Origin of the sequence: Natrinema altunense, assembly GCF_000731985.1 — an archaeon.
Classification (GTDB): Archaea; Halobacteriota; Halobacteria; order Halobacteriales; family Natrialbaceae; genus Natrinema; species Natrinema altunense.
Map to the genome: position 1 here is coordinate 1 of NZ_JNCS01000008.1, position 55,942 is coordinate 55,942.

General features: G+C 65.8%; 50 protein-coding genes and 3 pseudogenes (1 of these 53 cut by a window edge). 21 read left to right on the plus strand and 32 right to left on the minus strand.

The window, feature by feature from the left end; genetic code table 11:
- Window positions 1–219 precede the first annotated feature (219 nt).
- From ALTAJ2_RS13600 to ALTAJ2_RS20125, 8 genes and pseudogenes are all read right to left on the minus strand, one after another.
- Complete coding sequence (locus ALTAJ2_RS13600; protein WP_007109346.1) at window positions 220–873, minus strand: bifunctional 4-hydroxy-2-oxoglutarate aldolase/2-dehydro-3-deoxy-phosphogluconate aldolase; 654 nt, start codon at window positions 871–873, stop codon at window positions 220–222.
- A gap of 213 nt (window positions 874–1,086) precedes the next feature.
- A complete protein-coding gene (locus tag ALTAJ2_RS13605; protein WP_007109347.1) occupies window positions 1,087–2,325 on the minus strand; it encodes a mandelate racemase/muconate lactonizing enzyme family protein in 1,239 nt (412 codons plus the stop codon).
- 150 nt (window positions 2,326–2,475) lie between these two features.
- Window positions 2,476–3,342 (minus strand): alanyl-tRNA editing protein, encoded by an 867-nt coding sequence (locus ALTAJ2_RS13610; RefSeq protein WP_007109348.1) that lies wholly within the window; start codon window positions 3,340–3,342, stop codon window positions 2,476–2,478.
- A 66-nt stretch (window positions 3,343–3,408) separates the two neighbouring features.
- Window positions 3,409–3,933, minus strand: coding sequence for a helix-turn-helix domain-containing protein (locus tag ALTAJ2_RS13615; protein ID WP_007109349.1), 525 nt, complete (start codon window positions 3,931–3,933; stop codon window positions 3,409–3,411).
- 106 nt (window positions 3,934–4,039) lie between these two features.
- Window positions 4,040–5,314 (minus strand): J domain-containing protein, encoded by a 1,275-nt coding sequence (locus ALTAJ2_RS13620; protein ID WP_007109350.1) that lies wholly within the window; start codon window positions 5,312–5,314, stop codon window positions 4,040–4,042.
- 135 nt (window positions 5,315–5,449) lie between these two features.
- Complete coding sequence (locus ALTAJ2_RS13625; protein WP_007109351.1) at window positions 5,450–6,748, minus strand: DNA polymerase Y family protein; 1,299 nt, start codon at window positions 6,746–6,748, stop codon at window positions 5,450–5,452.
- Between the two features lie 80 nt (window positions 6,749–6,828).
- A complete protein-coding gene (locus ALTAJ2_RS13630; RefSeq protein ID WP_007109352.1) occupies window positions 6,829–7,560 on the minus strand; it encodes a GNAT family N-acetyltransferase in 732 nt (243 codons plus the stop codon).
- Between the two features lie 228 nt (window positions 7,561–7,788).
- Window positions 7,789–8,043, minus strand: a pseudogene (locus ALTAJ2_RS20125) (IS6 family transposase); the annotation flags it as partial.
- A 210-nt stretch (window positions 8,044–8,253) separates the two neighbouring features.
- On the opposite strand from ALTAJ2_RS20125, the gene ALTAJ2_RS13635 reads away from it, so the two are divergent.
- The gene (locus ALTAJ2_RS13635; protein WP_007109353.1) at window positions 8,254–10,539 is read left to right on the plus strand and encodes an amino acid permease; all 2,286 of its coding nucleotides are present in this window, start codon (window positions 8,254–8,256) and stop codon (window positions 10,537–10,539) included.
- Between the two features lie 105 nt (window positions 10,540–10,644).
- On the opposite strand, the gene ALTAJ2_RS13640 is transcribed toward ALTAJ2_RS13635, so the two are convergent.
- Entirely contained in the window at window positions 10,645–10,974 is a 330-nt protein-coding gene (locus tag ALTAJ2_RS13640) for a transcription factor S (RefSeq protein WP_007109354.1), read from the minus strand.
- A 208-nt stretch (window positions 10,975–11,182) separates the two neighbouring features.
- Window positions 11,183–12,169, minus strand: a complete 987-nt coding sequence (locus ALTAJ2_RS13645) for a beta-ribofuranosylaminobenzene 5'-phosphate synthase family protein (protein ID WP_007109355.1) — start codon at window positions 12,167–12,169, stop codon at window positions 11,183–11,185.
- A gap of 246 nt (window positions 12,170–12,415) precedes the next feature.
- Here ALTAJ2_RS13645 and ilvD point away from each other — a divergent pair, with 246 nt between their 5' ends.
- Together ilvD and ALTAJ2_RS19795 are read left to right on the plus strand one after the other, a co-directional pair.
- A complete protein-coding gene (gene ilvD, locus ALTAJ2_RS13650; RefSeq protein WP_007109356.1) occupies window positions 12,416–14,143 on the plus strand; it encodes a dihydroxy-acid dehydratase in 1,728 nt (575 codons plus the stop codon).
- A gap of 114 nt (window positions 14,144–14,257) precedes the next feature.
- The gene (locus tag ALTAJ2_RS19795) at window positions 14,258–14,416 is read left to right on the plus strand and encodes a hypothetical protein (protein WP_007109357.1); all 159 of its coding nucleotides are present in this window, start codon (window positions 14,258–14,260) and stop codon (window positions 14,414–14,416) included.
- A 69-nt stretch (window positions 14,417–14,485) separates the two neighbouring features.
- Here ALTAJ2_RS19795 and ALTAJ2_RS13655 read toward each other — a convergent pair whose 3' ends face one another.
- Both ALTAJ2_RS13655 and ALTAJ2_RS13660 read right to left on the minus strand, forming a co-directional pair.
- A complete protein-coding gene (locus tag ALTAJ2_RS13655; RefSeq protein WP_007109358.1) occupies window positions 14,486–14,917 on the minus strand; it encodes an adenylyltransferase/cytidyltransferase family protein in 432 nt (143 codons plus the stop codon).
- A 94-nt stretch (window positions 14,918–15,011) separates the two neighbouring features.
- Window positions 15,012–15,509 carry a Mov34/MPN/PAD-1 family protein gene (locus ALTAJ2_RS13660; protein ID WP_006184590.1) on the minus strand — a complete coding sequence of 166 codons (498 nt, stop codon included), beginning with the start codon at window positions 15,507–15,509 and terminating at the stop codon, window positions 15,012–15,014.
- 206 nt (window positions 15,510–15,715) lie between these two features.
- Between ALTAJ2_RS13660 and ALTAJ2_RS13665 the strand changes: the two genes are divergently transcribed.
- The 3 genes from ALTAJ2_RS13665 to ALTAJ2_RS13675 all read left to right on the plus strand — a co-directional run bounded on the left by ALTAJ2_RS13665 (window position 15,716) and on the right by ALTAJ2_RS13675 (window position 22,849).
- Window positions 15,716–16,834, plus strand: a complete 1,119-nt coding sequence (locus tag ALTAJ2_RS13665; protein ID WP_193365037.1) for an outer membrane protein assembly factor BamB family protein — start codon at window positions 15,716–15,718, stop codon at window positions 16,832–16,834.
- Between the two features lie 123 nt (window positions 16,835–16,957).
- Window positions 16,958–18,862 (plus strand): DHH family phosphoesterase, encoded by a 1,905-nt coding sequence (locus tag ALTAJ2_RS13670; protein ID WP_007109360.1) that lies wholly within the window; start codon window positions 16,958–16,960, stop codon window positions 18,860–18,862.
- A 222-nt stretch (window positions 18,863–19,084) separates the two neighbouring features.
- Window positions 19,085–22,849 (plus strand): glycoside hydrolase family 97 catalytic domain-containing protein, encoded by a 3,765-nt coding sequence (locus tag ALTAJ2_RS13675; RefSeq protein ID WP_049900341.1) that lies wholly within the window; start codon window positions 19,085–19,087, stop codon window positions 22,847–22,849.
- A gap of 159 nt (window positions 22,850–23,008) precedes the next feature.
- On the opposite strand, the gene ALTAJ2_RS20315 is transcribed toward ALTAJ2_RS13675, so the two are convergent.
- Entirely contained in the window at window positions 23,009–23,137 is a 129-nt protein-coding gene (locus ALTAJ2_RS20315; protein WP_275039508.1) for a hypothetical protein, read from the minus strand.
- Between the two features lie 139 nt (window positions 23,138–23,276).
- The gene (locus tag ALTAJ2_RS13680) at window positions 23,277–23,600 is read right to left on the minus strand and encodes a hypothetical protein (protein ID WP_007109362.1); all 324 of its coding nucleotides are present in this window, start codon (window positions 23,598–23,600) and stop codon (window positions 23,277–23,279) included.
- Between the two features lie 122 nt (window positions 23,601–23,722).
- On the opposite strand from ALTAJ2_RS13680, the gene ALTAJ2_RS13685 reads away from it, so the two are divergent.
- The 3 genes from ALTAJ2_RS13685 (at window position 23,723) to ALTAJ2_RS13695 (ending at window position 26,905) form a co-directional block, all read left to right on the plus strand.
- On the plus strand, window positions 23,723–24,658 hold the full coding sequence (locus ALTAJ2_RS13685; RefSeq protein WP_007109363.1) for an HhH-GPD family protein: 936 nt from the start codon (window positions 23,723–23,725) through the stop codon (window positions 24,656–24,658).
- A 579-nt stretch (window positions 24,659–25,237) separates the two neighbouring features.
- Complete coding sequence (locus ALTAJ2_RS13690) at window positions 25,238–25,936, plus strand: helix-turn-helix domain-containing protein (RefSeq protein ID WP_007109364.1); 699 nt, start codon at window positions 25,238–25,240, stop codon at window positions 25,934–25,936.
- Between the two features lie 402 nt (window positions 25,937–26,338).
- Window positions 26,339–26,905 (plus strand): DUF7344 domain-containing protein, encoded by a 567-nt coding sequence (locus ALTAJ2_RS13695; protein WP_007109365.1) that lies wholly within the window; start codon window positions 26,339–26,341, stop codon window positions 26,903–26,905.
- A gap of 75 nt (window positions 26,906–26,980) precedes the next feature.
- On the opposite strand, the gene ALTAJ2_RS13700 is transcribed toward ALTAJ2_RS13695, so the two are convergent.
- The gene (locus ALTAJ2_RS13700) at window positions 26,981–27,430 is read right to left on the minus strand and encodes a hypothetical protein (RefSeq protein ID WP_007109366.1); all 450 of its coding nucleotides are present in this window, start codon (window positions 27,428–27,430) and stop codon (window positions 26,981–26,983) included.
- Window positions 27,431–27,676: 246 nt separating this feature from the next.
- Between ALTAJ2_RS13700 and ALTAJ2_RS13705 the strand changes: the two genes are divergently transcribed.
- The 4 genes and pseudogenes from ALTAJ2_RS13705 (at window position 27,677) to ALTAJ2_RS20455 (ending at window position 30,225) form a co-directional block, all read left to right on the plus strand.
- Entirely contained in the window at window positions 27,677–28,408 is a 732-nt protein-coding gene (locus ALTAJ2_RS13705; RefSeq protein WP_007109367.1) for a GNAT family N-acetyltransferase, read from the plus strand.
- A gap of 141 nt (window positions 28,409–28,549) precedes the next feature.
- The gene (locus tag ALTAJ2_RS13715; RefSeq protein ID WP_007109368.1) at window positions 28,550–29,731 is read left to right on the plus strand and encodes a redox-regulated ATPase YchF; all 1,182 of its coding nucleotides are present in this window, start codon (window positions 28,550–28,552) and stop codon (window positions 29,729–29,731) included.
- An 11-nt stretch (window positions 29,732–29,742) separates the two neighbouring features.
- A pseudogene (locus ALTAJ2_RS18770) lies at window positions 29,743–29,832 on the plus strand (amphi-Trp domain-containing protein); the annotation flags it as partial.
- Between the two features lie 141 nt (window positions 29,833–29,973).
- Window positions 29,974–30,225: a hypothetical protein gene (locus ALTAJ2_RS20455; RefSeq protein WP_007109370.1), complete on the plus strand. Its 252-nt coding sequence runs from the start codon at window positions 29,974–29,976 to the stop codon at window positions 30,223–30,225.
- A 37-nt stretch (window positions 30,226–30,262) separates the two neighbouring features.
- Here ALTAJ2_RS20455 and ALTAJ2_RS13725 read toward each other — a convergent pair whose 3' ends face one another.
- The gene (locus tag ALTAJ2_RS13725; RefSeq protein WP_007109371.1) at window positions 30,263–31,123 is read right to left on the minus strand and encodes a UbiA family prenyltransferase; all 861 of its coding nucleotides are present in this window, start codon (window positions 31,121–31,123) and stop codon (window positions 30,263–30,265) included.
- A gap of 94 nt (window positions 31,124–31,217) precedes the next feature.
- On the opposite strand from ALTAJ2_RS13725, the gene ALTAJ2_RS13730 reads away from it, so the two are divergent.
- Window positions 31,218–32,906 (plus strand): thiamine pyrophosphate-binding protein, encoded by a 1,689-nt coding sequence (locus ALTAJ2_RS13730; protein ID WP_007109372.1) that lies wholly within the window; start codon window positions 31,218–31,220, stop codon window positions 32,904–32,906.
- Between the two features lie 15 nt (window positions 32,907–32,921).
- On the opposite strand, the gene ALTAJ2_RS13735 is transcribed toward ALTAJ2_RS13730, so the two are convergent.
- Together ALTAJ2_RS13735 and ALTAJ2_RS13740 are read right to left on the minus strand one after the other, a co-directional pair.
- A complete protein-coding gene (locus ALTAJ2_RS13735) occupies window positions 32,922–33,785 on the minus strand; it encodes a hypothetical protein (protein WP_007109373.1) in 864 nt (287 codons plus the stop codon).
- 102 nt (window positions 33,786–33,887) lie between these two features.
- Entirely contained in the window at window positions 33,888–35,315 is a 1,428-nt protein-coding gene (locus tag ALTAJ2_RS13740; RefSeq protein WP_007109374.1) for an FAD-binding oxidoreductase, read from the minus strand.
- 167 nt (window positions 35,316–35,482) lie between these two features.
- Here ALTAJ2_RS13740 and ALTAJ2_RS13745 point away from each other — a divergent pair, with 167 nt between their 5' ends.
- Window positions 35,483–37,210, plus strand: a complete 1,728-nt coding sequence (locus ALTAJ2_RS13745) for an alkaline phosphatase D family protein (protein WP_007109375.1) — start codon at window positions 35,483–35,485, stop codon at window positions 37,208–37,210.
- A 181-nt stretch (window positions 37,211–37,391) separates the two neighbouring features.
- Entirely contained in the window at window positions 37,392–38,399 is a 1,008-nt protein-coding gene (locus ALTAJ2_RS13750; protein WP_049900369.1) for a TIGR04024 family LLM class F420-dependent oxidoreductase, read from the plus strand.
- Between the two features lie 52 nt (window positions 38,400–38,451).
- On the opposite strand, the gene ALTAJ2_RS13755 is transcribed toward ALTAJ2_RS13750, so the two are convergent.
- Entirely contained in the window at window positions 38,452–39,417 is a 966-nt protein-coding gene (locus ALTAJ2_RS13755; protein WP_049900371.1) for an NADPH:quinone reductase, read from the minus strand.
- A 121-nt stretch (window positions 39,418–39,538) separates the two neighbouring features.
- Window positions 39,539–40,660, minus strand: coding sequence for a pyridoxal phosphate-dependent aminotransferase (locus ALTAJ2_RS13760; protein ID WP_007109378.1), 1,122 nt, complete (start codon window positions 40,658–40,660; stop codon window positions 39,539–39,541).
- A 150-nt stretch (window positions 40,661–40,810) separates the two neighbouring features.
- Between ALTAJ2_RS13760 and ALTAJ2_RS13765 the strand changes: the two genes are divergently transcribed.
- Window positions 40,811–41,476 (plus strand): DUF6517 family protein, encoded by a 666-nt coding sequence (locus ALTAJ2_RS13765; RefSeq protein ID WP_007109379.1) that lies wholly within the window; start codon window positions 40,811–40,813, stop codon window positions 41,474–41,476.
- A gap of 46 nt (window positions 41,477–41,522) precedes the next feature.
- On the opposite strand, the gene ALTAJ2_RS13770 is transcribed toward ALTAJ2_RS13765, so the two are convergent.
- Both ALTAJ2_RS13770 and ALTAJ2_RS13775 read right to left on the minus strand, forming a co-directional pair.
- Window positions 41,523–42,389: a 2-oxoacid:ferredoxin oxidoreductase subunit beta gene (locus tag ALTAJ2_RS13770; protein WP_006184610.1), complete on the minus strand. Its 867-nt coding sequence runs from the start codon at window positions 42,387–42,389 to the stop codon at window positions 41,523–41,525.
- The gene (locus ALTAJ2_RS13775; protein ID WP_007109380.1) at window positions 42,389–44,143 is read right to left on the minus strand and encodes a 2-oxoacid:acceptor oxidoreductase subunit alpha; all 1,755 of its coding nucleotides are present in this window, start codon (window positions 44,141–44,143) and stop codon (window positions 42,389–42,391) included. Before ALTAJ2_RS13775 ends, ALTAJ2_RS13770 begins: the two co-directional genes overlap by 1 nt.
- Before the next feature lie 275 nt (window positions 44,144–44,418).
- Between ALTAJ2_RS13775 and ALTAJ2_RS13780 the strand changes: the two genes are divergently transcribed.
- Both ALTAJ2_RS13780 and ALTAJ2_RS13785 read left to right on the plus strand, forming a co-directional pair.
- Window positions 44,419–45,057, plus strand: coding sequence for an FAD-dependent oxidoreductase (locus ALTAJ2_RS13780; RefSeq protein ID WP_007109381.1), 639 nt, complete (start codon window positions 44,419–44,421; stop codon window positions 45,055–45,057).
- Window positions 45,058–45,356: 299 nt separating this feature from the next.
- Window positions 45,357–46,307: a hypothetical protein gene (locus tag ALTAJ2_RS13785; protein WP_007109382.1), complete on the plus strand. Its 951-nt coding sequence runs from the start codon at window positions 45,357–45,359 to the stop codon at window positions 46,305–46,307.
- A 9-nt stretch (window positions 46,308–46,316) separates the two neighbouring features.
- Here ALTAJ2_RS13785 and mce read toward each other — a convergent pair whose 3' ends face one another.
- The 3 genes from mce to ALTAJ2_RS13800 all read right to left on the minus strand — a co-directional run bounded on the left by mce (window position 46,317) and on the right by ALTAJ2_RS13800 (window position 48,958).
- Window positions 46,317–46,700, minus strand: coding sequence for a methylmalonyl-CoA epimerase (gene mce, locus ALTAJ2_RS13790; RefSeq protein ID WP_007109383.1), 384 nt, complete (start codon window positions 46,698–46,700; stop codon window positions 46,317–46,319).
- A 134-nt stretch (window positions 46,701–46,834) separates the two neighbouring features.
- A complete protein-coding gene (locus tag ALTAJ2_RS13795) occupies window positions 46,835–48,517 on the minus strand; it encodes an acyl-CoA mutase large subunit family protein (RefSeq protein ID WP_007109384.1) in 1,683 nt (560 codons plus the stop codon).
- 87 nt (window positions 48,518–48,604) lie between these two features.
- Window positions 48,605–48,958, minus strand: a complete 354-nt coding sequence (locus tag ALTAJ2_RS13800; protein ID WP_049900374.1) for a hypothetical protein — start codon at window positions 48,956–48,958, stop codon at window positions 48,605–48,607.
- 56 nt (window positions 48,959–49,014) lie between these two features.
- Here ALTAJ2_RS13800 and ALTAJ2_RS13805 point away from each other — a divergent pair, with 56 nt between their 5' ends.
- Entirely contained in the window at window positions 49,015–49,263 is a 249-nt protein-coding gene (locus ALTAJ2_RS13805) for a DUF4118 domain-containing protein (protein WP_007109386.1), read from the plus strand.
- Between the two features lie 33 nt (window positions 49,264–49,296).
- Here ALTAJ2_RS13805 and ALTAJ2_RS13810 read toward each other — a convergent pair whose 3' ends face one another.
- The 7 genes and pseudogenes from ALTAJ2_RS13810 to ALTAJ2_RS19225 form a co-directional block, all read right to left on the minus strand.
- A complete protein-coding gene (locus ALTAJ2_RS13810) occupies window positions 49,297–49,884 on the minus strand; it encodes a GNAT family N-acetyltransferase (RefSeq protein ID WP_007109387.1) in 588 nt (195 codons plus the stop codon).
- 116 nt (window positions 49,885–50,000) lie between these two features.
- Window positions 50,001–50,925 (minus strand): annotated as a pseudogene (locus tag ALTAJ2_RS13815) (M48 family metallopeptidase).
- A 113-nt stretch (window positions 50,926–51,038) separates the two neighbouring features.
- A complete protein-coding gene (locus tag ALTAJ2_RS13820) occupies window positions 51,039–51,383 on the minus strand; it encodes a hypothetical protein (protein WP_007109388.1) in 345 nt (114 codons plus the stop codon).
- A gap of 28 nt (window positions 51,384–51,411) precedes the next feature.
- On the minus strand, window positions 51,412–52,146 hold the full coding sequence (locus ALTAJ2_RS13825; protein ID WP_007109389.1) for an HAD family hydrolase: 735 nt from the start codon (window positions 52,144–52,146) through the stop codon (window positions 51,412–51,414).
- 222 nt (window positions 52,147–52,368) lie between these two features.
- Complete coding sequence (locus ALTAJ2_RS13830; RefSeq protein WP_007109390.1) at window positions 52,369–52,872, minus strand: YciE/YciF ferroxidase family protein; 504 nt, start codon at window positions 52,870–52,872, stop codon at window positions 52,369–52,371.
- Between the two features lie 129 nt (window positions 52,873–53,001).
- Window positions 53,002–53,559 carry an NAD(P)/FAD-dependent oxidoreductase gene (locus ALTAJ2_RS13835; RefSeq protein ID WP_007109391.1) on the minus strand — a complete coding sequence of 186 codons (558 nt, stop codon included), beginning with the start codon at window positions 53,557–53,559 and terminating at the stop codon, window positions 53,002–53,004.
- 155 nt (window positions 53,560–53,714) lie between these two features.
- Window positions 53,715–54,167, minus strand: a complete 453-nt coding sequence (locus tag ALTAJ2_RS19225; RefSeq protein ID WP_144240252.1) for a prolipoprotein diacylglyceryl transferase — start codon at window positions 54,165–54,167, stop codon at window positions 53,715–53,717.
- 514 nt (window positions 54,168–54,681) lie between these two features.
- Here ALTAJ2_RS19225 and ALTAJ2_RS13845 point away from each other — a divergent pair.
- A protein-coding gene (locus ALTAJ2_RS13845; RefSeq protein ID WP_007109393.1) for an FAD-dependent oxidoreductase crosses the window boundary here: on the plus strand, window positions 54,682–55,942 show its 5' portion. 308 nt of this gene lie beyond the right edge of the window; 1,261 of the gene's 1,569 nt are visible here — the first part of the coding sequence; the start codon lies at window positions 54,682–54,684; its stop codon lies beyond the right edge, outside the window.

The following is a 55,942-nucleotide window of genomic DNA, read 5'->3' on the forward strand; positions in this document are numbered from 1 at the left end:
CCCGATTGCTCGTGGAACGTCGTTCCACGCTGTTGACGCCCGCTGTATGCGGGGAGGAAGGCCCCCTTGACAGGGCTACACGCGCTGAACAGCACGTCCTTGGTCACAACTGGACGGCGACCGTTGACGTTCCGCGCGAAAGCGTACTTGAGAACCGAGGAAACGCGCAACCCGAATATCCACTTCGTGGATTCCCGCGTCGTTAGGCGCGGGAGGATGTCAATCGCTTCGCGCCGCCTCGACCGCGTCGACGAACGACGCCGCGGTCTCTCGAACGCGATCCATGTCGCCGTCATCGACGGCCGCGTCGTCGATGATGGCACCGCCGGCACCGACGGCCGCCGCGCCGGCGTCGAAGAAGTCAGCGACGTTGTCCCGCGAGACGCCGCCCGTCGGAACGATGTCGATGTCGCCCAGCGGCCCGGAGAGCGCGCCGATGTGATCCGGTCCGACCGTCGATGCGGGGAACAGCTTGAGGAGGTCTGCGCCGGCTTCCATCGCGGTCACGGCCTCCGTCGGCGTCATGACACCGGGTGCGACGAGGACGCCGTGCCGGTTACACGTCCGCACCACCGCCGGCTCGACGTGTGGCGAGACGACGAACGACGCACCCGCATCGATTACGGACTGCGCGGTCGCTGCATCGAGGACAGTCCCCGCGCCGACGACTGCGTCGGTATCGGCGAGTTCCCGATCGACGGCTGCGATCCGCTCTGCGGCACGCGTCCCGTCGGCCGTGATCTCGAGCACGTCGACCCCGGCGTCGTGGATCGCACGGGCGACCGGAACGATTTGCTCCTCGTCGATACCGCGGAGGACCGCGATGACGCCGCCATCGACGATTCGGTCCCTGACCGTCTCGTTCTCGGTCATTCGGTTCCCCCTCGCATGGTGACCGCCGTCCGGTGCTCGATCGCCGGCCGCATCTCAGTGAGACGTTCCATCGTGCCAAGACATGCGCGTCCCGTCGACAAGAGATTTACTCATACCTGAAGTAAGCGCCCGCCGATGGCGGTCGCTCCTCGGCCGGGAGGCGGTTCGACGCGGCGTCCGCCGCCGATCACCGATCGGTGAGCGCGACGACGCTCACGCTTCGTCGAACAACTCCTCGCCGTCGACCATGTGCTCCTCGACGACGTCCATATCGAGCGTGACGCCTAATCCGGGCTCCTCGGGGATTTCGATGTAGCCGCCCTCGATGACATCCTCTTCGACGAGGTCCGCCCACCAGCCGAGTTCGTAGGAGTGGTATTCCACGGCCAGCGAGTTCGGAATCGCCGCGCCGACGTGGGCGCTGGCGACCGTCGCGACCGGGGAGGCGACGTTGTGCATCGCGACTGGGACGTAGTACATGTCCGCCAGATCGGCGATCTTGCGCGTCTCGCGCATCCCGCCGACCTTGGGCATGTCCGGCGCGATCATGTCGACCGCCTGCTCCTCGAGCAGGCGGCGCTGGCCGTGTTTCCGGTAGACGTTCTCGCCGACGGTGATCGGCGTCGATGTCGACTGCGTGACTTCACGCTGAACGTCGTGGTTCTCCGGCGGCACAGGGTCCTCGAGCCACCAGACGTCGTACTCCTCGAGTCGCTTCGCGAGACGCTTCGCGCTGCCGCCGGAGAACGTCCAGTGACAGTCGAAGGCGACGTCCGCACGGTCACCGACGCGCTCGGTGACTTTCTCGACGATCGTGGCCTTGTGTTCGATCTCGGGGTTCCGGAGATGACGGTTCGCGCGGTCCTTCTCGTGACCGCTCGGCACGTCGAGGTCGAACTTCAGGGCGTCGTAGCCCAGTTCTTCGACGACGCGCTCGGCCTCGTCGGCGCAGGCCTCGGGATCGGCTTCCGCCTCGGTGTGGCAGTCGCAGTAGACCCGCATCTCGTCGCGGTACTTGCCGCCCAGCAGCTGGTAGGCCGGTACTTCAAGGATCTTGCCGGCCAGATCGTGTAAGGCGACCTCGATGCCCGAGATCGCGGTGACGGTGACGCCGCCGATCGAGCCCTCGCCGGACATTTTCTGGACGAGGTGCTCGGTCAGCCGGTCGATGTCCAGCGGGTTCTCGCCGACGAGAAACGGCGTCATTCGCTCGATCAGTTCCGGGACGCCGGCACCCCAGTAGGCTTCGCCGGTGCCGACGGGGCCCGCGTCGGTATAGATCCGCACGAGCGTCCACGGGAAGTTGCCGTCGACCATCGTCGTCTGAATATCGGTGATCTCGACGTCCCGGTTGCCGCCGCGTTCTCGGGTAACGCCCATCGTTTCCGCCGAGAGGTCCCGCATCGTATACTCGGCGTTCGGGTCGTGTAACTGTGAGTAATCGACTCCCATGGTTAGAAATTCACTCCGAAGGTAGTAATAGTTTATACCTTCTCCGGCCCGACCCCGGTTACCTACTACACGGACAGTGAAAGCAATGAATCCACTGCTTGCGACGGTCTCGTCGTTCCCTCGAGCGAGACAAACCGACCGCCGCCGGCGTTACGGCTGCTCGAGTTCGGCAGCGACGTCCTCGAGAGCGACATCCAGCGCTGTCGTCGCGGCGAACGCGGCCCGTTTCTCCGCCGTTCGTCGCGCGATCGCCTGCGGGCCGACGGCGAGTTCGATCCGGGTCACGTTCTCGGCGGGGGTCGAACTGCCGAGTACCGTGACGGGGCCGATCTCTCGGGTATTTCGGACGTGCGTGCCGCCACAGGCCGACACGTCCCACGGGGTTGCCGCGCCGTTCGAACCGGCGAGACGGGACCCGCTCCGCCGGTCGTTCTCGTCCCCGATCGTGACGAGTCGGACCCGCTCTCCCTCGACTGCGGCGTCTGCCCCGGCGTCAAGCGCCACCCCTTCACGATCCCGTGCCCGCGAGAGCGGCACGTCGTCCCACGACACCGGTCGGGACTCCCAGACCACGCGGTTGACCGCCTCGTCGAGCTCGAGCAGCCGCTCGTCGTCGACGGTCGCCGTCGTTTCGAGGTCGACGTGAGCCGTCTCCGGGCCGATCTCGAGACCCGCATCGGTCGCGTCCTCGAACAGTCGCCGCGCGGCCCCGACGAGAACGTGACTGGCGGTGTGGGCCCGCATACAGTACATCCGAAAGGACCAGTCGACCGAACAGAGAACGCGGTGCCCCGGTCGAATCGACGGGTCCTCGGCCAGTACGTGCACCTGTTCCCCGTCGACGAGTCGGACGTCCGCGACCGTGATACCGCCGATCGTCCCCCGATCCGCCGGCTGTCCCCCGCTCGCGCCGTAGAAGTGACTGCGCTCGAGTCGGACCCGTCGCCCGTCGATCGCCGTCACTTCGGTCTCGAATCGCGTCGCGTACGGCTCCGCCGCCGCCCGTTGGCCGGTCATTGCGTTGATTCCGTCGGCAGTGAATAAAAGTCTGCTCGCCGAGACCGTCACCACGGACCGCGGCGCTTACTCCGCGAGGGTCACGTCCAGTCGGTCCTCGAGGGCTTCGATCAGGCCGCCGCCGACCCCGGCCTGCGTCGCGCGTCCCTGTTCGATCGCGAGGACGTCTTTCGCCGGCGCGTCGAGTTCGTCGGCGAGCTCCTCCCGCTGGAGGCCCGCGTCCCGGCGTGCCTCGACGAGCGCATCGCCGTAATCCGAGACGAGATACGGCAACGGGTCGTCGTCGTAGTTGGTCCCCTCGCTTTCCCAGTGTTCGGAGTCGCCGTCCCAGACCGGGTTCGCTTTGGCGACGTTCTGGGCCGCCTTCTGCTTGCGGCTCGGTTCGTCGTCGGAACGCGACGCGCGATCGCTTCGATCCCGGGTTCGGTCCTCGCCGCGTGGCTCGGAATCGTCGTGTGGCGCGCAGTCAGGACAGACCTCGAGTTCGGCTCCCGCGACCGATGCGAGCGTCAGCGAATCGCTCTCGGCACCGCAGAGTTCGCAGTTCGTCCCGCCGCCGCTACCGGACGAACCGGTCGAGTATTTGGCCATGCGAGCGTTTGGCATCTGTCGCATTTCAACTGTTCGGTACCGCGTGTGTCCGTGGGGCGTCGACTCGGAACACGTCCCGAGCGCGCTCGACGGGAGCGGTTCGGAGTCACCGACCGAACCGTTTCATGATCGTCACCCGCAGCGGGAGCCACAGGCCGCCGACCAGCGGGAGGACGACGAACGCGATCAGATCGACCGGAAGCGACGTATAGCCGGCCGTGACGGCACCGAAGCCGGCGAGCGGCGCGAAGACGGGGAACACGTAGAGATACGACGGCGTCCAACCCCGTCCGCGTCTGGTGTGGCGGACGACGACGCCGAACAGCAGCGGCATGAGCACCGCACCGGCCAGCAGCGGGCCGCCGACGAGCGTCGCTGCTACCGCGACGGCGAGGGCGACGACGATCGTCTCGTCGATCGTCAGCGGACTCCAGGTGGTCTCCCGACGGCCGACCCGGACGGCGAGCAGCGAAAGGAGTGTGAGCGCGACGAAACCCGCCAGCGCGCCGTACCACAGCGGTTGCTCGAGCGGCGGCGCCACGAACTCGACGCCCCGAACGAACGCGACCGTCGTCTCGAGCCCGTGGCGACCCTCCGTCAGCACAGTGCCGATCCCAGTCGGATCGGCACCGGTCGCGAGCAGTTCGGTCCGGAGCGATCCGAGAGCGGCGGCGTTCTCGAGACCGAAGTGGCCGAGGCCGGCCACGTAGACGAGGACGGAAAGCCAGAGCAGCGGCAGCGAGAAGTTCTGTCGCCGCCACCAGCGCGCGAGCGGGCTCCCGATGCCGGCATCGGTCCCCGATCCGGAGCCAGTCGCGGACCGGCTGGACCGCCCGGTGTCGCCGGCCGTCCCGGCGTTCGACGAACGGGTTCGCCGACTCGTACCTGCGCCGGCACCTCCGGACCCCGCTCCGGTTCCGGAGCCGGTCGCGTTCGAGGTGCCAGTCGAGGCCGTTCCGGTTGCGGACCCCGATCCGCTCGAGCCGGTCGTCGCCGACGATCGACCGCCGGTTCTCGATCCGGACGCCGCCGAACCGGCCGTCGTCGACGCGGAGGCCGTCTCGGATTCCGAATCCCTCGGTTCCGTGCCGCTCGAGTCGTCGTCACCGTTGTCGTCGCTCTTCCAGACGTCGGGGGAGGGGAGGCCGCTGGTTCGCTTCGCGACGTAGTCCTCGTGGCCGAGTCGGTCGTAGGCCTGCCGTTCGACCGGATCGCCGAGAATATCGTAGGCCGTTTGTACCGCAGTAAACTGCGCCTGTGCGCGATCGTCGTCGTTCAGATCCGGATGGTAGACGCGAACCTGATCGCGATAGGCGTCTTTGATCTCGTCCTGGGAGGCGTCGGGCGGGATCTCGAGAAGATCGTAAAAGTCCTCTGTCATGTAATCAGACGGGTACTGTGGTCTGCTGTATTGATTGTCGGGGTGGGGTTATAATTTCAGCGTTCTTTCCGATTCGGGAACCCGTCTCGCGGCTCGAGGACGGCGGCCGGGCGGCCGACGGCGACCGGCCATCGCTCACCGGAAATCCGCGAGCGACGACTGCCCGGCCGGCCGATCCCCGCGATCGGAATCGGGGGCCGTATCCGCCGCCGATCCGTCGTCGGCGGAGACCGCGTCGGAGTCGGTTCCAATACCGTCCGCGTCCCGCTCCCAACTCTCGAGGCTCGCCTGATCGGCGGTCGCGAACTCGAGGTTGGCGACCCGGACGCCGAGTTTGCGGACGGGTGCGTTCTCGAACTCGGTGAACAGGTCCCGCGCGATGCGATCGACGAGATCCGGGTCATCGATCGGGCCCGGCAGCGACCGCTCGCGCGTGTTGACGTCGTAGGGCGGCGTGACGGCCTTGACGCCGATGGTTCGGTACAGCGCACCCTCCCGTCGAGCGCGGTCGGCGACGGCCGCCGCGAGCGTCTCGATCAGTTCGTACTTCGGGGTCGGCGCTTCGACGGGATCGGCGAACGCCGACTCGCGGGAGAAGCTCTTGGGGTCGCCTTTCGGCTCGACGCGGCGGTCGTCCTCGCCGCGGGCGCGGTCGTAGAGTTCCCGGCCGCGTTCGCCGAAGCGATCGACCAGCGGCTCCGGGTCGGCGGTGGCCACGTCACTCGCCGTCTCGAGGCCCATCTCACGAAGCTCGCGGGCGGTCACGGGGCCGACGCCGTGAAGCAGGTCGACGGCGAGCGGCGCGAGAAACCCCTGGACGTCGCCGGGTTCGACGACGGTGAGTCCGTCGGGCTTGTCGAAGTCGCTGGCGATCTTGGCCGTGCTCATCGTCGGTGCGACGCCGACGCTGACGGTGACGCCGACCTCCCGTCGGATGCGGTCCTTGACGTGACGGGCGAAGCCGTCCGCGACCTCCCAGGCGGTCCGCTCGGTCACGTCGAGGTAGGCCTCGTCGATGCTCACCTCGCGGACGACGTCGGCGCAGTCGTGAAGGATTTCCCGGACGTCGGCCGCAACCGACTCGTAGTACTCCATGTCGACGGGCCGGTAGTAACCGGTGTCCCCGCGCTCGAGGTCGGGATCGTCGAGCACCCCGTCTTCGAACGCCGCGCGTCTGGGGAGTCGCTCGAGGGCCGTCGAAATGGCCTGCGCGCTCTCGACACCGAACTCGCGGGCCTCGTAGCTGGCGGTAGCGACCGCACCGTTCGTCTCCCCCGCCTCGTAACCCATCCCGACGACGAGGGGCTCGCCGCGGAGTTCGGGGTCGCGCAGCCGCTCGCAGGCGGCGTAGAAGCAATCGGCGTCGACGTGGCAGACGATACGATCCTCGTCGTCCTCGCCCTCGACGCCCGGCAGTCGGGGCCCGTCGGACATTCGTCTACCGGCCGATTCGTCCGAACGGACGTGAACGTTGTGCCCCGAGTCGGGACGACGTGGCTCATCGTCGGCGACGGCTACAACTCGTACGCCATCATCACCTCGTCGACGTACTCGCCGTCGATCGTGTAGTGGTCCCTGCGGATCGCCTCGGTGTCCCAGCCGTGGACGGTCAGGAACTCGAGGGCAGTCTCGTTGACGACGGGAATACTGTTGTAGACTTTCCGATACCCGTTCGCTTCGGCCCACTCGACCCCTCGCTGCAGGAGTTTGCTCCCGATCCCGTGGCCCCGATAGGCCTCGCGGACGCCGACGGTCTGTTGGGCGACCTCCCGGACCGGATCGACCTGCTGGAGATCGAGGTGGGTCCAGCCGACGACATCGCCGTCGACGGTTGCAACGAAGAATCGCCGAGACCGCACCGTGTTGTGTCTGGTAACGGCGTTTTCGTACAACAACTGTTCGGCGATCGTCTCGGCGACGACGTACGTCTCCTCGGCCGTGACGTCCCGAATGGTATCGACGAGTCCGTCGAAATCCGCCTGTCGAGCGGGCCGAACGGTCACGGTGAACTCGTCGAGGTCGTGTTTCTCGACGGCACCGAACTCGAGGGCGATCCGAAGGGTCCCGTCCTCCTCTTCGAGGTAACCGTCCGATTTCAGTTCCGCGAGACACGCTCGGAACTCCGCGGCCGGGAGGGACATGATATCGGGCAGTGTGTGCCGTTCGACGGTTCCGTGCCGCTCGACGTATTCGTAAATACGTCTGCTGGCTTCGGACGCAAACGTCGGCCGTTCAATCGCGTCCATACGTTCGATACGCACGCCGTCCGCTTATTCCTTGTTCAGTGCTATCGTACAACTATCGATCGCCGATGGTTCCTCCCGGGTCGAGATCCGGTGTCGGCGAGTCGGCGTCCCGCGGAGGGACGACCGGCGCGAACGCGAACCGGTACCGTATCGGGGTCTCAGTTGCACTCTCGACAGCGATTCCCGCAGTTGGTACACTTGAAGTCCTGCGTTGGTAGCGTGTCATGTTCAAATACGCTGATGCCATGCAACGGCGAAAGCTCTCTGCCACTCATCGGGAATTTCCGCTTTAGCGTTACTAAAACAGTTCGAGAACGACATCGATCAGCGTTTTATCTCCTGGAAAACGCCTTCCATGCTGTTCCGATTTCCGTGACGTTCGAATCCGAAATCGAGGCCATGTCGAGAGCAGGCGTCTTGGAGCAGTGTCGCCCCATCGACGAGAAACACGGCGGCATCGAGATCGTGTTTCTCGCGTAGTTGTACCATTTCGAATCCTATTTTTACTGAATAGTACTGTCGGATTATGAAACTACGGATGCAGTAACGCAATCCTGGGGTTTATCACCATCTCATTGTGACATTCGATTCAATGACCGTCCGAAATCGAACGTGTGACCCACCGGGGTGGCTGATATCCAATAGACTGCTAGGATCAGTGAAAGAGCGTGTGCTATGCGGTGGTGAAGCCGTATGAGCGCCGACGAGGAACTCGCGAAGGACCTCGGACTCCTCTCGGCGATCGCGATCGGTATCGGCACGATGATCGGGGCTGGAATCTTCGTGCTGCCGGGCACCGCCGTCGCTCGAGCGGGTCCACTCGCGGCATTGACGTTCGTCATTGGTGGCGTCACCGCACTGTTCACGGCACTATCGGCCTCGGAACTGGGGACGGCGATGCCCAAGTCCGGCGGTGCCTACTTCTATATTAACCGTGCGCTCGGACCGCTGTTCGGGTCGATAAGCGGCTGGGCAAACTGGCTTGGGTTGGCGTTCGCGTCCGCGTTCTACATGTACGGCTTCGGCAAGTACGTCAACGAACTCGTCGTCGCTTCGACGCTCACGCTCGGCCCGGTGACGGTATCGGCGGTTAAGGTGATCGGGCTCATCGGGGCAGCGCTGTTTATCACTATCAACTACATCGGTGCCAAGGAGACCGGCGGCCTCCAGATCGGGATCGTCCTTACGCTACTCGCCATCCTCGGTGTCTTCACCGTCGTCGGCCTCCTGAACGGGAACCTCGAGTCGTTGCGACCGTTTGCGCCGCCGGGGACGGCCGAACAGGTACTCCCGGTCACTGCCATCGTTTTCGTCTCCTACCTCGGCTTCGTCCAGATCACATCGGTCGCCGAAGAAATCAAGAACCCCGGCCGAAACCTCCCGCTGGCGGTTATCGGGTCGGTCGTCATCGTCACCGTCGTCTACGCCCTGTTTCTCGTTGTCTTGCTTGCGGCGGTGCCAAACGACCTGGTGGCGAACAATGATGCGGCCGTCGTTACGGCTGCCCAATCCCTCTTTGGCCAGTACAGCGTCTTCGGCTTCGGTTTGGGGACGGTCGGCTGGGGGTTGCTGTTGCTCGGCGGCCTGCTCGCGACGGCCTCGAGCGCAAACGCATCGATCCTCTCTTCCTCGCGAATCAACTTCGCGATGGGACGCGAGAAGATTATCTCGCCGTCAGTCAACGAGATCCACCCACGGTTCGGGACGCCGTACAAGTCGATCCTGATCACCGGCTCGCTTATTATCGCCTTCCTCCTCTTTGGCAACCTCGAGTTCCTGTCGACAGCCGGCTCGGTGCTGCATCTGATCGTCTACGGGTTGTTGAACGTCGCGCTGATCGTCATGCGAGAGGCCGACCCTGCAGATTACGATCCCGACTTCGAGGTTCCGCTCTACCCCTTTGTTCCGATTATCGGGACGGTTTCGTCGTTCGCACTGATCGCGTACATCGAACCACGCGTCATTCTGCTCTCGTCGGGACTCGTCGTCTTCGCAAGCGTGTGGTACCTGCTGTACGCGCGCCAGCGTGTCGAAAACGACGGCGTCTTCGCCGGCTGGATCCTCGACCGCTCCGAGAAGATGCCCGATGCTGCAGTGGCAGCGGCTGACTCGATCCGACCGACTGCCAGTGTTCCGGACGGGGGCGATTTCCGCGTAATGGTTCCATTGTCGAACCCACGAACCGAAAAAGAACTCATCACACTCGGTGGTGCCATCGCAAAGCAACGTGGCGGCACAGTTCATGCAGTTCACATCGTGCAGGTACCCGACCAGACGCCACTCGAACGTGCCGAGCAGAACGAACGGATCAACGCCGAATCAAAGAAATTACTCGAGCAGGCACGGACCGACGCTGAGACATTTAGTGTTCCCGTCGAGACGCAGACAGTGCTTTCACACCGGTCGTTCGAGGAAGTCTTCGACGCTGCCCGTACCTTCGACGCTGATCAGGTCGTCATGGGCTGGGGGCCCGCCTCTCATGGCCGTGCCGAATCGCGTCTCGATGAACTGACCCATGATCTCCCCTGTGACTGCCTGGTACTGAGAGAGCGCGGATTCGACCCCTCGCATATCCTATTGCCAACTGCTGGCGGCCCCGACTCGGTGCTCGGTGCAGAGGTTACCCAGTTGCTTCGCAACGAGTTCGACTCCGACGTGACGGTCCTACACGCTCTTTCTGATGACGAGACCATTGAAGGGGGCGAGGAGTTCCTCGAAGAATGGGCCGCCGAAAACGGGCTCGCTGACGCCGATCTGGTTGTCGATGATCGAGACGTCGAGACCGCTATCGGCGATGCAGCCACGGATGCAACCCTCGTCGTGATCGGTGCGACCGGGCGCGGGCTGTTGTCCCGATTGGTCCGCGGATCGCCGGTCTTAGATATCCTCGAGGATGTCGAGTGTTCAGTGTTACTCGCTGAGACGGCTCGCAAGCGGACCCTGCGTGAACGTCTGCTAGGTATTACGAAACAAGAATAACGCCCCAGTCACCGCAGTGACAGACTAATACTTACGCAAATTCGGGTACGAAAACCTCGCAAAATATAACGAGGGGATCGGAGTGGCACGGCCAATATTATTGGTTTAATTGTACTCTCGCCACTTATTTTTACATTCGGTACATTTGAAAAACCTCGTCGGCGGCTCGTCGGCGGAAGCGGTCTGTTTGAGCGTGTACCACGCTTCCTCGGCACCGCACTCGTCACAGATGACGTCCGTCGCCTTCGGTTTGCCCTCGAAGTTCGCTTCCTCGCTGGACTCGATCACGTCGCCGTCGGTCTGTGACTCCGTCGTGACGAACGCGTCTTCCTGTTCGCGGTCCCGCTCGCTCGAGGCCCCGCAGTCGTCGTTCGTACAGACCATTTGATCGCCCCGCGCTTTCATCATCGAACCGCAGTCGTCACAGAATTGCATACCGGTCACGTACGGACTCGGTACGCAAAAATACTCCAGTCCCCCGTCCGACGCCGGCGTCCGGCTCCAGCGTGCGCGCTTTCGTGGGTTCGTCGACCGCGAACGGACGGTTCGCGACGGGTTCGCCCGCCGTCTCGAGGCGACGGGCCGAGCAAATCGTACCGCCCCATCCCGATGCTGTGCGCTCCGATCCGTCCCCGTCCTGTTTCTACTGGCCATCGCCGGTCGTCCGGACCCGAGCCCCGGTCCCCGCCGGCGCAGCGAGGACGACCGTTCCCTCGAGTCCGCGATCCGCGAGCACGTCTCGGGCGGCGGCCGCGGCCTCGTCGGTGTGGGCGGCGTTGGTCACGCCGTAGACGACCGGCCCCCACGACGACTGGCCGACCCCCGAGAGGACCGGACAGTCCTCGAGCGATTCGACGAGTTCGCCCGCGGGCGGCCGGAAGACGCCCCCCTGGGCGTCGGCGTACCAGGCACCGTTCTTGCGGCCGATTTCCGCGATGGCCTCGCCGAAGGGCTCGAGGCGGCCCGCGGCGGCCGCCGGCAGCAGTTTGCGGGTGACGACGCCGGCGATTTCGTCCGCGATGGCCGGATCGGCGCGTTCGACGACGGCGCGCATGCTCGCGTCCTCGTCGTCGCCGCTGCGGCCGGGGTCCGCGTCCGGAACGACGACCAGAAACCGCCACTCGGACGGCAGGTCGTGGCGGGCGACGACGGGTGGTACCGTCCAGTCGCCCTCCGCCGGCGGTTCGGTGGTAAACCGAGCGGTCGGATGCCCGGCGTCGACGACGAAGCCGCCGCCCTCGAAGGTTGCGACGCCGACGCCGCTGCGACCGCCCCTGCCCATGGCCGGCGCGCGCTCACGGACCCGCGGTTCGAGGCCGTGCGCTCGCGCCGTCGCCGTCAGCACGGCGAGCGCGAGTTGGGTCCCGCTTCCGAGGCCGACGTGGCGGGGCAGGGACTCCTCGAGCGTGATCGTGACACCGGAGACCCCGAGTACGTCGACGGCGCGGTTCGCGTAGTCCCGGAGCAGCGGATCGGCGGCAGCGACCGAGGCGGCGGGCTCGGCGGTGACGGTGACCCGCGGCTCCGCGAGCCCGATACCGATCCCGCCGTAGAGTCGCTCGCGAGCGAGCGAGAGGTTCTGGAAGCCGACGTGGAGCCGTGCCCCCGCGCTAACGGTCGCGGTCGTCATGATACGCCGCCTACGGAGGCCCCCGGGAAGGGGGTTTCGACGGTGGCAACGACTGAGACTGCCGAAACTGCGCTGATTCGAGTCGGCGATGGCGACCGATCCCGACAGTCGATCGCGGCTGGCTCACTCCGGGCCATCCGGACGGTATTCCCCAGGGCCGTCCCGAACCGGTTAGGCAGCACTGCTCGCGACCGAACAGCTGGCCGAGAAAGGGTAACTTATACCTGTGGGAGTCAAGCTCAACCCATGAGCAGCGACGACGAGTTCGACTACGGAAAAGACGAGCAGTTGCGGAGTCGCGAAGTGACGGAGGGGCCGGACAAGGCCCCCCACCGCGCCATGTTCCGTGCGATGGGGTTCGACGACGAGGACTTCGGCTCGCCGATGATCGGCGTTCCGAATCCGGCGGCCGACATCACGCCGTGTAACGTCCACCTCGACGACGTCGCCGACGCCGCGCTCGAGGGAGTCGACGAGACCGGCGGCATGCCGATCGAGTTCGGGACGATCACCATCTCCGACGCCATCTCGATGGGAACGGAAGGGATGAAGGCTTCGCTGATCTCTCGGGAGCTCATCGCCGACTCCGTCGAACTCGTCTCATTCGGCGAGCGCATGGACGGGCTGGTCACTATCGGCGGCTGTGACAAGAACATGCCCGGAATGATGATGGCCGCGATCCGGACCGATCTGCCCTCCGTCTTCTGCTACGGCGGGTCGATCATGCCCGGCGAGCACGAAGGCCGGGAAGTCACCGTCCAGAACCTCTTCGAAGGCGTCGGTGCCGTCGCCGACGGCGAGATGAATCCGGACGAACTCGACGAGATGGAGCGCAACGCCTGCCCCGGCGCGGGCTCGTGTGGCGGCATGTTCACCGCCAACACGATGGCGTCGATCTCCGAGGCGATCGGCTTCGCGCCGCTGGGCAGCGCCAGCCCGCCCGCGGAGGCCGACTCGCGCTACGAGGTCGCCCGCGAGGCCGGCGAGATCGCCGTCGAAGCCGTCGAAGCGGGGCGGAAACCCTCTGACTTCCTCAGCGAAGCGTCGTTCGAGAACGCCATCGCCCTGCAGGTCGCCGTCGGCGGCTCGACCAACGCCGTCCTCCACCTGCTGGCGATGGCCGCCGAGGCCGGCGTCGATCTGGACATCGAGACGTTCAACGAGATCAGCGCTCGGACGCCGAAGATCGCCAACCTCCAACCCGGCGGCGAGCGCGTGATGAACGACCTCCACGAGGTCGGCGGCGTCCCCGTCGTCCTGCGCGAACTGCTCGAGGCCGACCTGCTCCACGGCGACGCGCTGACCGTCACCGGCGAGACGATGGCCGAGGCCATAGCGCGGATCGATCCGCCCGCGATCGAAGACCTCGACGCCGACTTCCTCCACACCGTGGCCGACCCGATCCACGAGCGCGGTGCCATCCGCATCCTCACCGGCAACCTCGCGCCCGACGGCGCGGTCATCAAGATCACCGGCGAGGACCACCTCCACCACGAGGGGCCGGTCCGGATCTTCGAGCAGGAAGAAGACGCGATGGCGTACGTCCAGGAAGGGAACGTCGAATCCGGCGACGTCATCGGCATCCGCAACGAGGGGCCACGCGGCGGTCCCGGGATGCGCGAGATGCTCGGCGTCACCTCCGCCGTGGCGGGCCAGGGCCACGCCGAGGACGTCGCCCTGTTCACCGACGGCCGCTTTTCGGGCGCGACTCGCGGGTTCTCCATCGGCCACGTCGCCCCCGAGGCCGCGGCCGGCGGCCCCATCGCCGCCCTCGAGGACGGCGATACGATCACCATCGACATCGACGACCTCGAACTCTCCGTGGACCTCTCCGACGCGGAGATCGAACAGCGCCTCGCGGACCACGACCGACCGGAACCCCAGTACACCACTGGGGTGTTGGCGAAGTACGGCCGTGACTTCGGGTCGGCGGCCAACGGTGCCGTGACAAACCCCGGCGTCAAAGACGAGTAGCGCGGTCGACGGCGAAGAGGCGGCCCCGCGCGATCCTCCACTCGCAGGGACCCCCTTCGATTTCCTGCACGAGTCTTTCCCGCCTTTGTGACCCACTCCCAGATAGAGCGACGGATGTGTAAGTACTGCCTCGAGTGTGACTGGCAGGCCAGCACCGCTGACGGCTACACCGAAAAGGAAGTGTCCGAGAAGGCGATCGAGCACTTCGTCGAGACGGGGCATACGGTCGATTCGCTTCGGCTGCCGCCGCCGACGGCCGTCCTCGAGAACTAATCGCGTGCCCCCCGCCGCGGCGTCGGCGAGTCGAAGCGAGTGCTCCGAGCCGTGCGGCCACGCTGCGTGTCAGTCCCCTCGCCGCTCGAGGATCCGCTCGATGATCAACCGCGTCGAGAGCAGTTGCTCGTCGTCGGTCTCGCGGCCGCTCGCCCGGCGAACCTCGCAGTCGATCCCCCGTCGCTCGAGTTCGGCCGCGATGGCCTCGTCGTCGTGGTGCTGGTCGTGACCGAGCGCGATCACGTCGGGATCGATCTCCTCGATGGGAACGAAGATGTCCTCTTCGTGGCCGAGCAGGGCCTCGTCGACGGCCGCGAGCGCGCCGACGACGTCGCGGCGCTGGGTCGCCGGACAGATCGGCGTCTCCTTGTGATCGACGTTGGCCTTGCGGGCGACGATGACCGACAGTTCGTCGCCCATCGCCGCGGCCTCCTCCAGATAGTGGACGTGGCCGGGGTGGAGGATGTCGAAGGTACCCTGCGCGATGACGGTCCGTGTCATCCGTCGGCCCCTCCTGCTGTCGCCGGCGGTTTCCGCGTCGATCCCGTCGTCGGTCCGGTCGTCACTGATGGCATCGTCTCGAGCATAGCGAGTCTCATCGTCGCAGTTCCTCGTCGATATCCGCCTGTGTGAAATCGAAGAAGTCCTCCGTATCGGGCAGGTCGACATCGATCACGTTCAACGTGGTCGGCTGGCCCTTCGAATCGAACGCCTTCCAGTCGGTTCGGCGGTAGGGCGCGCCGATGATGACGTGGACGCTCCCGCGGCCGAACGTATCCAGATCCGCGTTGCTGGGCCTGATCACCCCGTTGGGGTGGGAGTGGATGCTCCCCAGCGCCTTCACGTCGTTCGGAATCTGGTTCGTCTTGACGGTCGCGCTGACGCTGTTGGTCTCGGTCCCGGGGACCACGAGCACGTCCGTGATGACCAGGCCATCCCGGTCTAACCCCAGGCGATCGGCCTCGGTTCCCCGGAGAAACCCCATGTATTCGTTCGGGTGGGTCTCCTCGGAGGACTCGAGGGCGAACTCGAGGGTCTCCTCGGCGATACCGAGGATCTCGCTCGAGCGAAACAGCGCGTCGAACAGCCCCATATCCCCACGTGCGGCCTTGCGGTTGCTAAACGTTCCGATGCACCGGTTGCCGCGAGCGCTGCGCGGTCGACCGGTCGGCGACAGCGGGCTGAGTCCACGATTCGAACGTGTTCAAGTCCGCTCGAGACCGCCGATGAACCGAGTCAGTTTCACACATATACAATCAATCAGAAGACATATGGACGTTCTCCGGCCACTATCGAGCGATGTCTTCCCGCCGCTCGGTTCTCGCTACTGGCGTCGGCATCTGTTCCTCCGGGATTGCCGGTTGTGTATCGTTGCCCTGGCTTCGTGAACCGGACGGAGCCGACTGGTCGGCTTCAGTCCCCGAGCCGGGTGCCTTCGCGTCACCAGTGACTACCGAGGGAGTCGTCGTCGCGGGTGGCAGCCGCGACGGTGGTCTCGAAAACGGGCAGCTGGTCGCGTTCGATACGGAAACGGGTGATCAGCAGTGGGAACACGAGTTCGGTCGGCCGACCGGTCTCCTCGCCGCCGACGGTACCGTGTACGTCGGCGAAAAACGGGAGTCGGGGCAGTCGCGGATCTCCGCTTTCGATGCCCGGACGGGGACACGACGGTGGCGGCAGACGGTATCCAATCACTCGTCGGCGATGGCCGTGGCGAACGGAACGCTGTACGCTGCAAACGGCGGTCTCGCCGCGCTCGAGACCGCCGACGGATCGGTACGATGGGAACAGTCCCACGTCCCCGAAACGGGTTTTACCGTCGTCGCCGCCCCGGACGACCAGCTGGCGGCCGACGATCACGCGGTCTATTTCGGTGACGCGGACGGAGTGGTTGCGATCTCACCCACCGACGGGACCACCACGTGGAGTTGGCGACCGGCGCAGTGGGAGGCAACCGCTGTCGGCCCGGTTCCGATCGACGACACGGTCTACGTCGGCGGTGGCGGTGATGTCGTCGCACTCGACGCGGCGGACGGGTCCGGTCGGTGGCGGACGCCGTTCGGTCGCGGTGCCGAGATCATGGGGGTCCACGCAACCGACTCGTCGTTGCTCGTCGCAGAGTCGACGGACGACGCCCCGTCGGATACGTTCGGAACGGTGTACCAACTCTCCGCGGCAGACGGCAGCGAACGGTACGAAATGCGGTTCGACGCACCCGTCACTCGAGCGGCATCGACGACGGCGATGTTCGTCGTCGGGACGGCCGACGGAACCGTGACGTGGACCGACGGCGCGTCGTTCTTCGCTCGGCCCGAGACATCACTTCCGACCAACGGCTTCGGACTCGGTGCCGCCGGCGAACAGGCGTTCGCCCAGACCAGCGACGGAACGCTTTGGGCCCTGTCTCCCCCCGAGTGAGATCCGGTCAACCCTCGAGCACCGCTCAGCGGAGTCCGACCGTACGGGCCGGTGATCGACTCCCTCGAGCCCCATCGCTTCTTGACAAGGGTTATACGCGACCACCCCAAACAGCGAACCAAGATGACGCGTGACTCCGCCGGGGAACCCGGCGCAGACGACGGGGATTCCGTCGTCTACGATCTCGCTTCCGATTGTACCGCCGACGATGTCGAGCACGGCCGCCCCTATCTCGCCGAGATCAACGGTATCGTCGACTACGGCGTCTTCGTCGATCTCTCCGACTCCGTTTCCGGTCTCGTCCACGAATCCGTCCTCGAGGGCACGTTCGCCGTCGGCGACGAACTCGTCGTCGAACTCGAGAGCGTCCGTGAGAACGGCGATATGGCATTCGAACCCGTCGATATCGACGACTATACGGTCGACGATGTCGGCCACGACTACTCGCTGACCGGCACCCACCGCCTCGAGAGCACCATCGGCGACCAGATCCACCTCGAAGGGACGGTCACGCAGGTCAAACAGACCGGCGGGCCGACGATCTTCCACGTCGCCGACGAGCAGGGCGTCGTCCCCTGTGCCGCCTTCGAGGAGGCCGGCGTCCGGGCTTACCCCGCGATCGAAGTCGGTGACGTCGTTCGCGTCACCGGGACGCCGGAACACCGCGAGGGATCGGTCCAGATCGAGGTCGACGGCCTCTCGAAACTCGAGGGCGAGGACGCCGAAGCGGCCCGCGAGCGACTCGAGGACGCCCTCGAGGAGCGCGCCGAACCGCACGACGTCGAGCCCCTGATCGACTGGCCGGCGTTCGAAAAGCTTCGGCCGAACCTGGAGGAAGTCGCGCAACTGCTCCGGCGGACGGTGCTCGAGGGCCGTCCGATCCGCGTCCGCCATCACGCCGACGGCGACGGGATGTGCGCCGCCGTTCCCGTTCAGATCGCGCTCCAGCGATTCATCGCCGACGTCCACGAAGACGAGGACGCGCCGCGTCACCTCATCAAGCGGCTGCCGGCGAAAGCGCCCTTCTACGAGATGGAAGACGCCACGCGGGACCTGAACTTCGCGCTCGAGGACCGCGAGAAGCACGGCCAGCAACTGCCGCTGTTGCTGATGCTCGACAACGGCTCGACGGCCGAGGACGTGCCGGCCTACGAGACGCTGGCCCACTACGACATCCCGATCGTCGCCGTCGACCACCATCACCCCGACCCGGACGCGGTCGGCGACCTGCTCGACGCCCACGTCAACCCGTACCTCCACGACGAGGACTACCGGATCACCACGGGGATGCTCTGCGTCGAACTCGCGCGGATGATCTACCCCGACCTCGGCGAGGAACTCCGTCACGTCCCGGCCGTCGCGGGCCTCTCGGACCGCTCGAAGGCCGACGCGATGGACGACTACCTCGAGTTGGCCGCCGCGGAAGGCTACGACGAGGACCGACTGCAGGACGTCAGCGAGGCGCTGGACTACGCCGCCTTCTGGCTGCGCTACAACTCCGGCGACCAGCTGATTCAGGACCTGCTCCAGGTCGACAGCGACGACGAACAGCGCCACCGCGAACTCGTCGAGTTCTTCGCCGACCGCGGCCGCGAGGAAGTCGACGAGCAACTCGACGCTGCGATGCCCCACCTCGAACACGAGACGCTCGAGAACGGCGCGCACCTCTACCGGATCGACGTGGAGAACTACGCGCACCGCTTTACCTACCCCGCGCCGGGGAAGACCACCGGCGAGATCCACGACCGGAAGATCGAGGAGACCGGCGATCCGGTCATCACGGTCGGCTACGGCCCCGACTTCGCCGTGCTTCGGAGCGACGGCGTGCGACTGGACATCCCGAACATGGTCTCCGAACTCGAGGCCGAAATCGCGGGCGGCGGCGTCTCCGGCGGCGGACACCTCGTCGTCGGGTCGATCAAGTTCGTGACCGGCAAACGCGAGGAGGTCATCGACGCCTTGGTCGAGAAGATGGCCGAGGCTGACATCGACGAAGCGCTCTCGAGTGCGGCACCCATCGACGACTGAGACCGGCCGATCGTTCGTTTTCGGTTTTCACAGTGGAGAGCGATAGCTATCGTCTCCCCGTTGATCGGTTCGGGTGTTCGCATCGATACGACCGATTACCTCCCCGTATCGGGTTCGAGCTGCCGTTTCAGTCCTTCGAAAGATCGCGACACGGCAATGACGGACACGCTCCTTCAAATCGTAGTAAATTTTTAGTGTACATATCGGGAGGTGCGTGCTAGCATGGTTGATGAAACATCACACCAAGCATTTTCACAGTATCGACGGCGGGGACTACTCGGTGGCCTGACATCGCTGTTCGCGGCGACGGCCTACTCGGTGAACGTCTCGGCGGACGCCGCTACGCCGGTCCGCGATGGCGACGATTCGGCGACGCAGACGGTGTCCTCGCCGGACGGGAGTGTGACTCTCACCGTTGACACCGACGACGGAACGCCGACATACAGCGTCTCGTTCGAGGGGACGACCGTCGTCGACCCGTCGCGACTTGGCTTCGAGTTCCGGAACCAGCCGGCGTTCGGCGTCGGCAGCGACGCGGTCGACGTTACCGTCACCGGCAGTGATCGGACGACGGTCGATACGACGTGGGAACCGGTCTGGGATCGGTACGACGAGATCCGGGAACACTACACCGAACTCCGACTCGGACTCGAGGAGACTGGAGAACCGGGTCGGGGCGGCATCCTCGAGATACGCGCGTTCGACGACGGCCTCGGGTTCCGGTTCCGCTTCGACGAGCGCTTCGGCGATCCGTTCGTCGTCACGTCCGAGCGGACCGAGTACGACTTCGCGGACGACGCTGAGTCGTGGTGGATCCCCAACGATTACAACAACTTCGAGGTCGAGTACGAGGAGACCCGACTGAGCGAAATCGGGTCGACGCTCGAGTCGGACTTCGGCGGGAGGTTCGACGGCGTCCACACGCCGATGACGATGCGGACTGCGGACGACCACTACGTCAGCGTCCACGAGGCGAACCTCGACGACTACGCGTCGCTGGCGATCGCGCCACGGGAGAGCGGTGGCACCGCCTTCGAATCGACACTGGCACCGCTGCCCGACGGCACGAAGGTGTCCGCGTCAGCGCCCCACGTGACGCCGTGGCGGACGATCCGACTCGGCAGGCGACCGGGCGATCTCGTCGAATCGAACCTCATCGTCAACCTCAACGAGGACTACAACGACGACGTGTTCACGCAGGGAGTCGACTGGATCGAGCCCCAGAAGTTCATCGGGATCTGGTGGTTGATGATCACGGGCCGCGCCGACTGGGAGTATCGGGGACCGCGGACGGGTAACCACGGCGCACAGACCGGCCGGGCGAAGCAGTACATGGACTTCGCGAGCGAGCACGGCATTCCGGGCGTGCTCGTCGAAGGGTGGAATCAGGGCTGGTCGAGCTATCCCGGCGACGGGAGCGAACTCGACTTCACCGAGTCCTACCCCGACTTCGATCTCGAGGGGATCACCGACTACGGCGCGAGCCTCGAGCCGCCGACCCAGATGACGATGCACAACGAGACGGCGGGGGACTTCCGGAACTACGAGTCCCAGATCGACGAGGCGTTCGGCCTGTACGACGACCTCGGAATTCGGTCGATCAAGAACGGCTACGTCGCCGATGACGGCGACTTGGCCGGTGAGGGATACAACCACCACAATCAGGTGCTGGTCAACCACCACACGCTGGTCGCGGAGACGGCGGCGGCCAACCGGCAAATGCTCGATATCCACGAGCCGATCCACCCGACCGGTCGCCGGCGGACCTACCCGAACCTGATGACACGCGAGGGCGTGAAAGGCCAGGAGTACGACGCGTTCGGCGACGTCAGTCCCAGACACCACGTGACCTTCCCGTTCACGCGAATGCTCGGCGGTCCGGTCGAGTACACTCCCGGAATCTTCGACACGGAGTCCGGCTCCGGCGGCATCGAGACGACGCGGGCCAAACAGCTCGCGATGTACCCGACCTACTTCAGCGGCCTCCAGATGGTCGCGGACCTGCCGAGTTCGTATCTGGCCGACCGGCCCGCGACCCTCGAGGTCAGCGAGGTCGCACAGGCACAACACGCCGACCTGGACGGCTTCGTCACGCGGTCCGAGTGGGCCAACGCACAGGGCGAAGAGTACGTCCCCTTCGACGCCAGCAGCGCCGACAGCGGTGCGGCGGCCACGTGGACGCTCGAGGACGCCGACGCCGGCGAGTACGACGTTCACCTCCGGGTAGCGAACTACGCGGCCGACAACGGGCTCGAGGAGGGCGTCGACGCGACGGTCACCCTCCGGGTCGACGACGAGCCGGTCGAGCGGGTGTCGATTCCCGGGACCGACTACTGGGACGTCTGGACCGCGACGGAGACGACCGTCTCGCTCGAGGGCGGGAACGCCGACCTCTCCCTCGCGCTGACCGACGCGGACGCCGGCGGTTTCAACCTCGATTCGATCGCCGTCACGGAACCTGGCGAGTCGATGCCGGAGCCCGAAGAGCCGCCGATCACCGGGCCGACAGTCCCCGCGTTTCAGTTCATCGAGGACGTGCCGGCAGCGGGCTGGGACGATACTCGAGTCCTCGACGCCGCGATCGGGGACTACATGATCACCGCCCGGCGGAAGGGTGAGGAGTGGTACGTCGGTGCGATGACCGACGAGCACGGCCGCGCGCTCGAGGTGCCGCTCGACTTCCTCGAGTCCGCGTCTGGCCGATGGCGCGGCCACGAAACGGGGAAGGGAACGGGTCACGGCGAGGGGAGAGGTTCCAGAAAGGGTCACGAGCGGAATCAGGGCGGCGGAACGGGCCATACGAAAGGGAAGTACGTCGCCGAGGTCTACTCGGACGGCATCGACGCGAGCTACGACGGCGATCTCGAGGCCGTTCGCATCGACGAGGCCGTCGTCGACGAGTCCGCGACGCTGCTGGCGTCGACGGTCGGCTCCGGCGGCACCGCCGTTCGGCTCCGCCCGGCGACGGATGCGGACCTCGAGACGCTGCCGAGGTACGAGCAGCCCTCGCAGGAGGTCGACGTCTCGATCGACGAAGAGACGTTCGTCCGGGAGCCATTCATCACCGCGACCGGCTCTAACGATGGCGACTACATCGGCGGGACGAACGTGGAACTCGTCGTCGACGGCGAGGTCGTCGGCGTCGAAAACGTCCGGTTCGCACCGGGTGCGACCGACGAGCCGTTCGCGTTCGGCGCGACGATCGACGCCGCGGGCACCTACGACGTGACCGTTCGAACGCTCGAGGGGGACCCCCTCGCCAGCCGAACGGTAACGGTAACGCCGCCGGAAACCGTCGCGTCGTTCGACGATCCGAGCGGCGACGACGACGGCCCCGGCGAGTACACGTACCCGACCGCCGACGCGTTCGCGGACGGCGTCTTCGACCTCCGAGCGTTCGAGGTGACCCGGATCGAGAGCACCGTCCAGTTCGCTTTCGAAGTCGAGAATTTGACCAACGCGTTCGGTAGTGATCGCGACTTCTCTCCGCACATGTTCGTGCTGTGGCTCCGCGATCCGACCGCCGGCGGCGGCAGTACGGGCGAAGTCGGCGACCTCGGACTGGCCGCGGACTTCGAGTCGGCGTGGCACTACCGCCTCGAGGTCAGCGGTTTCACGAAGAGCGCGGTCGATGCGGGTGGAAATCCGTTGACGGATAACGACGGAAACGAAATCGCCGTTCGAGACGACGTGGACCCCGACGCGAACACCGTGACGCTCTCCGTCGACCGGGCGGCGTTCGGCGGGACCGATCTCTCGGCGCTGGAAGCCGTGGCGATGGTCCAGTCCGAGGATCGGGGCGCGCTCCGTCCCGTCGTCGAAGACGCCGAGGAATACGTTTTCGGCGGTGCTATCCCCGGTGCGGCCGAGAACGCACCGCGCGTGATGGACCTCGTGACGCCCACGGACGTCGGCCGGGCCGAGGCGCTGGCCTACTCGTCTGAGAGACGGGCGACGCTCCCGTTCGTCCCGCTGAGCGACGGCTGATCCGACCCGGTCTGCTGACGCGTGGTTCGTCGCGACGACCGCGCATACGGCGATCGAATGCCGGGCCGGTTCGGGCAGACGCAGTGGCGACGAACGCGCGTCGAAAAACGATCTCCAGTCGTGTCCTATGCCACCGTCTCGAGCAGCCGAATCCGTCGCTCAGTCGGCACCGTGACGCGGCGTGTAGCCGCAGTCGGCACAGACGAGCGACTCGTAGCGGGTTGCGAGCGTCCCCGAGCAGTCGGGACACTGATATTCAGCTTCGGGCGAACGTTGGGTTATTGCCATACTAGGGGCGAAGAACTGGGCGAGTATAAACTCGCGTATTATGGCAGTTGAACACTACCGTGTGGGTAGAACACACAGCGATACAACGGCGCACCAATACCGGAGAGTACAGTTCCGTCCGCGAGCGGAGACCCGATCGCTAGAACTGGTAGCGGCGTTCGTCGTCCATCGACGGATACTGGTCGGCACCGGTCATCTCCTCGAAGGTCATGCCGGAGAGATACTCGTCGTACGTCACGTCGTAGGCCGACCGGAGTTGGAAGTCCAGTTTCCCGCTATCGACGGTCGACTGAAAGAGCATGTGGATCGCCCGGCGGACGAGTTCGTCCGTCTCCTCGGGCTCTAATGCGGTTTCGAGCAGGGCGAGTTCGTTGCGCGTTTCGCGGTCGAGCGAGACGGTCAGGTCGTCGCCGAGATCGCTGTACGAGTCCGTCACCGCATCGTTGAGATCGTCGAGGCTCATACGGGAGGGGACTCGAGCGGATCGGATAGGCTTTTCGTGGTCGTCGCGTCGGCGATGTCGACCCGGCGGGGCGCTCGCGCGGGACCGCCACCAGTAAGGCATCCCAGTCGCTAGCGGGACCGATGAGTGACGCCGAGGCACCGGCCGACGAGTGGACCCTGCCCGACGATCCGAGGGCCGTTCGCGAGGCCCTGATCGAGTGGTACGAGGCCGACCACCGCGACTTCCCGTGGCGACGGACCGACGACCCCTACGAGATCCTCGTCAGCGAGGTGATGAGCCAGCAGACCCAACTGGGCCGTGTCGTCGCGGCCTGGGAGGCGTTCCTCGAGCACTGGCCGACCACCGCCGACCTCGCCGACGCCGACCGCGCCGATGTCGTGGGGTTCTGGACGGACCACAGTCTGGGGTACAACAATCGGGCGAAGTACCTCCACGAGGCCGCCCAACAGGTCGACGACGAGTACGGCGGCGACTTCCCCGAGACCCCCGAGGAGCTACAGGAACTGATGGGGGTCGGCCCGTATACGGCCAACGCGGTGGCGAGTTTCGCGTTCAACGACGGCGACGCCGTCGTGGATACGAACGTCAAACGAGTGCTCTACCGGTCGTTCGACGTTCCCGACGACGACGCGACCTTCGAGGACGCCGCGAACGACCTCATGCCCGAGGACCGGTCGCGGGTCTGGAACAACGCGATCATGGAACTGGGCGGCGTCGCCTGCGAGCAGACACCCCACTGCGACGAGGCCGGCTGCCCCTGGCGCGAGTGGTGTCGCGCCTACCAGACCGGCGACTTTACCGCCCCCGACGTACCCACACAGCCGAGTTTCGAGGGGAGTCGCCGGCAGTTCCGCGGCCGCGTGATCGGCACGCTTCGAGAGTACGACGAACTCGAACTCGATGCGCTCGGTCACCGTATCCGCGTCGACTACGTGCCCGGCGGCGAGTACGGCCGCGACTGGCTCACGGAGCTGCTGACCGATCTCGAGTCGGACGGACTGGTCGCCCTCGAGCGCGACGCCGACGGCGAACACGTCGCCCGGCTCCGGCGCTAACGCGACCGAGCGGCCGTCGAACACGATCCGGCCGACCCCGTTCGTGTCCACCGTATCGGTGTCGGGAACTTCGAGCGACCCGCCGTTCCCGATCGACGACGCGGGCGACCGCTTCGACTGACGACCTACGGGTGTTCCGTGTGACGGCGATATCGAGTTAGAAACGTCGGTACCGACGCTATCGAGCGGATGAGAGCCAGCGGCAAAACGGCAACCGGTGGCGGGTGCCGTGCATTCCCTAGCGGCCAGTTTCCGATGTGTGGCCTATCGGAAAAAGTGTCCGATCTCACTTGTACGTGCCCGAAAATTGCAGGGAGTGAGAACGTTGACGTGCGGTGATGGCCGTTCACTATCGTTGGTTTCCTGCCGGCTCGAGATATTATACTACATCGATACTTTTTGGGAAGGTGAGAAAATACGATATTGTGAATTTCTTAGTAGAGTGGCTGAGGGGCACCTATACCGCGATAGATTGTCAGATTTGACCATCGAGTAGAAGTGACAATCACTGGAATTGGGTTGCGGGAAAGGCTACCGGTAACCAAACCCGTCTATACGTCTTTGTGGTTGAGTTCGGTGATGACCACAGTCGTCGAACTCGGGATTTCGGCTGATCGACTCGGACTCGCCCGCACGTTCGATCGCGTGTCGGCGTTCGAATTCCAGATCGGCGGCATGATCGGTGGTTCCCCACCGCTCGTCTGGGTGAACGGCGGGGATCGAGACACCGTTCGGCGAGCGCTCGAGGCGGACCCGTCGGTCGACGTGATCGCGAGCGTTGCCGACGACGGCGGGAAGGCCACGACCGATACCGGGACGACTACCGACCCGAACGATCGCTGGCTGTTCCGACTCGAGTTCGGGGACGGCGTGAAACTGTTCGAGCAAATCGTCACGGAAAACGACGGCGCGATCCTGACGGCCCGGGGTCGGGAGGGCCGATGGATGGTGAAACTGCTCTTTCACGACCGGGAGTCGGTATCGGCGTGTCATGACCTCCTCGAACAGTACGAGTTCGGAGCCGACGTCACCCGAATCAGTGGTATCGACGACCTCGCGAGTGCGCAGACGCCCCTGACGGAAACGCAGTACGAGACGATTTGCAAAGCCCACGAGCTCGGATACTTCGACGTGCCGCGGGGAGTGACCCTCAAAGAGTTGGCGGCGGAACTAGACATCTCACACCAGGCGCTGTCGGAGCGGCTACGTCGGAGTCACGCTGCCCTCGTCAGTGCGGAACTGTCCGATCGAAGCGCACCGATGGAAATCGACCCCTGAGACGCGGTAGCTGACCGTCGGCGTCTCGGTGAATCACCGTTCATTCTCTGTGTTGATGATCATACGACTCGTTTTCCCAGTATTTTAGACATTATCTATTATGAATCTGCCAAAGTGGCTGCATTTGTGCCAACAAATAGCCTTATTACTGAATACAACGACAATTAGATGTCGGCATGATGCCGACCGATCGGCGCACCGAGCGTACCGTAAACGCCGGTGGATCACCCGTGCTCACGTCCGGTGTCGCGGTCGCTCGTGGCTGTGTGACCGCGACACTACCGGACGGCTGCTGGGTCGTCTCGCGACCCGGTCCGCTTTTCGCTCCAGCGGTAATTTTCAATTCGAATACTGGTCCGTAGTTTTATCTGTTGAGCTGAAATACACGTCCTCGAGAGAGAAGTGATCGGACGAAGCCCAACGGGAGCCATCGATGAGGCCGCTCGAGCGGTCGAGCAGGGAACCCCGTCGGACTTGTCGTTGGACGACGTCTACCACCTCCTCCAGACGAAGCGCCGTCGGGACGTCCTTCGATACCTCCGCGGGGCGGACGGACCGGTTCGGTTGCGCGAACTCGCCGAACAGGTCGCCGCCTGGGAGCAGGACACGGCGGTCGAGAACTTGAGTTCCGACGAACGCCAGCGGGTCTACATCTCATTGTACCAGTCGCATTTGCCGAAACTCGACAACCACGGGATCGTCGACTACGACAAGGATCGTGGCCGAGTCGAAGCGACTCCGCGGCTCTCACAGTTGGATTCGTATCTCGAGCCTCCACGGGAGACGGGTGCGCCCGACCGGTGGCCACAGCGATACGCGGCGACAGTCGGCCTCTGTGCGCTGCTGGTCTGTGGCATCTGGGCGGGGATCGTTCCGATCGCCGGCCTCGCCGGCTCGGGGATCGTACTCGCCGCGGTGACCGCCGTCACGGTCGTCCACGCGTGGTCGACCGGTGTCTTTCGCCGGTAGTCTTTCGACGCTGGGTGCGCTCCGTCCGCGAGAAGTCGATCGCAACACTCGAACACGGGAGCCAGACGACGACCGTCAGTCGGCGCGGGACGTGGCTGCCGTGGTCGGATCGGCGGACCGCTCGAGGAGCCGATGGGCGTGAACGGCGACCGAAAAGTCCTGCGGGCTCGGGAGCGCACAGGCGAGCCAACCGATCGCCGCAGCGGCGGTGATCGGTGTTTCGGTCGTCATGTACCCCGCGGCGGCCAGTCCGAAGACGGGGATCGCGAGGAGGAACGGGGCCAGCGCCGCGAGCCGCAGCGTCCACGGGGGTTCGCCGCCGGTCGGACGGGGAGTGACGGCAGCCCAGGGGCGGGTCGTCAGGAGCGCGAGGAGTCCGTCGGTCCGTCCGGGGAGGTAGGAGACGGAATACTCGACGCGTGCGAGTCGCAGAACCACTGCGTGGGTCCACTCGTGGGCCACCAGTCCGACTGCGACCGCGAGGGTGAGCGCACAACCGGCAACCACCACGTTCGATCCGATCATTGGAGACGCGAGACGGGTAGAGCCCCCGACGACCGGGGCACCGCCCATCTCACGCATCGAGTGGATGCCCCGCCGGGAGAAGTCCCCGCGCCTGTACCAGTTGTCGTCTTAAGTCAGGACCGTCGGCAGCGCCGCTTTCGGTCGGGACCGCGTTCCGTCGGTTCTGAACATCATCCGCTCCGCGGAGCGCGGCCCGCGGGTGTCGCTCGGCCAAGCATTAAGTATTGTCGAGTGGTAGCGCGTGTCATGGCATCGAACAATGCTCTCGAGTTCGGTCATGCGGACCGCAAAGAAATCTACGAGTACGTCGAGCGACACGGAGCGGTCGACCCCGAGGAGACGCGAGAGCAACTCGGACTCGATCCGAGCGGGTTCCGCCATCACGTCGCGATCCTCAAGCGGGACGGCCGAATCGAGGCGGCAGACGGGACGCTCAGGGTAACGATCGACGCGGGTGCCGAGGAGGAGTACGTCTCCGCGGACCTCGAGTTCCACATTCGACCGGCCCGACAGGAGGACCTGACGGGTATCGTCGGTGCGATCAGACGGGTCGCCGAGGAGAAGACCTACATCGAAGCCGAGACCGTCGCCGACGAGATCGACCACGAGGAGGCGCTGCTCCGACACAACGAACTCCAGTCGCGGATGTTCTTCGTCGCCACGGTCGAGGACGACGTCGTCGGCTGGGTTCACCTCCACGCCCCGGAGATAGAGAAGTTGAGCCACACCGCCGAACTCACCGTCGGGGTTCTGGAGGACTACCGCGGCCACGGCGTCGGCTCACACCTCCTCTCACGGGGCCTCGAGTGGGCCGGGTCGAACGGCTACGAGAAGGTCTACCAGAGCGTGCCGTCGACAAACGAGGAGGCGATCGCATTTCTCGAGGAACACGACTGGGAAACCGAAGCGATCCGCGAGGACCACTACAAACTCGACGGCCACTACGTCGACGAGGTGATGATGGCCGTCGAACTGTAGCTCTCTCGGTTCGATTCGTCGGGTTTCAGGCGCGCCTCCGTCAGTCTCAGGTCCTTCGTCCTCGCTGCAACCGCGTCGCTCGCGGCGACCGGCACCGGTCGAATCGAAAGACAATTCCTGTCGACGGCGCTACGCCAGAGCATGCTTTCGATCGCACTTGCCGGGAAACCGAACGCCGGCAAGTCCACGTTCTACACGGCGGCGACGATGGCGGAGGTAGACGTCGCCAACTACCCCTTCACGACGATCGACGCCAACCGCGGGGTGAGCTACGTTCGGACCGAGTGTCCCTGTCTCGAGCGCGAGGAGCGCTGCAACGCCGAGAACTGCGAGGACAGCAAGCGCTACGTCCCGATCGAGTTGCTGGATGTCGCTGGCCTCGTTCCCGGCGCTCACGAGGGGAAGGGGCTGGGCAATCAGTTCCTCGACGAACTGACGAACGCGGACGTGATCGTCAACGTCGTCGACGCCTCCGGCGGCACCAACGAGAAGGGCGAACCGGTCGACATCGGCGACCACGATCCGCTCGCGGACATCGACTTCATCGAGGAGGAGATGGACCTCTGGCTTGCCGGCATCGTCGAGCGCAACTGGGAATCCGTCGAGCGCAAGTCCCGCTCGCCCGATTTCGACATCGATGACGCGCTCGCAGACATGCTCTCGGGCTTTGGCGCGTCGCCCAAACAGATCGCGATCGTCCTCCGGGACCTCGACTATCCCGACGATCCGATCCAGTGGGAGGACGACCACCGCGAAGCGCTGGCCCGTGATGTCCGCCAGCGAACCAAACCGATCGTCGTCGCGGCGAACAAGATCGACGTCGCACCCGCGGAGAACGTCGAGCGCCTGCTCGACCTCGATAAACCGGTGATCCCGACGACCGCGGAAGGCGAACTCGCCCTGCGCCGGGCCGCCGACAACGATCTCGTCGAGTACGATCCCGGCGACGAGACGATCGCGATCGGGGACGGCGTCAACGACGCCCAGCGTGGGGCCCTCGAGGACCTCGCGGACACCATGGCCGAATGGAACGGCACCGGCGTACAGGCGGCGCTGGACCACGCCGTCTACGACCTCCTCGAGCACCTCACCGCCTACCCGGTCGAGGACGCTTCGAAGTGGTCCGACGGCAGCGGCAACGTCCTCCCCGACGCCTTCCTGTTGCCCGAGGGTTCGACCCCGGTCGATCTCGCCTACAGCGTCCACTCCGACATCGGCGACGGCTACCTCCACGCGGTCAACGCCAAGTCGAACCGGGAGATCGGCGAGGAGTACGAACTCGAGGAAGGCGACGTGATCAAGATCGTCAGCACGGCGTCGTGACGACGGGCGCGGAGGTCGGCGTCCGCGAGCGGTCGTCGATCCTGCGCGGCCAGCGCGAGACGGTCACGGTCAAACTCGATTGGAAGCCGCCAAAAGCGACGGCGGGTACCGAAGCGGCCGAAGCGGAGTCGCGATCCCGCCAGCCCCGGTTCTCCGGCCGAGCGATATCGATGCTAACGCGAACTATCGCGACCGCTGTCGGGTAGGGGCGTGCTTTTCTTCGATGACGACCTACACCCCGCATGACTCCACGTCACACGGGCGTTTCCGAGTCCCGACGCGACCGAGAAACGGCGGCACGGTTAGCTACCCTCGAGGACCGACTCGAGGCGGCCGAGCGTCAGCAGCGTCTGCTTCGGACCACGGTTGCCGGGCTTGTACGGGAGGTCGGCTGCTCGCTGGGCTGCCAGTGCAGTCGTTGTGAGGGGAGCTACACGTTTGTCAAGGATGGGAGCATGTACTGTCCCCGCTGTGGGGACCGGGAACCCCTATAAGGCGTTCGATCCGTGGGCGGCTCCCGCCCTCGAGCCCTCAGACGAAACGGCCGACCGGATCGAACCGGACGGCGGCCACGAGGACGGCGAGAAAGACGTAGGAACCCCGAATGAGCAACATGGTCGCGAGTTCGGGATCGGCCCGCCGCGCGACGGCGGCGACTGCAGCGAAGGCCAGCGCAGCGAGCAGCGTCGTCAGCGGGAAGACGCGAGCGACGGCGAAGCCGACGACGGCCGCCAACGCGACGGCCATCAACCCGTACGCGATATCGTAAGCACGACTGGGGCCGACCGCCACTGCAACGGTTCGCTTCTCGATCGACCGGTCGTAGGCGTAGTCCTGTGCGTCGTCGATCACCTTGACCCCGGAGAGCAGCGCGAGGAAGACGACGGCGAATCCGAGCGGGACGGCGGTGATCGTTCCCGCCTGCACGTAAAACCCACCGAGGATCGAGAGGGCGATGCCCAGCGGGTAGCCGGTCGTCGCCGTGACGGGGTTAGTATCGAGTTGAGGTGCATGGTGGTAGGCGATCAACCACGTCGGGACGACGACCGCCAGCACGAGGGCGTCGACCAGCGCCGCGAGCAGGAGACAACAACCCGCGAACGTCGCCGTCGACGCCGCGAGGCCGACCCGACAGCCGCGTTCGGTCAGCGGGTGGTCGTCGTCCTCCCCGCGGACGTGGAAGTCGACGTAGCCGTCCTTGACGTGGGCCGTGTAGACCGCCGCGAACATCGCGAGGACGTGGACCGCCGCGAGAACCGGATCGACGCTCCCCGCGAGGATCGCGCCGAACAGCGACGCGGCGATCGGCGGCGTCATGAAGACGGGATGGATCTGCGACCAGTACGCTCGAGCGACCGCGCCCGACCCAGTCCCGTCTCTCGCGAGGGCCATACCGGGACGACAACGAACTGACGGATAATACCCGGGGCGGGCGCTGGGTTCCGAAACACACAATTTGATGTGGTGTGCCGTACCACGAGCGTGCATGACGGACGAGTATACCGGGGCGGATCTCTTCACTGACGCGCTGGAAGCCTACGGGGTCGACTACGTCTTCGGCAATCCGGGGACGACCGAACTGCCGATCATGGACGCGATCGGCGACAGCGATCTCGAGTACCGCCTCGGGCTCCACGAGGACATCGCGGTCGGGATGGCCGGCGGCTACGCCCAGCGGCGACGGTATCACGCCCACCACGACGACTCGATCACGCCGGTCGGCGTGGCGAACCTCCACATCGCGCCGGGGCTGGCCCACGGGCTCGGCAACCTCTACGCGGCAAAGATCACCGGCGCGCCGCTGGTCGTGACCGCGGGCAATCACAGCACCGACTTCCGTCACGAGGAGCCGATACTCTCGGGCCGACTCGCGGACATGGCCCGCGAGTACTGCAAGTGGTCCGACGAGGTACTCGACGTGTCGGCGCTGCCGACGATGCTCCGGCGCGCGTTCCGCGTCGCGATGACCCCGCCCACGGGGCCGGTCTTCCTCGGCCTCCCGCTGGACGTGATGCTCGCGGAAACCGACGCCGAGCCGGACCGGTTGGGCCCGATTCCGAACGCGGGCAGCGGCGATCCCGCCCAACTCGAGCGCGCGGCCGGCCTGCTAGCCGAGGCCGACGAACCGGTACTGGTCGTCGGCGATCACGTCGCCCGCTCCGGGGCGGACGCCGTCGCCGCAGCCGTCGAGTTGGCGGAAGCGACCGGGGCGCGCGTCCACGGTGAGATCCTCTCGTGTGAGGTCGATTTCCCGACGGACCACGAGCAGTGGGTCTCCTATCTGCCGACCAGCGAGGAGGCCGCATCCACGCTGCTGGACACCGATACGATCTGCTTTGCCGGCGTCTCGACGAACACGACGCTGACCCGCCACGAGGAGGCGCTGGTCGATTCCGACACGACCTGCATCCATCTAAGCGACGACAGTTGGCAGGTCGGGAAGAACCAGCCCGCCGACGCGGCCGTGATCGGCGATCCGGGGCTAGTCATGCAGGGGATCACCGAGCGCGTCCAACCGAAACTCTCCGAGAACGTCGTCGCCGACCGCCTCGAGGCCGTCGCCGAGATCGCGGAGATGGTCGAGTCCCGGATGGCCGGCTCCGGCGAAGCCGAGGGGGACGACCCGCGGGCCTCGAAATCCCAGTTGGTCGACGCGATGGAGCGGGTCGCGGGTGACGCCGCGATCGTCGACGAGGGCGTCACGTCGAAGTACGCCATGCTGACGCGGTGGGATCTCGCGCCGGAGCAGTACATCTCGAACAAGGGCGGCGGTCTCGGGTACGGGTTACCGGCGGCGGTTGGGGCCGCCGTCGCCGAGGAACAACGCGACGAGCCCCGCGACGTGGTTGGCTTCATCGGTGACGGGTCCTACCAGTACTATCCCCATTCGATCTACAGCGCGGCTCGTTACGGGCTGGACCTGACGGTCGTCATCTCGGACAACCGCAACTACCGTATCCTGAAGGACAACACGCTGCACATCATGGGCGGCGAGGAGTCGGACTACGAGTTCGTCGGGATGGACTTCGATCCCGCAGTCGACCTGGTGAAAAACGCCGAGAGCCACGGTGCGCGCGCCGAACTTGTCGAAACGCCCGACGAGATCGAGGACACGCTCGAGGCCGCACTCGCCCGCGAGGGGCCTGACGTACTCGACGTGCTCGTCCACGACTGAGTCCCGTCGCGCAGTTTACGCGAGGAACTGGCGATCGTGCTCGCTCATTACGGCTCGAGACGTGTCCGAGAACGCGGCGACGTAATCCATGTTGAGGACGGACCAGGAGTCGTCGACTGGGTCGGCGGTGTCGCCGACCGCTCCCTGCTGGGTCGCAAACTGGTGGTTCCGCGGCGTGTTGCTGCTTTCCCGTGCCGAATAGCCCGTGGCCATCACGGTGATCCCGTGGTGGGTGAGCCAGCCGCTCGCATCGGGATGGTCCTGTGCGCCACAGCTGTGTGCCCGCACGACCGGCGAGGGATCGTCTGCGGTCGCGTCAGCCGGGTAGTGTGGGAAGTCGGCCCAGCCGATGACCGCGTGGCCACACTCGTGTGCGGCGAAGTTCCGCCGCAAGTCCTCGGGCGTCCCGATCCCGAACCCGAGACCGGCCACGATTTCGGTGTTGACGTAGCCGTACGCACCGGGTTCACCGTCACGCCCCCCGTCGTGTCCCGCATAGGATCGCATCGCACCTGCGGACGTCCGTCCGTCCCCGATGACGAACAGCGTGATCGTTTCGGGCGTCCGGTCGGGCCGAAGCCCGGCGTCTTCGATCGCATCGAGGGTCGCGGTATGTGACACCGAAATCCCGAAGTCGGCGACCGAATCCTCGTCGGTCGTTACCGTCGCCGTCCCCTCGGTTGCGTCCGTCCACGTGTCGGCGAACAGGGACGCTCCCTCGACGATAGCACTCATCGCATCGTCGGTCGAAGAGACCGACTCGTGACGGATGAGCTCGACCGTGAGGCCGCCCTCGCCGGCGTCGGCCGATCCGGTTGCGGGGACGACGGCGGTGCCGGCGGCTAGACAGGCACTCGATAGGAACTCCCGACGTTTCATTATCGAACTCGATTCGACGCGAGACGTATAAACATCGGTGGCCGAACGGGTGGACAGCGAGCCGTTCGCCGCTCGAGCACGGCTCGAGCGTTCCAGCCACGCTCACCGCTCCGCCTCGGTGAGCCGCTCGCCGTCGGCCGTTTCGGGGAAGATCTTCCCCGGATTGAGCGTATCGGTCGGGTCCAGCGCGCGTTTAACCGCCCGCATGGCCTCGACAGCCCCGGCCCCGTGCTCCGGCTCGAGGTAGCGTTGTTTTCCCTCGCCGATGCCGTGTTCGCCTGTCGCGGTCCCGCCGAGTTCGATCGCGAGGGCGACGATCTCCCGGTAGAGGTCCTCGCCGCGGGTGCGGTGCGCGGGGTCGTCCGGATCGACGAGGACGCTGTAGTGGAGGTTGCCGTCGCCCGCGTGCCCGAAACAGGGGACGAGGAGATCGTACTCGTCGGCGAGGCGCTTCGTCTCGCGGACGATCTCGGGGTAGGAGCTGATCGGGACCGTCACGTCGCCGGGGTGGAGCGGCTCGAGATCGGGGTCGTACGCCGAGACGGCGTAGGCCATCTCCCGGCGGGCCTGCCAGAGGGCGGCCATCTCGGCGTCGTCGTCGCTCATCTCGAAGCGACCGACAGCGTGGTCCTCGAAGATCGTCCGGCAGAGATCGATCTCCGCCTCGACGCCGTGGTTCGCGTGGAACTCGAGGAAGACCATCGGCGCGTCGGGGAGTTCGCTCCCGAGATACTCGTTGGCCATCGTCGCGCTCAGTCGGTCCACGAGTTCGATTTTCGCGACGCCGACGTCGGTCCGGACCGCGTCGAAGACGGCCTCCACGGCGTCGTCGAGGGTTTCGAAGATGGCTCGTCCGCCGCGAACCTGTTCGGGTCGGCCGGCGAGTTCCAGCGTCGCTTCGGTGACGACCGCTAGCGTGCCCTCGCTGCCGACGATGAGATCGGTCAGGTTGTAGCCGCTCGAGGTCTTGATCGCCCGCGAGCCCGTCTCGATGACGGTGCCGTCGGCCAGTACCGCCTCGAGACCGAGCACCCAGTCGGCGACTTCGCCGTACCGGACCGTCTGCATCCCGCTGGCGTCCGTCGCGATCATCCCGCCGATCGTCGAGATGTCGCCGGAGGAGGGCAACGGCGGGAAAAAGAGGCCGTCCCCGGCGACGTACTCGTCGATGTCCGACCCGATGATCCCCGGTCCGACGTCGATCTGGAGGTCCGCGGGCCGGTAATCGACGACCTCGTCCATCCGTGTGAGATCGAGGCTGATGCCGCCGTGGGCGGGAACGGCGTTGCCCTCGAGTCCGGTCCCCGCGGCGTAGGGCGTCACCGGGACGCCGCGGTCGGTCGCGGCGGCCAACACTGCGGATACGTCGGCCGTACACGCCGGCCAGACGACGGCGTCCGGGAGCACGCCCCCGTCGTCGATTCGCTCCGCCCCGTAGTCGGTCGCGTGCGATTCCCGCCGCTCGTCCGCGACGGAAATCCGGTCGGCCGCGAGGGGGAGATCCTCGAGAAACGAGCAATCGTGTGGCATATACTCACATTGTCTACTGATAGTATCAACGTTTCCCACATGCAATCCCGCTCGCGGCGCTCTCGTGAGTCCGGGCATATATATCGCTTCTATCCACAGGGATAATCATGATGGCTAACATAGATAAATTATAATAATACTTTACTGGAAGTAAGGGACTCAATCGTATGCCAGAGCACAATGGCACACGGCACCGGACGGATCGACGCGGCTTTCTCGAGAGCATCGGCACCACCTCGGTCGCTGGCGGCCTCGCGGGGATTCTCGCCCAGCGCGATATCGTCCAGCCGGTCGCCGCGGAGTCGGCGACCGATCGGAGCGTCTTCGCCGTCGACGGGGCAGCCGATCCCGACGCGACGTTTCCGCAGTCGGTGGCCAGCGGCGGGCCGACCTCGAGCGGCGTTATTCTCTGGACACGGATCGCCCCCAGCGCGGTCGTCGCCGAGGAGCCGGTGGGTGTACAGGTCGCGACCGACGACGACTTCGAGGACGCGGTCTACGAGGGAACGGTACCCGCCGATCGACTCTCGAGCGCACACGATTACACGGTCAAAGTCGACCTCGACGGGGTCCTCGAGTCGGATCGGCGCTACTACTACCGGTTCGTCTACGACGGCGTCACGACCCGGACCGGTCGCTGTCGGACGCTGCCGGCGGCCGGCGCGAGCCCCGATTCGCTGTCGTTCGCGGTCCTTACGTGTCAGGACTACCAGAACGGGTACTACGGAGCCTACCGCCACATCGCGGCCGAAGACGTCGACTTCGTCGTCCACCTCGGCGATTTCATCTACGAGTCCGCCGACGGTGCCTACACCTCGCCGACGACGGATATCAAGGACGGGCGCGACATCGACCTCCCCAGCGGTGGCGATCTGGCGGAGTCCCTGGCCGACTTCCGGACGCTCTATCGGACCTACAAGGGGAACGAATTCCTCCAGGAGGGACTCGAGCAACACACGGTTATCCACGGCTGGGACGACCACGAGATCGGGAACAATCGATACTGGGACGACGAAGCGGACGCACCGGTGTTGCCGGACATGGACGGCGGCGAACGGCCCGAGCGGGCGATGGAGATCACGGCCGACGGCATTCAGGCGTGGGTCGAGTACGTTCCCGCCCGCGTCGAGTTCGATCCGAACGAGTCGGCACTGCAGGATCAGCTCCGACTGTGGCGGGACCTCCAGTTCGGCGACCTCGTCGATCTGACCGTTACCGACGAACGGCTGTATCGCGACGGGCCGCCCTGCGGCGACGCACGGATCACCTGCACGGAGGAGGAAGCCCAGGGGCGGACGATGCTCGGCCGCGAACAGAAACAGTACTTCAAAGAGTGGCTCAGTGAGTCCGACGCCGTCTGGTCGGTCTGGGCCAACGAGGTGCTGACGATGCCACTGACCATCGGCGACAACTGGTCACAGATCGAACTGCTCCACGACTCGTGGGATGGCTTCCAGTACGAACGCTGGGAACTCATGCAACACGTTGCGGATGTCGATCCGCGTAACTTCGTCGTACTGACCGGCGATCTCCACGCGTCGCTCGCCGGCTACGTGAAAGCCGGCTACGGCGAGATCGAGCCGCTCCAGACGTACGACCGTATCGGTGTCGAACTGATGACTCCCGCCGTTACAAGCGTCAACGCCGCCGACGTGGTGGATTTCCCGAGCGACTGGGACGACGACGCCCTCGCAGGGCTGACCAAGGGGCAAAACGACCACCTCGAGTACGTCGACTGGCATCAGCACGGCTACGCCGTCGTCGAGTTCACTCGCGAGCACTGTACGTACACCGTTTACGGCGTCAACAAGGACGCCGACCCGCAGGATGCCGAGCGGTCGACCCTCGCCCGATATCGCACCCCGGACGGCGATCCCGCGCTCACGGAACTGTAGGCACACGGTCGGTGGGTCGCCTCGAGCGGTCCGCCGGCGCTGCGACGATCGGCTCGTCGCCGTGCGATCGGTCGCGCGTGCGACTGGACGGAAACGCTACAGTTTTATGTGAGTGCGTGACGCGGTGGATGGTGATGAGAGCGCGATCCACGACTCGCGTGCCGAGACGGAGGAGGTGCCGATGAACGCCGAACTGGATCTACTGGTCCGACTCGGTGACTACGACGAGCCACAGGGTGTCGCCGATCGCGCCGTCCAGGCAGAAGCGCTCGGATTCGACCGGATCACCGTCGGCGAGACGACCGGGTGGAACATCGTGCCCCCGCTGACGCTGGCCGCCGACCGGACCGAGGAACTGGGCATCTCCAACGACGTCATCTCGCCGTACGGGCGAACGCCGTCGATGCTCGCCCAGACGGCGCTCACGATGCAGGCGGCCGCCGACGGCCGTTTCCGGTTCGGGATCGGTCCGAGCTCGCCGGCGATCACCGAGCGCTGGCACGGCCAGGAGTTCGACCGCCCGCTCCGTCGGACCCGGGAAGTGATCGAGATCATGCGGGGGGTCTTCGAGGACGGCACTCCCTCCTACGACGGCGAGATCTTCGAGATCCCCGGTCTGGACTACGAGCGCGGGCCGAGCGAGAACCCGCCGCCGATCGACGTCGGGACCCTCGGCCCCAAGGCCACCGAGATGGCCGGCCGCTTCGGAGACGGGTGGGCCCCGCAACTGTTCACGAAAGACGGCCTCCGGAATCGGCTCGAGGACTTGGAACGCGGGGCCGAACTCGGCGGTAAAGACCTCTCGGACTTGCGAGTGGCCCCGATCGTCCGCGGCATCGCCTCGGCGGACCGCGAGGCGGCACGGTCGAAGGCCCGCAGCACTGTCGCCTTCCTGCTCGGGGCCTACGGTCCTTACTACGGGAACTCGGTCGCCGAGCAAGGGTATCCCGACGTCGTCGACGAGATCCGGGCCGCTTGGGAAGAACGAGATACCGACGCGATGGCTCGAGCCCTGCCGGAGGACGTCCTCGACGAACTGGCTCCCGCAGGCACGCCCGACGAAGTCCGCGAGTGGGTCGCGGACTACGGCGAGATCGAAGGCGTCGACGCCGTTCGCGTCGGGTTCGTCAACGGAATGACGGAGGAGGACAAGGAAACGACGATGGAAGCGGTCGCCGACCTGTCCTGACCTCGTCCGAGAGTCGTCTCTCCGCTCACGCTCACGGCATGCACCCGCGGCTCTACGGTTCGATGACGAGTTTGCCGAGGACGCTATCGTTCACGACCGCCCGCTGTGCGTCGGCCGCCGCCTCGAGATCGTAGGTTCGCGCCACCTCGATCGAGAGCGCGCCGGTCTCCATGAGGGAAGCGACGCCCCGGAGCGGCACGCGGAGATCCGGCGTGTTGAACATGCTCATGAACTGGTAGGAGACGTCCTTCGATCGGGCCACACCGTCGTTCGAAAAGCCCGGGTCGGGACTGTTCTCCCCGATGCCGACGACGCGAGCGCCCGTTGTGGCGACGTCCGCGTCGAACTGCAGGTAGTCGTCCAGCCGATGGTCGAGGATCGCATCGACGCCGCCGTCGGCGGCCGCTCGGACGGCGTCGGCCAGGTCGTCGCGGCCGTAATCGAGAACCGTCTCGGCCCCGTACTCGGCGAGCGCGTCGTGGTACTCGTCTGCTGCGGTCGTGATCACCCGTGCGCTCACGGCAGCCGCGATCTGGACGGCCGCGTGGCCGACGCCGCCGGAACCGCCGTGGATCAGACAGTACTCCGCCGGTTCGAGGTCGGCGTGGTCGATCAACGCGCGCCAGGCAGTGACGGCAGCGACGCCCGCGGCACCCGCTTCGGTTACGTCGACACCGTCGGGGAGGTGAATGACGCGATCGGTCGGAACCGTCGCGTACTCGGCGTAGGCTCCCTGAAACCCACCGTTTCCGATTCCGGTGCCGTAGACGCGGTCACCGTCCTCGAAGTTCTCGACCGTTGGCCCCGTCTCCACGACGGTGCCCGCGACGTCGACGCCGGGCGTGAACGGTACGTCGACCGGCGTGTACGACCCGTCCCGGAAGTAGGTATCGACGGGGTTGACACCCGCGGCCGCGACCTCGAGCAGGAGTTCGTCCGCGGCGGGCTCGGGTCGGTCGACCTCCTCGACCTGCAGTACGTCCGCATCGCCGTGCTCGTGAAGGCGTACAGCTCGCATCTCGTTCGTATCCACGAAGCGGGACGGTAAAACGGTACACCCGACGGCAGGGACTCAAGGCCGGTCGCCTCTCGACCGGCGACGAATCCGCGGGACGACTGTCGACGACTCTGCCGAACCGCTATCGAACCGCCGTCGTGGCGGCGTCCATAATCTCGAGTGCCTCCTTCAACTCCTCGGTCCCGGTCGCATAGGAGAGGCGCGCATACCCCTCGCCGTTCGACCCGAAGGCCTTGCCGGGGACGACGACGACGCCCCGCTCGAGCACTTCGTCACACCAGCCCGCGGGGACCTTCGGCATCGCGTAGAAGGCCCCCTCGGGCGTGGGCACCTCGAGCCCGGCGTCCGTGAGCCCGTCTAGGACGAGATCCCGCCGCTGCTCGAAGGTATCGACCATCTCCTGGACCGGCTCCTGCGGGCCGGTCAGGGCGGCCTCGGCGGCGAACTGCGCGGGCGCGGAGGCACAGGCCTGGCCGTACTGATGGACCCGGAGCATGCGCTCGATGCGGCGGTTGGAGCCGAGGACCCAGCCGAGCCGCCAGCCGGTCATCGAGTAGGTCTTCGAGCAGGCGCTGACGACGACGACGTTGTCCGTTTCGGCGAACTCGAGCGGCGAGTGGTGCTCGGCATCGAAGACGATGTGTTCGTAGACTTCGTCGGAGAGACAGAGCACGTCGTGCTCGTCGGCGATGCGGGCGAACTCCTGCATGTCAGCTTTGCTCTGGACGGCTCCGGTCGGGTTCGCGGGGCTGTTGACGATAAACGCCGCCGTCTCCTCCGTGATGGCGTCCTCGACCGCCGCGGGGTCGAGCGTCAGGTCGTCTCGCAACCCGACCGGCTTCGGCGTTCCGCTGGCGATGTGAGTCAACGCGTCGTAGGAGACGAAGCCGGGATCGGGGAAGAGTACTTCCTCGCCCGGATCGACGTGGGCCTCGAGCGCGAGGTGTAGCGCTTCGCTGCCGCCGGCGGTCGCGATCACGTCCGCGGGGTCGATCTCGAGGCCGTAGTCGCGGTCGTACTTGGTCGCGATCGCCTCCCGAAGCTGGGACGTGCCCTTGTTCGAGGTGTAGGCGTCGGCCTGCCCGGACTCGATCGCCTCGATGGCCCCGCGGCGGGCGTGGGCGGGCGTCGGGAAGTCCGGCTGACCCAGCCCGAGGTTGATCGCGTCCTCGTCCGCGGCCTCGAACACTTCGCGGATTCCGCTGATCGACACCTGCTCGACTCGAGTTGCGAATTCGGTCATGGCTAAACGGGAGGTGCCGATCCCGATAACTCTTGATGTGTTTGCTGGTCTCGATTCACATGATTGTATTGTCACGAATGTCCACTAATAGTGTCTATAAATTTGAAGGTTGCGTAAGGAATATGCTACTCTTCTCGAATTGATGGGATAATGACTCACTCTCGACGATCGTTGCTCGCCGCGGGTGCGACCGGGACGATCGCACTGACCGCCGGCTGTCTCGGGTTCGTCCTCGGGAACGAACCGCTCGAGTTCGCCGCCGACCGCGTCGCTCCGACCGACGAGATGGTCGCGGAGACCGGGTATGAGGAACGGGCGGTCGAACAGCGGACGATGGAGCGCTCCGAGGGCATCGGCGGCATCGAGCGCGACTTCGAAGCGTCGCTCTGGACCTCGAGCTATTCGAAGTCGGTCGATTACATGGGCCAAACGCGGGAGGGAAGCGTCTTTACTGCCGTCTCGGTTCCGGGAATGGAAGTCGCCGGACAGTCGGTCAACCCGCTCGACGAGATGTCGAACGAGGAACTACTCGAGGAGTTCCTCGGCCGGGTCGATAGCACCCGTAGCAATGTCGACAACATCCGACACCAGGAGTCGTTCGCGCTCGATATCCTCGGTGAGAGCCGGGACGTCGACAGCTTCGTCGGGGAGTCCGAACTCGATGGCGAACCGCTCGACGTGGAACTCACACTCGCGTCGTTCGATCACGAGGACGATCTGCTCGTGTTGCTCGGCGTTCTCCCGGAGCGTCTCACCGAGGAATCGGCGAACGTCGAATTACTGATGGAATCGGTCGAACACCCGGCCGAGACCTGAATCGGGGCTCGCCCGATGGCAGCCGGCGAGAACCGACGAAACGGCGTTAGTAGAACTCGCGAACGAGGTCCATCGCGTCCTCGGGTGCGCCGTCCGGAATCTCGGACATGTCCTCGGTGACGCCGTGTTGTTCGTGGTACGGGACGGAGTTTTCGTCCTGGTACATCACGCCTTGGTACTCCTTGTCGGCGTCGAGGATGACTTCCTTGGCTGCCTCGTAGTCGGTCGGGTCGTGGTCCTCGTCCTCCTGGAGGTCGACCAAGCTGTCGCGGAAGTAGTCGTAGGTGTCGACGTCGTTGAACGTGACGCACGGACTGAAGACGTTGACGAAGCCGAAGCCGTCGTGTTCGATGGCCTTCTGGACGATTTCGGCGTGTCGCATCGCGTCGGAACTGAACGACTGGGCGATGAACGAAGCACCCGACGCGAGCGCGAGCGCGAGCGGGTTGACCGGCGGCTGTTTGGGGCCTTCGGGGGTCGTCGAGGTCTCGAAGTCAGACCGCGAGGTCGGCGAGGCCTGCCCTTTGGTCAGCCCGTAGATGCGGTTGTCCATGACGCAGTAGGTCATGTCGACGTTCCGGCGGACGGCGTGGACGAAGTGACCGGCACCGATCGAGTAGCCGTCGCCGTCTCCGCCGGCGACCATGACCTCGATATCGGGGCGGGCCATCTTGACGCCGGTGCCGACCGGGAGCGCACGGCCGTGAACCCCGTGGAGGGCGTAGCTGTGCATGTAGGTCCCGATCTTGCCGGAACAGCCGATCCCGGCCACCACGAAGGTATTGTCGGGATCGTTGCCGGTGTTCGCGAGGGCTTTCATCATGCCGTTCATCGTCCCGAAGTCGCCGCATCCGGGACACCACGTCGGCTGCTTGTCGGATTTGAAGTCGGTGAATCGTACGTCGGAGCTCATTATGCTGGTACCTCCTCGGAGAGTTTCTCGGTGATGTCGTCCGCGAGTTCGTCCGCCTTGAAGCGGACACCCGTGTACTTGTTGATGCGCTTCACGCGGGTAAGCACGTCGTGTTCGATCACGTCGGCGAACTGTCCGGTCGCGTTACACTCCACGACGATCGTGTCGTCGGCGGCCTCGATCTCCTCGGTCAGGTCCGGCCGCGGGAAGATGTAGGGCACCGAAATGACGCGAACGTCGATGCCGTCCTCCTCGAGGTAGTCGAGTGCTTCGACGAGCGCCCCCTCGTTCGAGCCCCACGAGATGATGAGATTGTCGGCGTCGGCATCGCCGAACTCGCGGTAGTCCCAGTCCTCCTCGTCCCGTGCGGTCTCGACCTTGCGGTTTCGCTTGTCGACCTGATGGACGCGCTCGTCCTCTTCTTCCGTCCGGCGGCCGAGTTCGTCGTGCTCGAGGCCGGTGGACATGTGAGCGGCGTCGGTCGTGCCGGGGATGGCGCGGGGGCTGACGCCGTCGTCGGTGACAGCGTGGGCGCGGAACCGCCCCTGCGAGTCGAGCCACTCGTCGACTTCGTCCTCGTCGACGAGTTTGCCGCGATCGATCTCGACCTCGTCCATGTCGAAGGCCTCGGGCGGGAACGTCTGTTCGGTGACCGACATCGCCAGATCCGAAACCAGGAAGACCGGCGTCTGGTACTTCTCCGCGAGGTTGAACGCCTCGACGGTCTTCCAGAAGCACTCGGTGATCGACGTGGGGGCGACGACGAACCGCGGGACCTCGCCGTGACCGCCGTACAGCGCCATATTCAGGTCGCCCTGTTCCTGTTTCGTCGGCATCCCCGTGGAGGGGCCGGAACGCTGTACGTCGGCGATGACCAGCGGCGTCTCGCTGGTCGCGACCAGACCGAAGGTCTCGGTCATGAGGTCGACGCCGGCACCGGACGTCGCGGTCATCGACCGGGCGCCGGCGCGTGCGGCTCCGAGCGACATGTTGATGGCCGAGAGTTCGTCTTCCGCCTGAACGACGTGCCCGCCGTAGTCCTCGATACGCTCCGTCAGATACTCCATGATCGACGTCGCGGGCGTGATCGGGTAGCCGGCGTAGAACCGACAGCCGGCCGCGAGCGCGCCCATCCCGATCGCCTCGTTGCCGTTGAGCAGGACGTAATCGCTGTCGGTCGTCTCGATGTTGTAGCCGAGGTGGTCCAGATCGTAGTTCTCCCGCACGTACTCCTGACCGGCACGGGCGGCCGCCTTGTTGTTCTCGACGATCTTCGAGCCCTTGCCGCCGAAGCGCTTCTCGAGGGCTTCGTCGAGGTACTCGACGTCGAAGCCGGTGATCTCACACGCGGCACCGAGCGCGACGATGTTGCGCATGATCGCGCCGCCGGCCTCCTCGGCCAGCGACTTCAGGGGGACGTCCACGGCGGTCATCTCGTCGGGGATCTCGGCTTCCCAGGACCGCTCGCCGTCGTAGATGATGGCGCTGCCCTCGTGGAGTTCGTCCAGGTTCTCGTCGATCGTCCGCTGGGTGAGCGCGACCAGAATGTCGAGTCGGTCGACGACGCTCTGAACCTTGTCGACGGAGGTCCGAATCTTGTAGGCCGTGTACCCCCCGCGGATCCGTGATGCGAAGTCTTTCGAGGTGAATACGTGCCGTCCGGCTCGGGCGAGTGCCTGAGCGAAAATCTTGCCCGTGGAGTCGATTCCGTCCCCGGCCTCGCCTCCAACCGCCCAGTTGAGGTCCTCAGCCATGTTATGATGGGCCTTGCCCCCCATAAATGAAAAGGCTTCTGAAACCCCACCCGGATGAGTGTAACAACGCGTGATCTGTTCAATAGTACTAGCCAGTTTCCGTTAATCGTTGTGGACTCCGGCGGGAGGCGTATCGAGGGACAGCGATCGACGCCGGGGAGCGAACGTGACGAGTTCTCACCGCCGTTTTCACGGGTAACGGCCGTACGGGAGGTCGACCCACCGTCGCCGACGGAACGGAACGTCTTTTCAATCGGCCGCCGAACGGCTTCGACATGGAAGGGACGCCAGTCACCGTCGAATCGGTCAGTGAAGTCGGTCCCGATACGGTCACGCTCGAACTCGAGACGCCCGACGGGTTCGACGCCTTGCCGGGACAGTTCGTCTTGCTCCGAGCGGCACCCGACGACGAGGCGATCTCGCGTCACTATACGCTCTCGTCGCCGTCCGTCGGGGCGACGTTCGAACTCACCGTGGGCGTCGATCCCGACGGCGATCTCTCGCCGTGGCTCGCCGATCTCGAGGGGGGCGAGACCGTTCACGTCGAGGGACCGTTCGGGCGGATCACCTACGAGGGTGAGACCGATATCGTCGCGGCCGCCGGCGGCCCGGGAATCGGCCCCTCGATCGCCGTCGCCGAAGCGGCCCAGGACGCGGGCCACGACGCCGTGGTGATCTATCAGGCCGACGAACCGGCCCACACCGAGCGGCTCGAGGCGCTCGCGGATGCGGGCGCGACGGTCGTCATCGTCGGGGCGGACGCCGACGACGAACTGGCCGACGCGATCGCGACGCACCGCGAGGCAGGTCAACTCTACGCGTTCGGCTTCGACGACTTCGTCACGTTCGTCGCCGAGGCGATCGACGACGCTGGCGGGGATTCCGACGAGGCGTTGATCGAGAGCTTCGGCTAACGCGCCGTCCCGATCGGAGCCCACGGCGGACCGGGGCACTGGTCCGACGGCCCGCCACCGGAATCCCAGGGCCGGTCCAACTGGGGGACAGCGAGCTCCGTCCCACCGCAGTGGTCTTCGACAGCGTCCCCGAGTGCGGGGGCATCGTGCCGCCATTGCTCCGATCGCTCTCGCGGGTCCTCTCGATCTGGATTCAACAGCGTCGTGACAGTCACGTCCTGCAATCACTGACAATTCCCCGTCCGATAGGTTCGCGTCCCTGACAAAGGTGTTTATTCCGCATCGTGGTGGGATCGCGTATGCGACGACGAAATCTCCTCGCCGGCACCACTGGCGCGGTCTGTATACTGGCCGGCTGTACGGGTTCGACGTTCGACCGACTCCGAACGACCCGCCCCGGAACCGACGATGACGACGCCGGAACCGACGCGAGCGACGAGACCGACCGGGACGCCGCCGAATCGAAATCGGACGACGCGATCACGGTCGGTGATCCCGACGACGCCCCGTTTCTCGGCGCGCATCCACCGCACGAACTCACACTCCGCAACGAAGGCGAGTCGGACCGGACGGTCTCCGTTACGATCACGACCGACCAAGGGAGCGGGGACAACCGAGCCGATAGCACGGTCGACAGCGGCGACGATGCACTGCTCGAGCGCGGTTTCGATCTCTCGGCGAGGGAGGAACTCGTGATTACCCTCGTCGAGCCGCGGTCGTACGCGATTACCGTCACGACCGGCGACGATGGCACGAGCGAGTCGACCGTCACCGACGGCGTCAGCCGGCGGCCGTTCGACTGTCTCCGCTCCCGAACGACCATCACGCTCCGCGGGACCGACGTCGAAACGGCGTCGAGTTCGACGACGATCCCCTGTCCGGACCCCGACGTCGTCGACGCATCGCTCGCGGTCGGCGAGGGGCAGTGTGCGGGCCGAACGGACCGCGAGCGAGCCACCGTCGAATTCACCGACGAAAGCGTCGTCATCGCGGGCGCTCTCGGCACGCCGACGCCCTGTCACGACCTCTCGCTCGCCGAGCCGACCTACGACGCGGACCGCGATCTTCTCGCGGTCACCGTCGCCGTCGGCACCCAGGCGGCCGCCAACTGCATCGACTGTCTCGGGATCGTCGGCTACGATGCGCGGACCGATCTCGAGGGGCGGTATCCCGACACCGTCGCGGTCCGCCACAGACGCCGCGACGAGACGCGACGGATCACGACGGCCGAGTCGCCGGCCGGCGAGTAGACACCGCCGTCAGTGTTCCACGAGTTCGATCAGGATGCCGCCCGTATCCGCCGGATGGAGGAACGCCACCGAGTGCCCCCACGCACCCGGCCGCGGCTCCTCGTCGATCAGCGCTACGTCGTGGTCGCGGACCGTCTCGAGGGCTCCCTCGATGTCGTCGGTCGCGAGCGCGAGGTGATGGATGCCCGCCCCGTTGTCCTCGAGATAGCGCGCGATCGTCCCCTCCTCGAGGGGCTCGAGCAGTTCGAAGTAGCCGTCGCCGCAGTCGAGGAAGACGACGCGCATGCCGTCGAACTCCTCCTCGTGGGCGATCTCGAGGCCGAAGAGGTCGCCGTACAGTGCTGCGAGAGCCGTCGCGTCGTCGGTTGCGATCCCGGCGTGATCGAAGTGCATCAGGTTGTCGTCCTCGGGACGACCGTGTTATTGTTGTGATTTTTCGTGGCCATCGGTCGTCTTCGAGACGGGAGTGGGCCCCGACTCGCCAGCGCCACACTTCCCGGTTCTGGGCTGACCGGTAACCCGAGCGCCTACATCGCGCCGCCCGGCTGATACTCACCGAACTCGTCGCGCATGACGTTACAGATCTCGCCGACCGTCGCGTAGGCTTTGACCGCGTCGATGATGTACGGCATCAGGTTCCGGTCGCTCCGTGCCGCGTCGCGCAGCGCCTCCAGCGCCGCGTCGACCGCTTCGTCGTCGCGCTCCTCGCGGGTCTCCTCGAGACTGTCGATCTTGCGCTGTTGGTCCGCCTCGGTGACCTCCTCGACATCCATCTCGGGGTCCTCGTCGACTTCGAACTCGTTGACGCCGACGATGATCCGCTCTTTCTCCTCGATCTCCCGCTGGCGGTCGAACGCCGTATCCTGGATCTGGCGCTGGACCCACTGTTGCTCGACGGCCTCGAGCATGCCGCCGCGGTCGTCGACCTCGTCCATGATCTCGTAGGCCTCTTCCTCGACGTCGTCGGTCAGCGATTCGACGTAGTAGCTGCCCGCCAGCGGGTCGATGGTGTCGGCCGCGCCGGATTCGTGGGCGAGGATCTGCTGGGTGCGCAGCGCCGTCCGGACGGATTCCTCCGTCGGCAGGGCGAGCGCCTCGTCCTTGCCGTTGGTGTGGAGACTCTGCGTGCCACCCAGCACTGCCGCCAGCGCCTGGTAGGCGACGCGAACGACGTTGTTCTCGATCTGCTGGGCGGTCAGCATCGAGCCCGCGGTCTGGGTGTGGAACTTGAGCTGTTTGGACTTGGGGTCGTCCGGGTCGAAGCGCTCCTCGATGATGTCGTGCCACATCCGGCGGGCCGCGCGGAACTTCGCGACCTCCTCGAAGATGTTGTTGTGGCCGTTGAAGAAAAAGGAGAGTTGGGGCGCGAACTCGTCGACGTCGAGGCCGGCCTCGATCGCCGTCTCGACGTACTCGATCCCGTTGCCGAGCGTGAACGCGAGTTCCTGGGCGGCCGTCGAACCGGCCTCGCGGATGTGATAGCCCGATATCGAGATGGTGTTGAACTTCGGCGTCTCGGAGGCACAGAAGTCGAAGATGTCCGTGATGATCCGCATCGACGGTTCCGGCGGGTAGATGTAGGTGTTGCGCGCGATATACTCCTTCAGGATATCGTTCTGAATCGTCCCGCGAAGCTCCGAGCGGTCGACGCCCTGCTGGTCCCCCACCGCGATGTACATCGCCAGCAGCACCGACGCGGGGGCGTTGATCGTCATCGAGGTCGAGACCTCGTCCAACGGAATGCCGTCGAAGACGGTCTCCATGTCGGCAAGCGAGTCGATCGCCACCCCGGCTTTCCCCACCTCGCCGGCGGCCATGGAGGCGTCCGAGTCGTACCCCATCTGGGTGGGCAGGTCGAACGCCATCGAGAGTCCGGTCTGCCCCTCGTCGAGCAGGTAGTGGTAGCGCTCGTTGGTGTCTTCGGGCGTCGAGAACCCGGCGTACTGGCGCATCGTCCAGAGCCGACCGCGGTAGCCCGTCGAGTAGACGCCGCGCGTGTACGGCGGTTCGCCCGGGTTCCCCAGATCCGCCTCGTAGTCGAGATCGCCGACGTCGTCGGGCGTGTAGAGTCGATCGACCTCCTGACCGCCCGTATCGGTCGTGAACGTTTCCTTGCGCTCGCCGAACCGATCGAGGACCGGTTCGACTGCCGCCTCGTGCCACTCCGCCTTGTTGGCACGGATCTCCTCGAGTTCGTCGGGGTCGAACATTATGATTATCGTGGGTCGGGCGGGGCTTCAACTTTGATGAACACGTCAAGCTTCGCGGTCGCGTCGTCGACTCACGAACCCGTCGACTCACACGCTGTCGCCCGGGTCGTGTTGCCGTGCCATCCGCGACGCTTCCTCGGCGTAGCGTTCCCGCGTCGTCGGATCGTCGACGCTCCCGAGCGCGTCGGGCGAGACGAGGAGTCCGGCTTTCGTGTCTCGAGCGGGGCCGGTAAAGCTGGTCAGCGCGCGCTCCCGACGGTGGTATCGCCGGCCGTCCTCGGTCGCGTAGACGAGAATGATGAGGTTGAGTTCGTCGTCGCCGTACGTTCGCTCGACGAGCCAGACGGGAACGGCGTCGTCCTCGGCGGGAGCGCCGTCGTCTGACCCGTGGTCGTCGGAATCGCTGCGGCCGGCCGTCGAATCGGATCGGTTCGCGGTCATGAGTGTGTTCGGAATCGCCACAATCGCTTATTTCTCACGGCATCGATGGCCCGAACATGTCCAGCGAGCCATCGGGGTCGCCGCTGTCGGCCGACGATACGGGCGATCGGCGTCGAGCGGCCCGTTACGTCGCGCCGTTGCTCGCAGTCGGGGTGGTAATCCTCGGACTCGTGCTCTGCTGGGGGTTGGACCCGCTGTGGGCGTTCGCCGTCCTCCCGCCGATGCTGTTCCTCTCCGGGATCGCCTGGGTCGCGTTCCGATACGGCTTCGACGAGCGCCCCGCCGGATCGGGACCGAACCGGTGAGGCAGGACGGGCGGGCGGTCCCATCGCCGTCATCTACTGGCCCGTATCGTACTTGTACGTCGCCGAGTCCGGATCGATACCGAAGTCCTCGGGGGACTCCGCCTCGTCGGCGTCGTCGCGTCCCTCGGGGGCGTGCTTGAACGCCTTCCGAAGCCGATCCGGCATTCGGAACTCCGCGACGTCGATCGCCAGGGGCACTGCGTCGGGATCGATACCCTCGCGCTTGTCCGCGAGGCGGTCCCGGAGGACCGCCGGCAGGTCGGACTCCTCGATCCGCTGGAAGCCGAACTGGGCGAGGTAGGCCCCGTCGCCGGTCAGGACGTAGACGGTTTCGAACCCCTCGTCGCTGGCGTACTCCACGAGTCGTTCGATGATGTGGGCTCCGACACCCTGCCCGCGCCAGCTCTCGAGGACCCCGATGCTGGTCAGTTCGCAGACGGCTCCCGAGTCCGCATCGGTCTTGTGGATGCGGATGCGACCGAAGCCGGCCTTCTCGCCGGACTCCTCGTCGATCGCGATGACGTAGTCACGGGAGCGAAACGCCGTCTCGTCGAGCCCCATCGACTCGATGTGATCCAGCAGCCAGACCTCCTCCCTGTTTTTCGCGTCCCGAACGTACATGGCCCGACGTAGGAGGTGTGCAGCAAAAAGCGTTTGTGGGTTGCCAGTACGTCGGCGACGCTCCCGCCGTCACCGGGTTGGGATGCTACCACGTTGGTCGGAACGCACACCGACTGTTAGGCCTCTCGAGCCTGAGCACGATCGCGGTCGTGTCGTGCCCGTTCGAGCAACCGCTCGATCCGGTCGTCCGTCGGGGGATGCGTCGAGAGTAATCGCCGCCACGTCTCGTCGTCGCCGGTGTGGACGTACAGAGGAGCGAGCAATCCCGCAGACGGGTCCGCGGTGCGCTGGATCGTCCGGAGCGCGCGAGCGAGTGCAACCGGCCGTCCGGTAAACGGTTGCAGCCCGCTCGTCGGCGGCGTACTCCCGCCGCCGCGAGTGAGCCCGAACGGCCAACGTCGCGAGGAGCAAGTAGATCACGACGCCGCCTTCGATGAGGCCCAGCAGCCGGCCGACGACCGTCCGCGACCACGACTACGGATCGCCTCGGAGCCACGCGACGGCTCGAGCGACCCCCATAATCGCCACCAGCAGCGGCGACAGTAGCAGGACGGCGAGCCCGGCGATCGTCCGGAAGACGCTGTAGGCGAGCGTCTGGACGAAGGCGTCGTACCGCTCGAGGTGGGCGAATTCGTGTGCCACGAGCGCCTCGAGTTCGTCGAGCGAAAGCAGCCCGAAAAGCGACCGATCGAGGACGATGACGCCGCCGCGTCGACTGCCCAGCGCGAAGGCGTTGGGCATCGGCAACCGCGCGATCGCGACGGTCGGCGAGTCGACGCCCATTCGCGACTCGAGATCGTCGAGCCGGTGGTAGAACCGTGGCGCGTGCGATCGCGGGAGTTCGACCGCCTCGAGCCGCGAGAGCAACTGGGTCGTCCCGTACCGGTAGCTCAGATAGCCGCCCACGAGACCGACGCCGATGACAACGAGAAGCGTCGTCCCGGGATCGGGTGCGGAGGCCCGGAGCACGGACAGTGCCCAGTAACTGATCGCCGCCAGCGGAAGAGACCACAGCAGGAGCAGACAGCCGACCAGCGCCATCAGCAGGCGCGTTCCGGTACCGCGTCGACGAGGAGGATGTCTCGGGTCAGTTACGGCCGGGCGACTGAAACGGCTATCGAACGCGAGTCACCGTCGGGACCAGCCCCCCGCGACTACCAGTCCGATGGCTTGTCGTCCGCTCGCCGGGTTCGACGTCGACTCGAGCGTGTCACCCGCGCCCGGACGGCGGTTGCGACGATCACACCGAGCGAGGCGACGAGCAGAAACGAGCAGAAGTACCACGGGTTCGCCTGGACGACGATCAGTCCCCTCGTGGTCCCGGGCACGATACCGAGCGCCAGCAGATAGAACGCGGTGAGGAGCGCGAGCGCAGGCCGACGATAGCCGTGCCAGTAGAGCACCCCGACGAGGACGCCCGAGAGCAGTCCGAGTTGCCCGGAATGGAGCTCGGGGATGGTGCTGAAAATCGACGACAGGACGGTTTCGACGGTCGCCATGCGTTCGGCTCTCTCCCGCGGAGCCGTCCTATGCGTTCCCCTGTATCTGGACAGCTACTATAGCGGGTCGCGACGCGTCGACGGGAGACGCCCGAACCGCCGTCGGCGCGCTCACTCGAGGACCGACGGAAGCCGACAGCGACGGGAGGCGGTAGGTCGGGTCCACGTCCGCTTCGGGTGGCTCCGTTCCGGGCCGGGAGAGCAACACCGAATCGATGCCCGCGTTGTCGGCCGCCCGGACGTCGACGGCTCGATCGCCCACGTACAGCGCGGCGTCCGCCTCGAGTGTGTCCATCGCGGCCTCGATGTTCGTCGGGTCGGGCTTGCGTCGGGCCAGCCCGTCGGGAGTCAGGGGGCAGCCGTAGACGGTCTCGAACAGCGACCGGAGCCCGAACCGGTCGAGCAGCGTCGAGACGACGGTCGGGTGATTGTCGCTGACGATGCCGAGGGGGTGCTCGAGCGACCGCACCGCGGCGATGTCGTCGTACGCGGATCGCAACCCGCGTTCCACTTCCTCGAGTTGGGCACGGACCATCTCGCGGGCGGCCTGGGCACAGAACACATCCGCCTCGATGCCGAGGCCCTGACAGCGGTCGGCGATCGACTCGAAGTCGCCGCCCATGAGTTCCTGAAACGTCTCCGCCGCCGGACCGGACCGGCCGAGTTTCTCGTACGTCCGGCCGAGAGCGTCGGAGAGGCGCTTTGACGACGGTGTTTCGACGACGACGCCGTCGAAGTCGAACAGGACCGCATCGTATGCCATACTGCGCGAGAATATTCACTCGAGGAGCATAATGCTATTGCGTCTCGACCGGCAGCGAGAACGCCGACGAGCGCTGGAACGCGTCGCAGAAACGGTACGGGCGCGATCCGAGAGTGATCGCTCGAGAACGGGTGACACGAGGGCGACCGAGAACCGAACGGTCGGTGCGGCCGCTCACGAATCGAGGGGCCGCTTCACGGCCCGGGATTGCCGTCTCACCGGTTACGACGGCGTCAGCCGATCCCACAGCGACTTCATGTCCTTCGCCGTCGCCAGCGTCTCGAGTTCGCGGAAGGCGGATTGCTCCTCGTCGTAGTTCGACTCGAGGGGGCGCTTGACGTCGTCGCCGAGTTCGAGTTGCTCCGCGATCGTCGTTAGCCCCTCGTAGGCCGTCATCTCGACGCGCTCGGTCATCATGCCCGCGTTCAGGTAGACCATGTTGAGCAGTTCGTCGTCCTCGATCTCGGCCTCGAGTTCGCGTCGATCCTCCTCGAGCCCGTCGAGGATGGCACACTCCCGCGCTTCCGCGGGTCGATCGAGCGCAGCGAAGACCTCCTCGATGCGCTGAATCTGTGTCCGCGTCTCGTCGCGATGGTCGGCAAACCCCTGGCTCATCCGGTCGTTGGTGGTGTCACGGGCCATCTCGTCTAGCGTCTCGACGAGTTCCTGTTCGACGTAGTACTGTTGTGCGAGCTTGTGGACGAACAGCTCGTGGAGATCGTTCATTGCCATACCAAAACTCCCACCGAGAAGTCGCTTAGTCGTGTGCCCCGAACACGCAGGCGCGGCGCGACGGCTGGTTTCACTGCCGCCCGTCGCCGAAACCCGAACCAGGCCCCGCCTTTCTCCGTCCGATTACGGCGCGTCGTCCGGCACGTCGAAGTCGTGGAAGTGTTCGCCCTTCTCCTTGCTGAGGATGTCCAGCGCCGCCGACGCGCCGTCACCGGCGGCGATGACCGCCTGCCACTCCTCGTCTCGGACCATCGCGCCCGTCGCGTACAGGTCGTCGATGCTCGTCTCCGTGTCCAAATCGACGTCGACGGTCCCGTCCTCGGCGAAGTCGATCGCGAGGTCCGCCGCCATCGAGCGGTCGGCACCGGTCGCCAGCACGACGTAGTCGGCCTCGTACTCGCCGTCGTCGGTCTCGAGCCGGAAGCCGCCGTCGTCCGATTCGACGTCGAGCACTTCCTCGCCGACGCGCACGTCGGCTCCGCGGTCGCTGACCTGGCCGCGCGCGAGTTCCATATACTCGCTGCCGTTGATGCTCCGAATGCCGGGATAGTTGAACAGATGGGCCTTGTGCATCCACGTCTCGTCGGTGTCGAACACCGTCGTCTCGAGGCCGTTCTTCGCGGTGAACAGCGCTGCGCTCAGTCCGGCGGGGCCGCCGCCGATGATCGCGACGTCTGGCATAGCCGGTGTGACCACGGACGACGGGATAAAAAAATTCCGACGGCGAACGCGAGCGTCTCGAGCGCCGGACAGTCACGCTCGAAGACGCGATCCTGACGGGCTGGCAAGCGCTGGCACACCCGTTCGGACGGCCACCTGTCAGGTTTCGCCAGCGGTTACGTCGAGTTCGAGTCGGTGGACTCCCCGATTTCCCCGTCGCTTGCGGACCCGGATTCGCTCCCGTCCGGCACATCGGCCTGCATGTGGGACGTGTCTTCCGGCGGGCTCCGATCGGGCTCGGTGTCCTCGACTTGCGCGGGCTCCGCCTGTTCGGGGTCGGGTCCCGTGGCCTCGCTCGCTTCATCCGCCAGCGACGCCTCGGAGAGGTCGACCGCGACGCCTTCGTCGGACTCGTCGTCGTACCGCGGGTCTCCCGGTACTTCGTCACTGAGGGAGGGTTTCACGCGCGGCTCCTCGCCGTCCGCCGTGAACCGAACCGCGTCTTCGCCGGCTCCCGTCATCGCGTCCCCATCGGGGTCGGTCGGCACCCCGCGCGGATTCGTCTCGGTCCGGTTCGTGAGACCGTGTCGCTCGCGTGCACTGTGGGCATCGTCGGCGACCGTCTTCATACTCCTGTCCGCTCCGGACCGACCGCCGTCGTCGGGAACGGGTTCCTCACGGGTGGTGGACCCACCGCCGTTCGACCGTCGCTGCCGGAGTCCGATCCCGATCAGCGTCGTGCCGATCGCTACCCGTATCGCTCGAGCCCGGGTTCCCGTCGACGACCGAGCCGCACGGACGAGCATCGCACAGCCAGCGAAAACGGCGACCGAACCGTTCCGTACGGCTCGAATCAGTATCGGAACGGGTCGCATCGCGTGGGGCCGTCCGTTCTGTTCGGCACTGCTTTCGCCCTCGGTTCGCGGAGAGGGGTCGGATCGAGTGGGTGTCATCGTGTTCCTGTGGTGCTGAGTCGGTCGGTCGTCCCTTCGGTTTCGCGTACGACTCCATCATTGTTGAATGCTACCACAGCAGAGTCGAACCGCCGTTCCTGACGAGCCACCGCCTCGAGTCACTCGAGCAAGCGCCATCACCCCTGACCGCTTTTTCCCCGGGTGTGGATAGCACGAGTCGCTGATCCCTATGTCAGACGACACTCCCGAATATGACTCCCCGCGGTCGGAGTCGCTGTGGCTTGCCACGACCCCAGCGACGGATTACGATCCCTTCGAGGGCGGGCTGGACGTCGACGTCGCGATCGTCGGCGGGGGGATCACCGGATTGAGCGCGGCGATCAATCTGCGGGAGTCCGGTCGGCGCGTCGCGGTCCTCGAGTCGGATCGGATCGTCGAGAGCACCACCGGGCACACGACGGCGAAACTGACCTCCCAGCACGGACTGCTCTACGAGACCCTCATCTCCCGGTTCGGCCGCGAGAAGGCGAGACAGTACGCAAACGCCAACGAGGCGGCGATCGCGGAGGTCGAGCGCCGCGTCGACGACGCGGCCATCGACTGCGACTTCCGGCGAACGGACGCCTACACCTACGCGGCCTCGGCCGCCGATCTCGAGCGGGTCCGCGACGAGGTCGATGCGGCCCAACGAGTCGGACTCCCGGCGTCGTACGTCGAGGAGACGCCGCTGCCGTTCGACGTTCCGGGTGCGGTCCGGTTCGAGGAGCAGGCGGCGTTCCATCCCCGGCAGTACCTGCTCGCGATCGCCGAGACGATCCACGGGGACGGCAGCTACGTGTTCGAGGAGACGCGCGCGCTCGATATCGACCCCGGGTCGCCGTGTCGCGTCGAAACGGAACGCGGTGACGTGATCGCCGACGACGTGGTCGTCGCGACGCAGTTCCCGTTTTTCGACCGCGCCGGCTACTTCGCACGGATGCACCCCCACCGCGCGTATCTGCTTGCGGTTCGCATCCACGGGACGCCCCCGGCGGGGATGTACTACAACACTGCGTCGCCGCCGGCGACGATGCGGCGGTACCCGGCGACCGAGGGGAGCGCGGACGACGAGAACGAGACGCTCCTGATCGTCGGCGGACAGAGCCACAAACCCGGACTCGAGGGGGTGCCGACCTCCGAACGGTACCGCCGGTGTGAGGCGTTCGCCCGCGAGCACTTCGACGTCGCGTCGATCGAGTACCGCTGGTCGACGATGGACTACTCGCCGGTCGATCGGGTCCCCTTCATCGGACGGATCGATCCGTTGACCGACCACGTCTACGTCGGCACCGGGTTCAACGGCTGGGGAATGACGACCGGTACCGCTGCGGGGATGCTCCTCGCCGATCTGATCGTTACGGGATCGAGCCCCTGGGCCGACGTGTTCGATCCCCAACGGCTCACGCCCGGCGCGTCCGCGAAGCGCTTTCTCGCGGAAAACGCCAAAGTCG

Bases quoted from the DNA above. Each gene is read 5' to 3' on its own strand.
- ALTAJ2_RS13630 (WP_007109352.1), bottom strand. From the start codon at position 7,560: ATGGACGCGATTGAACGGCCGACGTTTGCGTCCGAAGCCAGCAGACGT.
- ALTAJ2_RS13615 (WP_007109349.1), bottom strand. From the start codon at position 3,933: ATGGCCAAATACTCGACCGGTTCGTCCGGTAGCGGCGGCGGGACGAAC.
- ALTAJ2_RS13675 (WP_049900341.1), top strand. From the start codon at position 19,085: ATGGTTGATGAAACATCACACCAAGCATTTTCACAGTATCGACGGCGG.
- ALTAJ2_RS13805 (WP_007109386.1), top strand. From the start codon at position 49,015: ATGTCCAGCGAGCCATCGGGGTCGCCGCTGTCGGCCGACGATACGGGC.
- ALTAJ2_RS19225 (WP_144240252.1), bottom strand. From the start codon at position 54,167: ATGAAGACGGTCGCCGACGATGCCCACAGTGCACGCGAGCGACACGGT.
- ALTAJ2_RS13800 (WP_049900374.1), bottom strand. From the start codon at position 48,958: ATGACCGCGAACCGATCCGATTCGACGGCCGGCCGCAGCGATTCCGAC.
- ALTAJ2_RS13705 (WP_007109367.1), top strand. From the start codon at position 27,677: ATGGCATCGAACAATGCTCTCGAGTTCGGTCATGCGGACCGCAAAGAA.
- ALTAJ2_RS13835 (WP_007109391.1), bottom strand. From the start codon at position 53,559: ATGCCAGACGTCGCGATCATCGGCGGCGGCCCCGCCGGACTGAGCGCA.
- ALTAJ2_RS13820 (WP_007109388.1), bottom strand. From the start codon at position 51,383: ATGGCGACCGTCGAAACCGTCCTGTCGTCGATTTTCAGCACCATCCCC.
- ALTAJ2_RS13765 (WP_007109379.1), top strand. From the start codon at position 40,811: ATGACTCACTCTCGACGATCGTTGCTCGCCGCGGGTGCGACCGGGACG.
- ALTAJ2_RS13685 (WP_007109363.1), top strand. From the start codon at position 23,723: ATGAGTGACGCCGAGGCACCGGCCGACGAGTGGACCCTGCCCGACGAT.
- ALTAJ2_RS13745 (WP_007109375.1), top strand. From the start codon at position 35,483: ATGCCAGAGCACAATGGCACACGGCACCGGACGGATCGACGCGGCTTT.
- ALTAJ2_RS13660 (WP_006184590.1), bottom strand. From the start codon at position 15,509: ATGGGGCTGTTCGACGCGCTGTTTCGCTCGAGCGAGATCCTCGGTATC.
- ALTAJ2_RS19795 (WP_007109357.1), top strand. From the start codon at position 14,258: ATGTGTAAGTACTGCCTCGAGTGTGACTGGCAGGCCAGCACCGCTGAC.
- ALTAJ2_RS20315 (WP_275039508.1), bottom strand. From the start codon at position 23,137: ATGGCAATAACCCAACGTTCGCCCGAAGCTGAATATCAGTGTCCCGAC.
- ALTAJ2_RS13770 (WP_006184610.1), bottom strand. From the start codon at position 42,389: ATGAGCTCCGACGTACGATTCACCGACTTCAAATCCGACAAGCAGCCG.
- ALTAJ2_RS13730 (WP_007109372.1), top strand. From the start codon at position 31,218: ATGACGGACGAGTATACCGGGGCGGATCTCTTCACTGACGCGCTGGAA.
- ALTAJ2_RS13645 (WP_007109355.1), bottom strand. From the start codon at position 12,169: ATGACGACCGCGACCGTTAGCGCGGGGGCACGGCTCCACGTCGGCTTC.
- mce (WP_007109383.1), bottom strand. From the start codon at position 46,700: ATGCACTTCGATCACGCCGGGATCGCAACCGACGACGCGACGGCTCTC.
- ALTAJ2_RS13795 (WP_007109384.1), bottom strand. From the start codon at position 48,517: ATGTTCGACCCCGACGAACTCGAGGAGATCCGTGCCAACAAGGCGGAG.
- ALTAJ2_RS13690 (WP_007109364.1), top strand. From the start codon at position 25,238: ATGACCACAGTCGTCGAACTCGGGATTTCGGCTGATCGACTCGGACTC.
- ALTAJ2_RS13620 (WP_007109350.1), bottom strand. From the start codon at position 5,314: ATGACAGAGGACTTTTACGATCTTCTCGAGATCCCGCCCGACGCCTCC.
- ALTAJ2_RS13725 (WP_007109371.1), bottom strand. From the start codon at position 31,123: ATGGCCCTCGCGAGAGACGGGACTGGGTCGGGCGCGGTCGCTCGAGCG.
- ALTAJ2_RS13775 (WP_007109380.1), bottom strand. From the start codon at position 44,143: ATGGCTGAGGACCTCAACTGGGCGGTTGGAGGCGAGGCCGGGGACGGA.
- ALTAJ2_RS13760 (WP_007109378.1), bottom strand. From the start codon at position 40,660: ATGACCGAATTCGCAACTCGAGTCGAGCAGGTGTCGATCAGCGGAATC.
- ALTAJ2_RS13755 (WP_049900371.1), bottom strand. From the start codon at position 39,417: ATGCGAGCTGTACGCCTTCACGAGCACGGCGATGCGGACGTACTGCAG.
- ALTAJ2_RS13655 (WP_007109358.1), bottom strand. From the start codon at position 14,917: ATGACACGGACCGTCATCGCGCAGGGTACCTTCGACATCCTCCACCCC.
- ALTAJ2_RS13830 (WP_007109390.1), bottom strand. From the start codon at position 52,872: ATGAACGATCTCCACGAGCTGTTCGTCCACAAGCTCGCACAACAGTAC.
- ALTAJ2_RS13825 (WP_007109389.1), bottom strand. From the start codon at position 52,146: ATGGCATACGATGCGGTCCTGTTCGACTTCGACGGCGTCGTCGTCGAA.
- ALTAJ2_RS13625 (WP_007109351.1), bottom strand. From the start codon at position 6,748: ATGTCCGACGGGCCCCGACTGCCGGGCGTCGAGGGCGAGGACGACGAG.
- ALTAJ2_RS13640 (WP_007109354.1), bottom strand. From the start codon at position 10,974: ATGCAATTCTGTGACGACTGCGGTTCGATGATGAAAGCGCGGGGCGAT.
- ilvD (WP_007109356.1), top strand. From the start codon at position 12,416: ATGAGCAGCGACGACGAGTTCGACTACGGAAAAGACGAGCAGTTGCGG.
- ALTAJ2_RS13750 (WP_049900369.1), top strand. From the start codon at position 37,392: ATGAACGCCGAACTGGATCTACTGGTCCGACTCGGTGACTACGACGAG.
- ALTAJ2_RS13700 (WP_007109366.1), bottom strand. From the start codon at position 27,430: ATGATCGGATCGAACGTGGTGGTTGCCGGTTGTGCGCTCACCCTCGCG.
- ALTAJ2_RS13715 (WP_007109368.1), top strand. From the start codon at position 28,550: ATGCTTTCGATCGCACTTGCCGGGAAACCGAACGCCGGCAAGTCCACG.
- ALTAJ2_RS13785 (WP_007109382.1), top strand. From the start codon at position 45,357: ATGCGACGACGAAATCTCCTCGCCGGCACCACTGGCGCGGTCTGTATA.
- ALTAJ2_RS13635 (WP_007109353.1), top strand. From the start codon at position 8,254: ATGAGCGCCGACGAGGAACTCGCGAAGGACCTCGGACTCCTCTCGGCG.
- ALTAJ2_RS13780 (WP_007109381.1), top strand. From the start codon at position 44,419: ATGGAAGGGACGCCAGTCACCGTCGAATCGGTCAGTGAAGTCGGTCCC.
- ALTAJ2_RS13605 (WP_007109347.1), bottom strand. From the start codon at position 2,325: ATGGGAGTCGATTACTCACAGTTACACGACCCGAACGCCGAGTATACG.
- ALTAJ2_RS13680 (WP_007109362.1), bottom strand. From the start codon at position 23,600: ATGAGCCTCGACGATCTCAACGATGCGGTGACGGACTCGTACAGCGAT.
- ALTAJ2_RS13740 (WP_007109374.1), bottom strand. From the start codon at position 35,315: ATGCCACACGATTGCTCGTTTCTCGAGGATCTCCCCCTCGCGGCCGAC.
- ALTAJ2_RS13665 (WP_193365037.1), top strand. From the start codon at position 15,716: ATGTCTTCCCGCCGCTCGGTTCTCGCTACTGGCGTCGGCATCTGTTCC.
- ALTAJ2_RS13735 (WP_007109373.1), bottom strand. From the start codon at position 33,785: ATGAAACGTCGGGAGTTCCTATCGAGTGCCTGTCTAGCCGCCGGCACC.
- ALTAJ2_RS13610 (WP_007109348.1), bottom strand. From the start codon at position 3,342: ATGACCGGCCAACGGGCGGCGGCGGAGCCGTACGCGACGCGATTCGAG.
- ALTAJ2_RS20455 (WP_007109370.1), top strand. From the start codon at position 29,974: ATGACTCCACGTCACACGGGCGTTTCCGAGTCCCGACGCGACCGAGAA.
- ALTAJ2_RS13810 (WP_007109387.1), bottom strand. From the start codon at position 49,884: ATGTACGTTCGGGACGCGAAAAACAGGGAGGAGGTCTGGCTGCTGGAT.
- ALTAJ2_RS13600 (WP_007109346.1), bottom strand. From the start codon at position 873: ATGACCGAGAACGAGACGGTCAGGGACCGAATCGTCGATGGCGGCGTC.
- ALTAJ2_RS13670 (WP_007109360.1), top strand. From the start codon at position 16,958: ATGACGCGTGACTCCGCCGGGGAACCCGGCGCAGACGACGGGGATTCC.